Annotated in this window: 64 protein-coding genes, 1 other RNA gene and 2 other annotated features; of the genes, 49 read left to right on the forward strand and 16 right to left on the reverse strand. The window is 45.3% G+C overall.

Going from position 1 to position 56,812, the window contains the following annotated elements:
• Positions 1–220: hypothetical protein (locus CHH91_RS20485; RefSeq protein ID WP_176465683.1), on the forward strand; the 220-nt coding region annotated here is incomplete at its 5' end.
• A 39-nt stretch (positions 221–259) separates the two neighbouring features.
• Here the strand turns inward: CHH91_RS20485 and CHH91_RS05195 are convergent.
• Positions 260–469, reverse strand: a complete 210-nt coding sequence (locus tag CHH91_RS05195; RefSeq protein ID WP_095222416.1) for a hypothetical protein — start codon at positions 467–469, stop codon at positions 260–262.
• 161 nt (positions 470–630) lie between these two features.
• On the opposite strand from CHH91_RS05195, the gene CHH91_RS05200 reads away from it, so the two are divergent.
• From CHH91_RS05200 to yajC, 7 genes are all read left to right on the forward strand, one after another.
• Positions 631–1,116, forward strand: coding sequence for a BofC C-terminal domain-containing protein (locus CHH91_RS05200; RefSeq protein ID WP_095222417.1), 486 nt, complete (start codon positions 631–633; stop codon positions 1,114–1,116).
• A 120-nt stretch (positions 1,117–1,236) separates the two neighbouring features.
• Positions 1,237–1,851, forward strand: coding sequence for a Holliday junction branch migration protein RuvA (gene ruvA, locus CHH91_RS05205; protein WP_095222418.1), 615 nt, complete (start codon positions 1,237–1,239; stop codon positions 1,849–1,851).
• A 12-nt stretch (positions 1,852–1,863) separates the two neighbouring features.
• On the forward strand, positions 1,864–2,865 hold the full coding sequence (gene ruvB / locus CHH91_RS05210) for a Holliday junction branch migration DNA helicase RuvB (RefSeq protein ID WP_095222419.1): 1,002 nt from the start codon (positions 1,864–1,866) through the stop codon (positions 2,863–2,865).
• Entirely contained in the window at positions 2,862–3,062 is a 201-nt protein-coding gene (locus tag CHH91_RS05215; RefSeq protein ID WP_095222420.1) for a DUF2905 domain-containing protein, read from the forward strand. The genes ruvB and CHH91_RS05215 overlap by 4 nt, the downstream gene beginning before the upstream one ends.
• Before the next feature lie 22 nt (positions 3,063–3,084).
• A complete protein-coding gene (gene queA / locus CHH91_RS05220; RefSeq protein WP_095222421.1) occupies positions 3,085–4,113 on the forward strand; it encodes a tRNA preQ1(34) S-adenosylmethionine ribosyltransferase-isomerase QueA in 1,029 nt (342 codons plus the stop codon).
• A 29-nt stretch (positions 4,114–4,142) separates the two neighbouring features.
• The gene (gene tgt, locus CHH91_RS05225; protein ID WP_093727743.1) at positions 4,143–5,279 is read left to right on the forward strand and encodes a tRNA guanosine(34) transglycosylase Tgt; all 1,137 of its coding nucleotides are present in this window, start codon (positions 4,143–4,145) and stop codon (positions 5,277–5,279) included.
• 16 nt (positions 5,280–5,295) lie between these two features.
• On the forward strand, positions 5,296–5,559 hold the full coding sequence (gene yajC / locus CHH91_RS05230) for a preprotein translocase subunit YajC (RefSeq protein WP_038561613.1): 264 nt from the start codon (positions 5,296–5,298) through the stop codon (positions 5,557–5,559).
• A gap of 34 nt (positions 5,560–5,593) precedes the next feature.
• Here yajC and CHH91_RS05235 read toward each other — a convergent pair whose 3' ends face one another.
• Entirely contained in the window at positions 5,594–5,965 is a 372-nt protein-coding gene (locus tag CHH91_RS05235) for a TIGR04086 family membrane protein (RefSeq protein WP_095222422.1), read from the reverse strand.
• Positions 5,966–6,071: 106 nt separating this feature from the next.
• Here CHH91_RS05235 and CHH91_RS05240 point away from each other — a divergent pair, with 106 nt between their 5' ends.
• Positions 6,072–6,737 carry a DUF421 domain-containing protein gene (locus CHH91_RS05240; RefSeq protein WP_176465684.1) on the forward strand — a complete coding sequence of 222 codons (666 nt, stop codon included), beginning with the start codon at positions 6,072–6,074 and terminating at the stop codon, positions 6,735–6,737.
• Between the two features lie 6 nt (positions 6,738–6,743).
• On the opposite strand, the gene spoVB is transcribed toward CHH91_RS05240, so the two are convergent.
• Complete coding sequence (gene spoVB, locus CHH91_RS05245) at positions 6,744–8,291, reverse strand: stage V sporulation protein B (protein WP_095222423.1); 1,548 nt, start codon at positions 8,289–8,291, stop codon at positions 6,744–6,746.
• A gap of 120 nt (positions 8,292–8,411) precedes the next feature.
• Here spoVB and CHH91_RS05250 point away from each other — a divergent pair, with 120 nt between their 5' ends.
• From CHH91_RS05250 to ssrS, 11 genes are all read left to right on the forward strand, one after another.
• Positions 8,412–8,708 (forward strand): post-transcriptional regulator, encoded by a 297-nt coding sequence (locus CHH91_RS05250; protein WP_095222424.1) that lies wholly within the window; start codon positions 8,412–8,414, stop codon positions 8,706–8,708.
• A 155-nt stretch (positions 8,709–8,863) separates the two neighbouring features.
• Positions 8,864–11,122: a protein translocase subunit SecDF gene (gene secDF, locus CHH91_RS05255; RefSeq protein ID WP_095222425.1), complete on the forward strand. Its 2,259-nt coding sequence runs from the start codon at positions 8,864–8,866 to the stop codon at positions 11,120–11,122.
• 86 nt (positions 11,123–11,208) lie between these two features.
• On the forward strand, positions 11,209–11,592 hold the full coding sequence (locus CHH91_RS05260; protein WP_095222426.1) for a LapA family protein: 384 nt from the start codon (positions 11,209–11,211) through the stop codon (positions 11,590–11,592).
• A gap of 57 nt (positions 11,593–11,649) precedes the next feature.
• Complete coding sequence (gene recJ / locus CHH91_RS05265) at positions 11,650–13,995, forward strand: single-stranded-DNA-specific exonuclease RecJ (protein ID WP_095222427.1); 2,346 nt, start codon at positions 11,650–11,652, stop codon at positions 13,993–13,995.
• Entirely contained in the window at positions 13,985–14,500 is a 516-nt protein-coding gene (locus CHH91_RS05270) for an adenine phosphoribosyltransferase (protein ID WP_095222428.1), read from the forward strand. Before recJ ends, CHH91_RS05270 begins: the two co-directional genes overlap by 11 nt.
• 166 nt (positions 14,501–14,666) lie before the next feature.
• The gene (locus CHH91_RS05275) at positions 14,667–16,883 is read left to right on the forward strand and encodes a RelA/SpoT family protein (protein ID WP_095222429.1); all 2,217 of its coding nucleotides are present in this window, start codon (positions 14,667–14,669) and stop codon (positions 16,881–16,883) included.
• An 18-nt stretch (positions 16,884–16,901) separates the two neighbouring features.
• Positions 16,902–17,363: a D-aminoacyl-tRNA deacylase gene (dtd, locus tag CHH91_RS05280; protein ID WP_095222430.1), complete on the forward strand. Its 462-nt coding sequence runs from the start codon at positions 16,902–16,904 to the stop codon at positions 17,361–17,363.
• A gap of 80 nt (positions 17,364–17,443) precedes the next feature.
• Positions 17,444–17,614, forward strand: coding sequence for a hypothetical protein (locus CHH91_RS20490; protein ID WP_176465685.1), 171 nt, complete (start codon positions 17,444–17,446; stop codon positions 17,612–17,614).
• A 46-nt stretch (positions 17,615–17,660) separates the two neighbouring features.
• Positions 17,661–17,879, forward strand: a binding site (T-box leader).
• A gap of 76 nt (positions 17,880–17,955) precedes the next feature.
• Entirely contained in the window at positions 17,956–19,248 is a 1,293-nt protein-coding gene (gene hisS, locus CHH91_RS05290; protein WP_095222432.1) for a histidine--tRNA ligase, read from the forward strand.
• Positions 19,241–21,025, forward strand: coding sequence for an aspartate--tRNA ligase (gene aspS, locus CHH91_RS05295; protein WP_095222433.1), 1,785 nt, complete (start codon positions 19,241–19,243; stop codon positions 21,023–21,025). Before hisS ends, aspS begins: the two co-directional genes overlap by 8 nt.
• 62 nt (positions 21,026–21,087) lie before the next feature.
• A non-coding RNA gene (gene ssrS / locus CHH91_RS05300) (6S RNA) lies at positions 21,088–21,266 on the forward strand.
• 57 nt (positions 21,267–21,323) lie between these two features.
• On the opposite strand, the gene CHH91_RS05305 is transcribed toward ssrS, so the two are convergent.
• Entirely contained in the window at positions 21,324–22,070 is a 747-nt protein-coding gene (locus CHH91_RS05305; RefSeq protein ID WP_095222434.1) for an RsfA family transcriptional regulator, read from the reverse strand.
• A 105-nt stretch (positions 22,071–22,175) separates the two neighbouring features.
• Entirely contained in the window at positions 22,176–23,444 is a 1,269-nt protein-coding gene (locus CHH91_RS05310) for a replication-associated recombination protein A (protein WP_095222435.1), read from the reverse strand.
• A gap of 158 nt (positions 23,445–23,602) precedes the next feature.
• On the opposite strand from CHH91_RS05310, the gene cymR reads away from it, so the two are divergent.
• The 15 genes from cymR (at position 23,603) to greA (ending at position 37,899) form a co-directional block, all read left to right on the forward strand.
• Positions 23,603–24,022, forward strand: a complete 420-nt coding sequence (gene cymR, locus CHH91_RS05315) for a cysteine metabolism transcriptional regulator CymR (RefSeq protein ID WP_095218180.1) — start codon at positions 23,603–23,605, stop codon at positions 24,020–24,022.
• Between the two features lie 15 nt (positions 24,023–24,037).
• Positions 24,038–25,186, forward strand: coding sequence for a cysteine desulfurase family protein (locus CHH91_RS05320; RefSeq protein ID WP_095222436.1), 1,149 nt, complete (start codon positions 24,038–24,040; stop codon positions 25,184–25,186).
• A gap of 5 nt (positions 25,187–25,191) precedes the next feature.
• Positions 25,192–26,304, forward strand: coding sequence for a tRNA 2-thiouridine(34) synthase MnmA (gene mnmA / locus CHH91_RS05325; protein ID WP_095222437.1), 1,113 nt, complete (start codon positions 25,192–25,194; stop codon positions 26,302–26,304).
• Positions 26,305–26,358: 54 nt separating this feature from the next.
• Positions 26,359–27,033 (forward strand): tetratricopeptide repeat protein, encoded by a 675-nt coding sequence (locus tag CHH91_RS05330; protein WP_095222438.1) that lies wholly within the window; start codon positions 26,359–26,361, stop codon positions 27,031–27,033.
• Positions 27,034–27,046: 13 nt separating this feature from the next.
• On the forward strand, positions 27,047–29,386 hold the full coding sequence (gene recD2 / locus CHH91_RS05335) for an SF1B family DNA helicase RecD2 (protein ID WP_095222439.1): 2,340 nt from the start codon (positions 27,047–27,049) through the stop codon (positions 29,384–29,386).
• Positions 29,387–29,445: 59 nt separating this feature from the next.
• Positions 29,446–29,646 (forward strand): hypothetical protein, encoded by a 201-nt coding sequence (locus tag CHH91_RS05340; protein ID WP_093727763.1) that lies wholly within the window; start codon positions 29,446–29,448, stop codon positions 29,644–29,646.
• Positions 29,612–30,712 (forward strand): AI-2E family transporter, encoded by a 1,101-nt coding sequence (locus tag CHH91_RS05345; RefSeq protein WP_176465686.1) that lies wholly within the window; start codon positions 29,612–29,614, stop codon positions 30,710–30,712. The genes CHH91_RS05340 and CHH91_RS05345 overlap by 35 nt, the downstream gene beginning before the upstream one ends.
• Positions 30,713–30,754: 42 nt before the next feature.
• Positions 30,755–30,967, forward strand: a binding site (T-box leader).
• A gap of 53 nt (positions 30,968–31,020) precedes the next feature.
• Positions 31,021–33,657, forward strand: a complete 2,637-nt coding sequence (gene alaS, locus CHH91_RS05350; RefSeq protein WP_095222441.1) for an alanine--tRNA ligase — start codon at positions 31,021–31,023, stop codon at positions 33,655–33,657.
• Between the two features lie 67 nt (positions 33,658–33,724).
• A complete protein-coding gene (locus CHH91_RS05355) occupies positions 33,725–33,988 on the forward strand; it encodes an IreB family regulatory phosphoprotein (protein ID WP_038561551.1) in 264 nt (87 codons plus the stop codon).
• Positions 33,985–34,413 (forward strand): Holliday junction resolvase RuvX, encoded by a 429-nt coding sequence (gene ruvX, locus CHH91_RS05360; protein ID WP_095222442.1) that lies wholly within the window; start codon positions 33,985–33,987, stop codon positions 34,411–34,413. The genes CHH91_RS05355 and ruvX overlap by 4 nt, the downstream gene beginning before the upstream one ends.
• A gap of 13 nt (positions 34,414–34,426) precedes the next feature.
• On the forward strand, positions 34,427–34,714 hold the full coding sequence (locus CHH91_RS05365) for a DUF1292 domain-containing protein (RefSeq protein WP_095222443.1): 288 nt from the start codon (positions 34,427–34,429) through the stop codon (positions 34,712–34,714).
• A 138-nt stretch (positions 34,715–34,852) separates the two neighbouring features.
• Positions 34,853–35,980 carry an endolytic transglycosylase MltG gene (mltG, locus tag CHH91_RS05370; protein ID WP_286160698.1) on the forward strand — a complete coding sequence of 376 codons (1,128 nt, stop codon included), beginning with the start codon at positions 34,853–34,855 and terminating at the stop codon, positions 35,978–35,980.
• A 22-nt stretch (positions 35,981–36,002) separates the two neighbouring features.
• Positions 36,003–36,641, forward strand: coding sequence for an O-methyltransferase (locus CHH91_RS05375; protein WP_095222444.1), 639 nt, complete (start codon positions 36,003–36,005; stop codon positions 36,639–36,641).
• Positions 36,642–36,670: 29 nt separating this feature from the next.
• Complete coding sequence (gene udk / locus CHH91_RS05380; protein WP_095222445.1) at positions 36,671–37,303, forward strand: uridine kinase; 633 nt, start codon at positions 36,671–36,673, stop codon at positions 37,301–37,303.
• 119 nt (positions 37,304–37,422) lie between these two features.
• Entirely contained in the window at positions 37,423–37,899 is a 477-nt protein-coding gene (gene greA / locus CHH91_RS05385) for a transcription elongation factor GreA (protein WP_095218169.1), read from the forward strand.
• A gap of 45 nt (positions 37,900–37,944) precedes the next feature.
• Here greA and CHH91_RS05390 read toward each other — a convergent pair whose 3' ends face one another.
• Positions 37,945–38,199: a hypothetical protein gene (locus tag CHH91_RS05390; RefSeq protein ID WP_095222446.1), complete on the reverse strand. Its 255-nt coding sequence runs from the start codon at positions 38,197–38,199 to the stop codon at positions 37,945–37,947.
• Between the two features lie 219 nt (positions 38,200–38,418).
• Here CHH91_RS05390 and CHH91_RS05395 point away from each other — a divergent pair, with 219 nt between their 5' ends.
• From CHH91_RS05395 to CHH91_RS05405, 3 genes are all read left to right on the forward strand, one after another.
• Positions 38,419–39,051 carry a YrrS family protein gene (locus CHH91_RS05395; RefSeq protein ID WP_176465687.1) on the forward strand — a complete coding sequence of 211 codons (633 nt, stop codon included), beginning with the start codon at positions 38,419–38,421 and terminating at the stop codon, positions 39,049–39,051.
• A gap of 13 nt (positions 39,052–39,064) precedes the next feature.
• Positions 39,065–39,757: a 5'-methylthioadenosine/S-adenosylhomocysteine nucleosidase gene (gene mtnN, locus CHH91_RS05400; protein WP_095222448.1), complete on the forward strand. Its 693-nt coding sequence runs from the start codon at positions 39,065–39,067 to the stop codon at positions 39,755–39,757.
• An 80-nt stretch (positions 39,758–39,837) separates the two neighbouring features.
• Positions 39,838–40,065, forward strand: a complete 228-nt coding sequence (locus tag CHH91_RS05405; protein WP_095218166.1) for a YrhC family protein — start codon at positions 39,838–39,840, stop codon at positions 40,063–40,065.
• Positions 40,066–40,092: 27 nt separating this feature from the next.
• On the opposite strand, the gene CHH91_RS21185 is transcribed toward CHH91_RS05405, so the two are convergent.
• From CHH91_RS21185 to sda, 9 genes are all read right to left on the reverse strand, one after another.
• The gene (locus CHH91_RS21185) at positions 40,093–40,218 is read right to left on the reverse strand and encodes a hypothetical protein (protein ID WP_255212162.1); all 126 of its coding nucleotides are present in this window, start codon (positions 40,216–40,218) and stop codon (positions 40,093–40,095) included.
• A gap of 51 nt (positions 40,219–40,269) precedes the next feature.
• Positions 40,270–40,968, reverse strand: coding sequence for an RNA polymerase sporulation sigma factor SigK (sigK, locus tag CHH91_RS05410; RefSeq protein WP_095222449.1), 699 nt, complete (start codon positions 40,966–40,968; stop codon positions 40,270–40,272).
• Between the two features lie 119 nt (positions 40,969–41,087).
• Entirely contained in the window at positions 41,088–41,474 is a 387-nt protein-coding gene (gene mnhG, locus CHH91_RS05415) for a monovalent cation/H(+) antiporter subunit G (protein WP_286160699.1), read from the reverse strand.
• Entirely contained in the window at positions 41,455–41,766 is a 312-nt protein-coding gene (locus tag CHH91_RS05420; protein ID WP_095222450.1) for a monovalent cation/H+ antiporter complex subunit F, read from the reverse strand. Before CHH91_RS05420 ends, mnhG begins: the two co-directional genes overlap by 20 nt.
• Positions 41,763–42,239: a Na+/H+ antiporter subunit E gene (locus CHH91_RS05425; protein ID WP_095222451.1), complete on the reverse strand. Its 477-nt coding sequence runs from the start codon at positions 42,237–42,239 to the stop codon at positions 41,763–41,765. Before CHH91_RS05425 ends, CHH91_RS05420 begins: the two co-directional genes overlap by 4 nt.
• Entirely contained in the window at positions 42,240–43,724 is a 1,485-nt protein-coding gene (locus CHH91_RS05430) for a Na+/H+ antiporter subunit D (protein WP_095222452.1), read from the reverse strand. It lies immediately after the preceding gene.
• The gene (locus tag CHH91_RS05435) at positions 43,717–44,055 is read right to left on the reverse strand and encodes a Na(+)/H(+) antiporter subunit C (protein WP_095222453.1); all 339 of its coding nucleotides are present in this window, start codon (positions 44,053–44,055) and stop codon (positions 43,717–43,719) included. Before CHH91_RS05435 ends, CHH91_RS05430 begins: the two co-directional genes overlap by 8 nt.
• Positions 44,055–46,412 (reverse strand): hydrogen gas-evolving membrane-bound hydrogenase subunit E, encoded by a 2,358-nt coding sequence (gene mbhE / locus CHH91_RS05440; protein WP_095222454.1) that lies wholly within the window; start codon positions 46,410–46,412, stop codon positions 44,055–44,057. The genes CHH91_RS05435 and mbhE overlap by 1 nt, the downstream gene beginning before the upstream one ends.
• A 175-nt stretch (positions 46,413–46,587) precedes the next feature.
• Positions 46,588–46,728, reverse strand: coding sequence for a sporulation histidine kinase inhibitor Sda (gene sda, locus CHH91_RS05445; RefSeq protein WP_038561505.1), 141 nt, complete (start codon positions 46,726–46,728; stop codon positions 46,588–46,590).
• A 390-nt stretch (positions 46,729–47,118) separates the two neighbouring features.
• On the opposite strand from sda, the gene CHH91_RS05450 reads away from it, so the two are divergent.
• The 8 genes from CHH91_RS05450 to CHH91_RS05485 are packed head-to-tail and all read left to right on the forward strand — an operon-like array spanning position 47,119 to position 52,138.
• Positions 47,119–47,634 carry a YqeG family HAD IIIA-type phosphatase gene (locus tag CHH91_RS05450; protein WP_095222455.1) on the forward strand — a complete coding sequence of 172 codons (516 nt, stop codon included), beginning with the start codon at positions 47,119–47,121 and terminating at the stop codon, positions 47,632–47,634.
• Positions 47,635–47,636: 2 nt separating this feature from the next.
• Positions 47,637–48,740 carry a ribosome biogenesis GTPase YqeH gene (gene yqeH, locus CHH91_RS05455; RefSeq protein ID WP_095222514.1) on the forward strand — a complete coding sequence of 368 codons (1,104 nt, stop codon included), beginning with the start codon at positions 47,637–47,639 and terminating at the stop codon, positions 48,738–48,740.
• Between the two features lie 14 nt (positions 48,741–48,754).
• A complete protein-coding gene (aroE, locus tag CHH91_RS05460) occupies positions 48,755–49,591 on the forward strand; it encodes a shikimate dehydrogenase (protein ID WP_095222456.1) in 837 nt (278 codons plus the stop codon).
• Between the two features lies 1 nt (position 49,592).
• Positions 49,593–49,883, forward strand: a complete 291-nt coding sequence (gene yhbY, locus CHH91_RS05465) for a ribosome assembly RNA-binding protein YhbY (RefSeq protein WP_095222457.1) — start codon at positions 49,593–49,595, stop codon at positions 49,881–49,883.
• Positions 49,884–49,894: 11 nt separating this feature from the next.
• Complete coding sequence (locus tag CHH91_RS05470; protein ID WP_095222458.1) at positions 49,895–50,464, forward strand: nicotinate-nucleotide adenylyltransferase; 570 nt, start codon at positions 49,895–49,897, stop codon at positions 50,462–50,464.
• On the forward strand, positions 50,451–51,023 hold the full coding sequence (gene yqeK, locus CHH91_RS05475) for a bis(5'-nucleosyl)-tetraphosphatase (symmetrical) YqeK (RefSeq protein ID WP_095222459.1): 573 nt from the start codon (positions 50,451–50,453) through the stop codon (positions 51,021–51,023). Before CHH91_RS05470 ends, yqeK begins: the two co-directional genes overlap by 14 nt.
• A complete protein-coding gene (rsfS, locus tag CHH91_RS05480; RefSeq protein ID WP_095222460.1) occupies positions 51,024–51,380 on the forward strand; it encodes a ribosome silencing factor in 357 nt (118 codons plus the stop codon).
• Positions 51,380–52,138, forward strand: a complete 759-nt coding sequence (locus CHH91_RS05485) for a class I SAM-dependent DNA methyltransferase (protein ID WP_095222461.1) — start codon at positions 51,380–51,382, stop codon at positions 52,136–52,138. Before rsfS ends, CHH91_RS05485 begins: the two co-directional genes overlap by 1 nt.
• Before the next feature lie 51 nt (positions 52,139–52,189).
• Here CHH91_RS05485 and comER read toward each other — a convergent pair whose 3' ends face one another.
• Complete coding sequence (gene comER / locus CHH91_RS05490) at positions 52,190–53,014, reverse strand: late competence protein ComER (protein ID WP_095222462.1); 825 nt, start codon at positions 53,012–53,014, stop codon at positions 52,190–52,192.
• 93 nt (positions 53,015–53,107) lie between these two features.
• On the opposite strand from comER, the gene CHH91_RS05495 reads away from it, so the two are divergent.
• The 3 genes from CHH91_RS05495 to CHH91_RS05505 all read left to right on the forward strand — a co-directional run bounded on the left by CHH91_RS05495 (position 53,108) and on the right by CHH91_RS05505 (position 56,615).
• Positions 53,108–53,725, forward strand: a complete 618-nt coding sequence (locus CHH91_RS05495) for a ComEA family DNA-binding protein (protein ID WP_095222463.1) — start codon at positions 53,108–53,110, stop codon at positions 53,723–53,725.
• A gap of 65 nt (positions 53,726–53,790) precedes the next feature.
• Positions 53,791–54,366, forward strand: a complete 576-nt coding sequence (locus CHH91_RS05500; RefSeq protein WP_095222464.1) for a ComE operon protein 2 — start codon at positions 53,791–53,793, stop codon at positions 54,364–54,366.
• Positions 54,363–56,615, forward strand: coding sequence for a DNA internalization-related competence protein ComEC/Rec2 (locus CHH91_RS05505; protein ID WP_095222465.1), 2,253 nt, complete (start codon positions 54,363–54,365; stop codon positions 56,613–56,615). The genes CHH91_RS05500 and CHH91_RS05505 overlap by 4 nt, the downstream gene beginning before the upstream one ends.
• The last annotated feature ends 197 nt before the right edge of the window (positions 56,616–56,812 follow it).

Consider the following 56,812-nt stretch of genomic DNA (forward strand, 5'->3'; position numbering starts at 1 on the left):
AGTACCTTATAACCCACAAAACCAAGCAGCACCTTATTCCTATCCACCAGCGACGATGCGCTCTTGTTGCGGTCCGGATATTCCTTTTCCGGCAGCACCGGAATTTACGCAACAACAGCCGGAATTTAGAGATCCGTACGGTGTGCAGCAGCCGCTCGCCGATTTCTATGAGCCTACACCTGCCCAAGATTTGCCGGGTGATGAACAAGAAAATAAGTGAAATAAAAAAAGCCCCTTTTTCCGTTGAAGGGGCTTTCATTTATAATATACCATGTTCCTCGAAAATGCGGTGCATATCCTGGCGATACTTATCTTCCAAAGCAAGTACTTCTGCTTTGGAGAGACCTGCGTGCTGAATGTGATTTCTAAGTATCAAGGTCGCTTTTTCTTCTGAGAAAACGCTCGCCATGTTTGCTTCGCTTTTCGCTTCCACGTAGTGGAGGTACTTTTGCTGCGTAGTGTTTCTCACTTTTATCCCGCCTTTGTTTAACTTTCTAATCCTTTACCACATATAATCGAAAAGAAAACCAAAAAAGTGTCGGTCAAATCATTTTTTTTTCAAAAAAACGGATAAAGAAGCGCTGACAGGAAAAAATGAAGGCAAAAGCAACGGAATAGGGGTGGAAGATCATGAGGAGATTCTTAGTCTTTTGTTTGCTTTTCCTTTTATTCGTTCCGAGTATAACAGCGCAAGCTGCGGATCCAGTAGAAGTAAAGGTCGTACTGAAGCGTCAATATATAGATTGCAAGCAGACAGAGGTAACCCATCAAGAGAAAATCTATGCAATGGAAGATTTCTGGTCAACCTATCATGATTGGCAGCTTGTTTCCCAAAAAGAAGGTTTGGTTGTATTTAAGCAAGAAGTAATGGATATCTCCCCTTCATTAAAGAAGAATGGCTATTTCGGTATTTACAAAGGGAAACTGACGATATTCGAAGGCAGACCGATTGACCAGCAGGCAATCCAATCGTTTTATCAGATAAATAAGGGCAAGCTGGAAAGCCATCAAGCGGAAGAGCTTGAAGATGGGATCAAGATTCAATCCAGAGAAGTCTATGAGGATGTACTGGAAGCATTCCGTTTCAAGAATGATATAGCACCGATGCCAAGTTGAAAGGATCGTCCCTCAAGAGAGGGAGGTCCTTTTCTTGTTTTTCGCCATTAACCTTATACGAACATACGCTTGTGTGGTAAAATAGAAGCTAGTTATTGATTCAGGTAGGAGAGAAACAGCATGATAGCGTATGTAAAAGGAAATATTACTGGAATTACTGACGAAGCGGTGCTTGTAGAGGCACACGGTGTAGGTTATGAGATCATCTGCCCGAATCCTTTCCAATTCCAAATGGAAGAAGGCAAGGAGGCGCTTGTCCATACATATCATTATGTACGGGAGGATGCCCAGACTTTGTTCGGGTTTAAAAATACAGAGGACAAGTTTTTGTTTCAAAAACTGCTAGGGGTATCTGGTATCGGACCTAAAAATGCCCTTCAGATTTTAGCAGGGGTCAATGTCGAGGAATTTGTTGCAGCAATTGAACGGGAAGATGATAAATTCCTGACTAGCTTCCAGGGTGTCGGTAAGAAGACCGCACGTCAGATGGTACTCGATTTGAAGGGTAAGCTGGTATATATGGTATCGCTTACTGCAATCGAAGCATCTGCAGGGACAGAAAGCAATACATCTAAGAAACGTCTTGCATTAGCTGATGCAGAAGACGCAATGCGGGCTCTTGGATACCAGGAGCGGGAGATCAAAGCTGTGCTGCCGCAGCTGAAAAAAGAAGACAGCGACAGTGCGGATCACTTGATCAAGAAAGGCTTGGCTTTGTTAAGTCAAAAGAAATAAAGGAGTGCGAAGATGGAAGATCGCATGATAACGAACGAATTGAAACAGGAAGACGAAGTGATCGAGCTCAGTCTGCGCCCGTCCACCTTAAAGCAATACATCGGCCAGCATAAAGCAAAGGAAAATCTGGCTATCTTCATAGAGGCAGCTAAGATGCGGGATGAGCCGCTTGACCATGTATTACTCTATGGACCACCAGGTCTGGGGAAAACAACGATGGCGTCGATCATTGCCAATGAAATGGGCGTGTCTTTCCGGGCAACGAGCGGACCGGCAATTGAAAAAGCAGGTGACCTGGCAGCGATTCTTAGCTCACTTGAAGCAGGCGATGTGCTGTTCATAGATGAAATCCATCGTTTGCCAAGAGCGGTCGAGGAGATACTCTATCCTGCTATGGAAGATTTCTTTTTGGACATTGTGATCGGAACCGGACCGAGTGCTAGAAGCGTGCGCCTTGATTTGCCGCCATTCACATTGGTTGGCGCGACGACGAGAGCTGGATTATTATCTGCACCATTAAGAGATCGTTTTGGTGTACTGAGTCGCCTTGAATTCTATAATACAGAAGATTTGGCGAGCATTGTCGAGCGAACAGCGGTAATTTTCGATGTCGAGATAGATCCTTCTGCAGCCAACGAGGTAGCATTGCGTTCAAGGGGAACACCCAGGATTGCCAATCGGCTCTTGAAACGGGTGCGCGATATATCCCAGGTCAAAGGGGAAGACTATATCACGCAGGAGACGACCCATGCAGCGCTTAATCAGCTGCAGGTAGATGAAAAAGGCCTTGATCATATCGATCATAAGCTGCTGACGACTATCATGGATCAATTCCGCGGAGGCCCTGTCGGACTAGATACAATCAGTGCGACAATCGGGGAAGAATCCCAGACGATTGAGGATGTATATGAACCGTATTTGCTGCAAATTGGATTTATCCAGCGAACACCGCGCGGACGGGTTGTGACTCCGCTTGCCTATGCCCATTTCAACCGGGAGGTGCCAGGGGCTTGACCGGCATTGGAAAAATCTTTATTCTTATAGGCGTCGTGTGTATTATAATCGGCATTATCATGTCGTTTATTGGCAGACTGCCAGGAGATATCGTTTTAAAGAAAGGGAACACGACAGTCTACTTTCCAATCGTAACATCGATTGTAGTAAGTATCGTACTGTCGCTCATCTTGTTCCTATTCAACAAATTTCGCTGATACAGACTAGGAGTTAACAGGTATGGATATACAGGATTACGATTTTCATTTACCAGAAGAACTAATCGCCCAGACGCCGCTTCAGGATCGGACAGCGTCAAGGCTGCTTGTGTTAAATAAGGAAGAGAAGACAATGGAACACCGTCACTTCGCTGACATCGGTGACTATTTAAAGCCTGGAGACTGTCTTGTACTGAATGATACACGTGTGCTTCCGGCACGATTGTATGGTATCAAGAAGGACACACAGGCAAAAGTAGAGATTCTATTACTGAAGCAGATAGAAGGTGACAGCTGGGAGGTACTGGTCAAACCGGCCAAGAAAGTCAAAGTCGGCACAGAGCTTAGCTTTGGTGACGGAAAACTAACAGCTGTATGTAAGGAATTGCTGGAGCATGGTGGCCGAATTGTAGAATTCCATTATGACGGCATTTTCTATGAAGTCCTTGAGCAGCTTGGTGAAATGCCTTTACCGCCTTATATCAAGGAACAGCTGCCTGATCAGGAGCGCTATCAGACTGTTTATGCCAAAGAACAAGGATCAGCTGCAGCACCGACAGCAGGTCTGCACTTTACAAAGGAGCTGCTTGCCAATCTCCAGGAAAAAGGAGTGGAAATCGCGTTCATCACACTTCATGTTGGGCTGGGAACTTTCCGCCCTGTGAGTGTGGAATCGATTGAGGAGCATGAAATGCATGCTGAATTCTATCAAATGTCACAGGAAACAGCAGATCAGCTTACACGGATCCGTGCAAACGGCGGACGGATCATCTCAGTCGGGACTACATCCACCCGCACTTTGGAAACAATCACACGTGATCATGATGGGAAATTCGTCGCAGCAAGCGGCTGGACGGATATTTTCATTTATCCTGGCTTCACATATCGAGCTATTGACGGCTTGATCACTAATTTCCATTTGCCGAAATCCACATTGATCATGCTTGTCAGTGCATTTGCAGGTCGGGATTTCATCCTCGATGCGTACCGGACTGCTGTAGAAGAACGCTATCGTTTCTTCAGCTTTGGCGATGCAATGCTGCTCGTATAGATTGATAATAGAAAGGGAACTACTATAATATGGCAATTCGTTATGAATTCATTAAACAAGATAAGCAGACAGGCGCTAGGCTCGGTATCGTACATACACCCCACGGGAGCTTTGAAACGCCTACATTCATGCCAGTAGGAACACTGGCTACGGTAAAGACAATGAGTCCGGAGGAATTAACCGAACTTAACGCGAATATTATTCTATCAAACACCTATCACCTTTGGCTCCGTCCGGGACATGAGATTATCCGAGAAGCAGGCGGATTGCATAAATTCATGAACTGGGATGGTGCTATTCTGACAGATTCTGGCGGCTTCCAGGTATTCAGTCTGAGTGATCTTCGAGATATTCAGGAAGAAGGCGTTCATTTCCGTAATCATATCAGCGGAGAGAAGCTATTCCTTTCCCCTGAAAAAGCAATGGAGATCCAGAATGCGCTTGGCAGTGATATTATGATGGCATTCGATGAATGTCCGCCGTATCCAGCGACATATGATTATATGAAGGCATCAGTAGAGCGGACAAGCCGTTGGGCAGAACGCTGCTTAACTGCGCATGCTCGACCGGATGTGCAAGGACTATTTGGAATTGTACAGGGCGGTGAGTTTGAAGACCTTCGTAAACAGAGTGCACAAGATCTTGTCAGTATGGACTTCCCAGGCTATGCTGTCGGCGGGCTGTCTGTCGGCGAACCGAAGGACGTCATGAACCGTGTGCTTGAATTTACCACTCCATGGCTGCCACAGGATAAACCGCGTTACTTGATGGGTGTTGGTTCACCAGATTCCTTGATTGACGGTGCGATCCGCGGTATCGATATGTTTGATTGTGTGCTTCCGACTCGTATTGCACGTAATGGAACATGTATGACATCCAATGGCCGTCTTGTTGTCCGTAATGCGCAATATGCTCGTGATTTCGGTCCGATTGATGAGAATTGTGATTGTAAGGTATGTAAGAACTATTCACGCGCTTACATTCGCCACCTTATCAAATGTAACGAAACATTCGGATTTAGGCTTACTACTTACCATAACTTGCATTTTCTGATAGAATTGATGAGGAAAGTCAGAGAGGCGATCAAAGAGGATCGACTTGGCGATTTTCGAGATGAATTCTTCGAAAGCTATGGTTTCAACAAGCCGAATGCGAAGAATTTCTAGAAAGGGGGAGCAGTGAATGAATATTCAAAGTTTAATACTGATCGTATTAATGTTTGTCATCTTCTACTTCCTGTTGATTCGTCCGCAGCAGAAGCGTCAGAAACAGGTTAGAGAAATGCAGTCTAGCTTGAAAAAAGGAGACAGCATCGTTACCATCGGTGGTTTACATGGTAAGGTGCATGCTATAGACGAGGCATCTGTAGTCCTGACTACGGATGACGGCAGTAAATTGACGTTCGATCGTAATGCGATCCGTGACGTTAAACCTTCAGAAGTGTAAAAGACAAAGACAGGAGATTTCTCTCCTGTCTTTTTTATGTGCTCGTTTTAATGTTGACACCGATCATACCACCAACCAGGGCGGCCGCTAGAAACCCTCCATGTGTCAGTAGCTGTGTTCCAGAAAACCCTACCTGATAGCCTAGATACTGATAGAGAAGGATGAAAAGGGAAAAGCCGAGTGCGGTCATTCCGCCAAGCATCCAGCCCTTATCTTCACCTTTCACCCCTGCGATGAAACCACCGATGAATAAACTGAGTACTCCAGCTCCGAGTGTAGTCCAGTCAAGCATTCCTTCCCCCATTTTCGTGAAGCGAAGCAATAATGCCAGTGTGAAACTGATGAATAGCAGCAGTGCAAAGACGGTTATCCAGCCATACAATATCGCTTGTACATTCTTTTTCACAAAGATCCCTCCAGCATGTCTATATGGCTACTGTATGCTCGTCCAACCAAATTAAGAACGAATAGAACCATTGGTCTTACACAAAATAAGTAAAAAGGAGGTGGTCATGTTGCTGGATACACTGGAATGGTCAATCATAGGCAGAACAATTCTTTCTTATATTGTCATTGTCATCATTTTCCGTCTTATGGGAAAACGAGAGATAGGTGAATTGAGCATCATTGATTTGGTCGTCTATTTGATGCTGGCGGAAATAGCCGTTTTTTCCATCGAAGACCCAAGCAGTCACTTGCTTCATTTTATCGTGCCGATGGTGATACTGCTTATAATACAGAGAGGGACAGCATTACTTTCTCTAAAGTTTCCTAAGATGCGTGATTTTATGGAAGGGAAGCCATCAGTCATCATTTCCCGCGGCAAGATAGATGAGCATGAGATGCGCAAACAGCGTTACAGTTTTTCAGATCTTCAGCAGCAACTGAGAGAAAAAGGAACGAAGAGTGTACAAGATGTTGATTTTGCGATCCTGGAAACTTCCGGTGAATTATCTGTATTTGAAAAAAAAGATACAGATGACGGCAGCAGCGGTTTCGTTCAGCCGCTGATCATCGACGGCGAGATTCAGCAAAAAGCATTGGAGTATATCGATAAATCTGCTTCTTGGCTCCGCGGTGAGATGAAGCGTCATGGCCATCCTGATATTGGTCGTATATCGTATTGTACACTCGACCAAGATCATAACTGGTATATTGACCGAAAAGATGAACGCTGATAGGAATCAACGTTTCTTTCTGGACAGAAACTGCTCTACTTCCGCTCTCGTTATAAAGCCGAAACTGAGCATGAACAATAAGTAGAGGATGGTTAGAATCAAAAGTAAAAATAGAAATGTTGGAAGGTTATATAGTGAACTAGCGAATATCCCTTTCAACAAGTGTGCAGTAAAAGCAGTTATTCCCAGCAGACCTAGCATTTGACCGATTTCCTTCACAGATAGCCTAAAACCTGCAACTCGTGCTAGTGAAATCAAATGCAATAGAGTTATTAAAACAACTGTGACAATCATGCTGATAGCAACCCCGATAATTCCGAACTTGGCATTGGATGCCAAAGAGACAAGCAAGATGATTTTGACGCCTGCACCGATGATTGTATTCCACATCGCGGACTTAGCTGCATCGAGTGCTTGGAGTGCAGTACTGAGCGGCATTTGGATATACATCATAATATAAAAAGGTGCCATGAGAAGAATGAATCGCTCTGCACTTTCACTTCCGTACATATAATGGAGGATCGGTCCTGCAAATACTGTCAGAATTACCGTTGCAATCGCACCTGAAGCAAAGCTGAGGCGAATTGCCTGGTGAATCCGGTAATGTACGAATTGATGTCGATTTTGTTCATTTGCCTCACTGATAGAAGGAAGCAAAGCTGTTGCAAGAGAATTCGTAATGAATGTCGGTAAAAACAGCAGGGGAAGTGCGTAACCGGTAAGTTCTCCGTACTGCCTTGTGGCCATTGCCGTTCCGACCCCAGCCAAAGCAAGGCTTTGTGCTGTAAGTATCGGCTCTAGAAAGTGGGTTCCGCTGGCAACAAGCCTGCTGCCAGTTGCAGGTAAGGCAATCGAGAACAGTCGCTCCAAAGTCTGCTTGCCGCCCTTTAACGCTGTGACGAATTGAGATCGTATTTTTACGGTCTTTTTTCGTTTGAATTGATACAGCATGTAGAGCAAAGAAATGAATTCGCCGATTAAAACTGAAATCATTGCCCCTAAAGCTGCAAATTCAACCCCATAAGGGAGAAAGAACTTTACAAGGAAGACTGTGCAGCTGATTCGGACTATCTGTTCGATCACTTGTGAAAAGCTCTGCGGCTTCATATTCTGTTTTCCCTGAAAATACCCCCGAAGAACAGATGCCACTGCCAATATCGGTATGACTGGTCCGATTGCCAGCATTGGGTAGATGACACGCGCATCCTTCAGCAGCTTATCTGCAAGATATGGAGCTGCAAAGTAAAGAAGACCGACAAATGCAATGCTGATACTGAGTGTTACCGTCAGCGAAACAACAACGATTTTTTTTATTTGTTCGTTGTCTCCACGCACGTCTGCTTCGGCTACCCGTTTAGAAATAGCTGTAGGCAGACCGAACTGGGTAATGGCAGTTGCCAGGAACAACGTAGGCATGGCCATCATGTATAGACCAATCCCTTCTCCCCCCATGACACGTGCAACGACAATCCGGTTCACGAATCCTAGGAAGCGGGTGATCAAGCTGGCGGCAATCAGTATGAGTGCCCCTTTTAGGAAAGTCTGCTTTGTCACATCGACAACCTGCCTTCTCAAATGTTAGTTTTTCGGCTACAATTAAATGTATGCATGAGATATGGCCAAGCATGACTAGCCTGAACAGAACAAAGGCAAGTTGTTTTAGGAGGTAGAAACGTGTACGAAACAAAGACGGTGAACGAATGGAAGTCGGAAGTGATGCCTGCAGTGATTAGCAAGAAGGAAGAATTTCATCTGCTTGGCTACGATAAAGCCTCTGCTGCGGATATCTGGAACTGTATGGAAAAAAAGGTATGGAAAAAAGAGAAAGACAAACCAAAACGTCTATATGAAGTAGTGGCTGATATTATGCAGTTGAATGTATCGGTTTATATGGGTTATTTGACAATGTCGGTGTATGGAGAAGATGAGGATCTGATGGCATCCATTGCTGCTATCAATGGTCAATCCTGATCCAGGTAATGTTGACAGTGCCGGCTTATGTTCTCTATACTATGTGAGTATTTGAGGGACAAGCACAGCACGTACATATGTATGTACTTTTATTGCAGAAAAACTCTGCATCATATTAGGTTTCCGTTGAACGGAAAATGGGAGGCAGTTGCATCATGGTGAAAAGAGGCAGAATTGTTGCCTTCTTCTTGATCGTCCTATTGCTTTTGGGTGCGATGGGAACGACGATTAAAGGAATCGCAAACGATTTAAACTTAGGACTCGATCTGCAGGGCGGATTCGAAGTGCTATATGAAGTAAGTCCGCTGGAAGAAGGGGACAAGGTAAATACAGCAACGCTGAATGCCACAGCACAGGCATTAACGGAGCGTGTCGATTCCCTGGGTGTCAGTGAGACAAGCATCGATATCGAGCAGCCAAATAGGATCCGAGTCCAGCTTGCTGGTGTGAAGGATCAGGAACAGGCTCGTGAGATGCTGTCGACTACTGCTAATCTATCATTCCGTGACACAGCAGATAAAGAATATCTGAATGGTACGGATATTGAGGCGGGCAGTGCGAAGCAGGCATTTGATCCACAAACGAATCAGCCGCTTGTTACGGTCGATATGAAAGACGCTTCCAAATTCGGCGAAGTGACAAGTGAGCTTTCTCAGCGTGCATTCCCAGACAACCGTCTGGTTATCTGGCTGGATTATGAAGATGGCGACTCTTATGAAGAGGAAGCACAAAAGCCTGAGAATGAACAAAAGTTCATTTCTGCTCCTGCAGTTTCACAGACTATCAACAGTAAATCAGTTCAGATTGAAGGTAACTTCACAGTAGAAAGTGCACAAGAGCTTGCTGACTTGCTGAATGCTGGGTCACTTCCAGTGAAGATGGAAGAAGTGTACTCAAACTCAGTTGGTGCTCAATTCGGACAGGAAGCACTGGATCAGACAATGCTTGCAGGGTATATTGCCTTCGCACTTATCCTGTTGTTCATGATTGTGTACTACAGACTTCCAGGTTTAATTGCTTCCATTACTTTGGCAATTTTTGCTTATTTGAACATACTTGTGTTTGATTTACTTGGTGTAGTGCTGACGCTGCCAGGAATTGCGGCATTAATCCTAGGTGTGGGGATGGCTGTTGATGCCAATATCATCACTTACGAACGGATAAAAGATGAACTGAAAACCGGTAAGTCTCTAAAAGCCGCCTACAAAGCGGGTAACAAAAACTCATTGGCTACAATTACAGATGCCAACTTGACTACAATGATTGCAGGTATCGTGCTGTTCATATTCGGTACTAGCTCCATCAAAGGGTTCGCAACGACACTAATCATTAGTATTCTATTGAGCTTCATTACAGCTGTGTATGGGTCACGGGCATTGCTCAGCTTGTTGGTGAAAAGCCGTGCGTTTGACAAGAAACCAGGCTGGTTCGGAGTTTCGAAAAAGAATATTCGCAAACTCAATGATAAAGAAGAACGTGAAGTCACATTCTATGGGTTGAAGCTGAATCTAGTGAAGCATAGAAAAGCTTATTTTGCTTTCTCTATCGCGCTAACGATTGCCGGGATTATCTGCTTGAGTGTATTCAAGCTGAATCTTGGTATCGACTTCACGAGCGGATCTCGTGTGGAATTCGATTCAAATCAGGCTCTTACGACAGAACAAGTAGAACAGAAGATGGATGACTTCGGCTTCGAGTCGAGGGAAACGCAGCTGTCGGCTGATGGCAAACATGCCTCCGTCCGACTAGAGGATACGCTCACAAAAAACCAGGAAAATGAGTTGAAGAGCAGTATTCAAGATGAATATGGAGATGCACCGAGTATCAGTACAGTATCACCTATAATCGGAAAAGAACTAGCGGAAAATGGATTATACGCTGTCATCTTTGCTTCCATAGGTATCATCCTGTATGCGACGATCCGATTTGAATTTAAGTTTGCTGTAACAGCCATCTTGGCCTTGCTGCATGACGCCTTCTTCATCTTGGCGGTATTCAGTATCACCAGACTGGAATTCGACATTACGATCATAGCAGCAATTCTGACTATCATCGGTTATTCGATCAACGATACGATAGTGACCTTTGACCGGATCAAAGAGAATATCCGTATCAAACGGAAAGTCAAAACGTTCGATGAGCTGGCCAAAATCGTAAATGACAGCTTGCTGCAGACACTTGTGCGAAGTGTGAACACTGTTTTGACTGTAATAGTTGCAGCGATTATTCTGTGGCTCTTCGGTGCTGCGTCGATTGCTAACTTCTCTATTGCGCTTATAATTGGGCTAGCAGCGGGGACATATTCTTCCCTATTCATTGCTTCACAGCTATGGCTCGTTTGGCGCGGCAGAAATATTGAAAAAAATCCAATCATCCATGAAGAGAAAAAGAAAGTGGAAGGACCGCAAGTCTGATTGGATAACCCCCGTTGTAAATACGGGGGTTATTTTTTTGGGAATGGGGAATGTAAAGAGTAGCACCATTAGAAAGGAGCCAGCAAATGAAGGCACAATGGTATATCATTCTAGCAGTCATTTTTGCAGTACTTATTGCAGTATTCGCAGTTATCAACGTTGACAGCGTGCAGGTGGACTATCTATTCGGTACAGGCTCTGCTCCGCTAATCCTGATCATTTTGTTCTCCGTTTTGATGGGCGTCTTAATTACAGCATCTGTAGGAGGGTTGCGTATGTTCAAGTTAAATAGGGAAGTACGCGCTTTACGTAAGGATAATGATAAAAAAGCAGCTGAAATAACAGAACTTCAAGAAAAACGTGCGGAACAAGGACATGAAGAAGTTGAAAGGCCAACGACGAATATTTCCGATCCGACAACAAATACCTACCCAACATCCGAACGAATTAGAGATGAATACAGACAATAACCGATTGCTCCCTCGACCAGGCTCTAGTATAATAGCTTGGTTAGGGGGTCTTTTTTTATGTTAGAAAGCAGAATGAGATGGAAGGATAATAGCAGCCGACCTTCAGCTCACGAGCCTATGGGATTGGGTGTTTCTCCGCTGGTAGAGCAGCTGCTCATACAGCGCGGAATCACGTCAGCTGAGGCTGCAAAACGGTTCCTTCATCCGTCTCTAGAGGACCTACACAGCCCGGAACTTATTTCTGATATAGATGTTGCAGCGGAACGGATCCGTGCTGCAGTGGAGCAGGGTGAAAAAATTCTGGTTTTCGGAGATTATGATGCAGATGGTGTTTCATCCACAGTTGTTTTATTGGAAGCATTACGGGAGCTTGGAGCGGATTGCGATTATTATATTCCTAACCGATTTACGGAAGGTTACGGTCCGAACGAAGCAGCTTTCCGAGCCGCAAAGGAAAATGGCTATCAGTTGATTGTGACAGTGGATACAGGTATTGCTGCGATCCACGAAGCAGAAGTAGCGAAACAAATTGGAATCGATCTTATCATCACGGATCACCATGAAGTGCAGGAAGCTGTCCCGGAAGCTGTCGCAGTGGTACATCCGAAATGTTCGCCGGATTATCCTTTCCATGAGCTTGCAGGAGTAGGTGTCGCTTTTAAGCTGGCTCATTATTTACTTGGCTATTTTCCAAAACAGCTGCTTGACCTTGTTGTGATCGGAACGATAGCTGATTTGGTGCCGCTTGTTGATGAGAACAGGGTGCTGGCTGCCGAGGGGTTAAAGGCAATTGCGTCGTCGACAAGACCTGGAATCCGTGCTCTGAGAGACAGCTGCGGACTAGACGGCGTTGTAACAGAAGAAGATATCGGCTTCAAAATCGGGCCGCGTATCAATGCAGTTGGACGGTTGCAGGATGCTGACCTCGCTGTCGAATTGCTGTTGGCAGCTTCGTACGAGGAAGCCGCTGAAATGGCAGAGGAAATCCAATCTCTCAATACAGAACGACAAAATATCGTTGCCAAAATAGCAAAAGAAGCGGAAGCAATGGTCAGAGAACAGTCAGAGGAAGACAGCAGCCATGTCATCATCGTTGCAAAGGAAGGCTGGAACGAAGGAGTACTTGGGATTGTGGCCTCGAAACTGGTCAGAACCTTCGACCGGCCGGCGATTGTGCTGGCGATTCATCCGGAAAAAGGTACGGCGAAAGGTTCTGCCCGCAGTATTGATGCTTTTGATCTGTTCCACCACTGTATGCAGGTTCGGGATCACTTCATCGCTTTCGGGGGACACGCCCAAGCGGCCGGGATGACATTAGAGCTGGAACAATTGGATAAACTGCGAAAAGCTTTGAATCAAATGGCAGCAGAATCGCTTTCAGCAGAAGATTTCAAACAAACGCTTGCGATCGATTTGTCGGTTACAGTGGAAGATGTTTCAATCGATTTGATCCGGGACATGGCTCAGCTCTCGCCTTTTGGAATGCAAAATCCAAAGCCACTTGTGAAGCTTACTTCACCAATGCGGGAAGTAAAGCTCATCGGAGCAAATAAAAACCATCTCAAGTTCGTATTTGCAGAGGAAAGCGTACAGTTAGACGGTGTATGCTTTGGTCAGGGAGATCTTTACCCATTCCTCACTCCGGCAGATGATCTGGAAGTTGTCGGGGAATTGTCTATCAATGAATGGAATGGCAGACAAAAACCGCAAATCTTGATTGAAGATGTCGCAATTCGCTCTTGGCAGCTATTTGATCATAGAGGCAGCAAGCAGCTGAAGAAGGCTGTTCAAATCAAAAATGAAGAAGAGACAGCTGTCGTGCGATTCCGGCCGAATACGGATTTAAGCTGGCTGTCTGATCAGATTCGTGTTTTGGATTTTGAAACAGAAGGCCTTGCAAATGCGGCAGGCAATATCAGGGCTGTCATATTCGCTGATATGCCTCGACGTATGACGGATATCACGTATGTCTTGCAGCATATACAGCCAGATTTGATTTATGCGTGCTATGATGTGAAAGAGAATGCCTACTTACAAGGTTTTCCAGATCGTGATCAATTCAAAGTGTTCTATGCGATTCTGCTAAAGCAGAAGACTATGATGTACAGCCAGCTAGTGGATTATCTGAAAAACAGCCGAGGCTGGAGTCCTGAAAGGACCAAGTTTATTTCCGACGTGTTTTTTGAGCTGGAATTTGTTAAACTAGATAAGGATCAAATTTCAATCAACCCAAATCCTTCCAAACGTGATCTGGCTGACTCTGAGGTCTACCAGGGATTGAAGGAAGCGATAGAAGTCGAGAAGATCTTATATTATTCCGGCTATAAAGAATTGAAAGCGTGGCTGGAACGCGTACTTGAACGCGGGGAAGTTATCGAGGAGGAAGCAGTAAATGGATTATAAAAAATATATTACAGTCGTAGAGGACTGGCCGAAACCAGGTATCCGATTCAAGGATATCACTACTTTGATGGATAATGGTCCGGCTTATAAATCAGCGGTAAATGAAATCGTGGAATTCGCTAAAGATAAAAATGTGGACTTGATTGTCGGTCCAGAAGCGCGCGGCTTCATCGTAGGCTGCCCGGTATCGTATGCGCTGGATATCGGCTTTGCCCCTGTCCGTAAGGAAGGCAAGCTTCCTCGTGAAGTTATCAAAGTCGCTTATGGACTTGAGTATGGTGAGAATGTACTCACAATCCATAAAGATGCTATCAAACCAGGTCAGCGCGTCCTTATTACGGATGACTTGCTGGCAACTGGCGGTACAATCGAAGCAACAATCAAGCTTGTTGAGGAATTAGGCGGTATTGTTGTCGGATGTGCGTTCTTCGTGGAATTGTCATATCTAGACGGCAGAGATAAGCTGGATGGCTATGAAGTACTTACATTGACTAGCTACGAATAATATCGGACAGAACAGGAGTGCCTCATTCGGGGCACTCTTTGTTTCATTTTAAGAAACAGATACTTGTCGAATAGATTGGATATTTGTTAAGCTTATAAAAATAACATGTGACAGTTCAGAACCCTCGTCGCTTATGCAGACGATGAGAAGGAGTTTAACTAAAGAGATGCCAAAGGAAAAAGTTCTCACGGCCGAAGAGGTCATACAAGAAGCAGCACGATATCTGTCGGACGAGCATATCGATTTTATCCGGAAAGCGTATGAGTTCGCCGAAAAAGCGCATGAAGGACAATTCCGCCGTTCCGGTGAAGCTTATATCATTCATCCTGTTCAAGTGGCCGGAATCCTTGTTCATCTGGAACTCGATGCCGAAACGATTGCAGGCGGCTTCCTGCACGATGTAGTAGAGGATACACCTGTAACGGTCGAAGAGTTGGAAGCAGCTTTTAATGCCGAAGTAGCAATGCTCGTAGATGGCGTTTCCAAGCTTGGGAAAATTAAATACAAATCAAAACAAGCACAGCAAGCTGAAAATCACCGGAAGATGTTCGTTGCAATGGCAAAGGATATTCGGGTCATTCTGATTAAGCTTGCTGACCGTTTGCATAATATGCGTACACTGAAGCATCTGTCACCTGAAAAGCAGCGCCGGATTTCTAATGAGACACTTGAAATCTTTGCACCGCTTGCACACAGACTCGGAATCAGTACGATCAAGTGGGAACTCGAGGATACCGCACTTCGCTATATGAATCCTCAGCAGTATTATCGAATCGTCCACCTTATGAAGCAAAAGCGCGATGAACGGGAAAGCTACATCGGTGACGTGATGGATCAGATCCGCAGTCAGCTTAGTGATATAAACATCGATGCTGATATATTCGGACGGCCGAAACACTTGTACAGTATTTATCGGAAGATGGAGTATCAGCATAAGCAGTTCAATGAAATCTATGACCTGCTTGCGGTTCGAGTCATTGTGAAAAGCATCAAAGACTGTTATGCCGTTCTTGGCGTAATTCATACATGCTGGAAACCGATGCCGGGCAGATTCAAGGATTATATTGCGATGCCAAAGCTTAACCTTTACCAATCCTTGCATACGACTGTCATCGGGCCAAAGGGCGATCCGCTCGAGGTACAGATCCGTACGGAAGAAATGCATGAGATAGCAGAATACGGTATCGCAGCTCATTGGGCGTATAAAGAAGGCAAACAGCTAAACACGAGCACGCAGAAGAAATCATTTGAAGAAAAGCTGACATGGTTCCGTGAGATTCTTGATTTCCAGAATGAATCCGAAAATGCGGAGGAGTTCATGGAATCACTTAAACTCGACCTTTTTAGTGACATGGTTTATGTGTTCACACCAAAAGGTGATGTTATCGAACTTCCTTCAGGCTCCGTTCCGATTGATTTCGCTTATCGAGTTCATACAGAAGTAGGCAATCATACAGTTGGCGCCAAGATCAACGGTAAGATGGAGCCGCTTGAGTATAAACTGAAGAATGGCGATATTGTGGAAATGATGACTTCCAAGCATTCCTATGGACCATCTCAGGACTGGGTCAAGCTTGCCCAGACTACGCATGCTCGCAATAAGATCAAACAGTTCTTCAAGAAACAGCGCCGGGAAGAGAATGTTGCCAAAGGCAAGGAGCTCGTCGAGGAAGAAGTCAAGCAGTCTGGCTTCGATATGAAGCTTGTATTTACACCGGATAACCTTCGCAAGGTAGTTGAGAAATTCAACTTCACGTCCGAGGAAGATATGTATGCAGCTGTCGGTTATCAAGGTATCACAGCAGCGCAGATTACAACTAGACTAACTGAGAGCCTGCGCCGTCAGTATGAAAAAGAAGAAGTGATGGAGAAGACGATTGAAACAGCGAAGATGGCAAGTGCGTCCAAATCCGCTGCCTCAAGCCGCAAGCGGGATTCCGGGGTGCGTGTCGAGGGTGTGGATAATATGCTTGTCCGTCTTTCCAAATGCTGCAACCCTGTACCAGGCGACGAAATTATCGGCTATATAACGAAGGGAAGGGGAGTCTCTGTCCATCGTTCCGACTGTCCGAATATGCAGACAGAAGATGCGCAAACGCGTAAGCTGCATGTCGACTGGGAAAACAATGCCACCATTTCCAAGCAATATCATGTGGACTTGGAGATAACAGCCTTTGATAGACATGGATTGATGAATGAAGTACTGCAAGCTGTCAATGAGACCCGCACACAAATTACTGCTGTCGATGGCAAGTCCGACCGGAATAAGCTGGCAACAATCCATCTGACAATTTTGATTCATAATATCGGGCATCTACGGAAAATCGTAGAGCGGATCAAACAAATTAAAGATATTTATACAGTTACGAGAATGCTGCAATAGAGAAATGAGGCACAAGAGATGAAAGTAGTAGCACAGCTTGCAAAAGAAGCCAGCGTCACTGTACGTGAAGAGGTTATCGGAAAAATCGGCAAAGGCTTCATGCTGCTTGTAGGCATCACACATGAGGATACGGAGGCGGATCTTGATTATATCGTGAATAAGCTGATTCACCTTCGCGTCTTCGAAGATGCTGACGGAAAGATGAATGAGTCGCTCCTGCAAATCGGCGGTGAAGTTCTATCTATTTCCCAATTCACATTGTATGCTGATACACGGAAGGGGCGCCGGCCCAGCTTCACTGACGCAGCAAAGCCGGATATTGCCATTAAGCTTTATGAACAATTTAATCAAAAGCTTATCGAAGCAGGCATTCACGTGGAAACTGGGGAATTCGGTGCGCATATGGACGTACAGCTCATCAATGAAGGCCCGATTACCATTATCTTGGACAGTGCAGATCGACCGAACAAGGAAGCATAATGCTTTCTTGTTTTTTTGTATAAAGAATGGTTGAATCGAGAATACTAGTTGAGAAAAAATCCGAAAAAGGTGTGATCAGCTTGCGTAGCAGTGATGCACAGCAGCATGTATTCGCCGCATCCCGGCTGGATGCTGTCCGGCTTCGAGGTGAGCCAGCTTCTATGATCGACGATCCGGTTATACCGAACTTCACAGGATCACCAAACAGTATGGAACGAAAAAAATTACAAGAACGACTAAAACAATCTTGACAATCTTTCTTACAAACATGTACTATTATTACAATCTAAAGAAACCGGAAATCCGATGAGGGAAAGAGTAAGTCGAAATCACTGTGAACAGAGATCAGGCGTCATTGGCTGTAAGCGCCTGGCACAGCTTCGAACTGAAAGACATTCCTTAGGATCACTGTCGAACAACGCAGTAGACAGTGACGTAGCAGGCGTTAACTGACCAAGGTGGGATACAGCTGTATCCAACTAGGGTGGCAACGCGGGAAAAACTCCCGTCCCTTGTGTTATAAGGGACGGGGGTTTTTTGTCATTATTTTTGGAATCCGGGGATTGGGTCATTAGTCGAGGAGGTTTATCACATGGATATGAAAGCGCCAAGAGGTACACAGGATATCTTACCTGGAACATCAGAAAAGTGGCAGTATGCTGAAAAAGTACTGACAGATCTGGCAAGCAAATTCAACTACAAGGAAATCAGGGTGCCGATTTTCGAACACACGGAGTTGTTCCTTCGCGGTGTAGGGGAAACAACGGATATCGTACAGAAAGAAATGTACACATTCAAGGATAAAGGGGATCGCAGCTTGACGCTTAGACCAGAAGGAACGGCATCCGTCGTTCGCGCTTTTGTGCAAAACAAGCTATACGGTCAGCCGGAACAACCGACGAAGCTATTTTATTATGGACCGATGTTCCGCTACGAGCGGCCGCAGCAAGGTCGCATGCGCCAGTTCGTTCAATTCGGTGTCGAAGCCTTGGGAAGTGAAGATCCGGCAATCGATGCGGAAGTAATCAGCTTGGCTATGAGCGGCTATCAGCAGTTAGGTTTGAAATCATTGAAACTGATCATCAACACGCTCGGAGACAAAGAAAGCCGTGATGCACACCGCACAGCTTTGATTGATCATTTCACACCTGTCAAAGAAGAGCTCTGCAGTGACTGTCAGAACCGTCTGGAAAAGAACCCATTGCGTATTCTTGATTGTAAGAAGGACCGGGAGCACCCGAAAGTAAAAAGCGCACCATCCATCCATGATTTTCTTAATGACGAATCCAAAGCATACTTTGATGCTGTTAAAGCAAATCTGGATGCAATCGGCATTCCATATGAAGTAGATCCGAATCTTGTCAGAGGCTTGGATTATTACAACCACACAGCATTTGAAATCATGAGTAATGCAGAAGGCTTCGGTGCCCTAACAACGCTCACGGGCGGTGGCCGTTATAATGGTCTTGTCGAAGAAGTTGGCGGTCCCTCCACACCAGGTATCGGCTATGCACTAAGTATTGAACGTCTATTGTTTGCATTAGAGGCAGAAGGTATCGAATTGCCTGTTAAGACTGGAACAGATGTTTACGTCGTAGCACTTGGTGAGGAAGCTGTCCAAAAAGAAGCTGCAAGACTGACATATCAGCTGCGCTTAGCTGGTGTGACAACAGATAAGGATTATCTTGGCAAGAAAATGAAGGGCCAGTTCAAAGCTGCTGATCGCCAGCAGGCGAAGTTTGTTGTTGTTCTCGGTGAAGATGAGCTCGAAAAAGGCGTCATCTCCTTGCGTAATATGCAGGAAGGACAGCAGACTGAAGTAGCAATCAAGGAAGCTGTTGATACAATCAAACAACAGCTGGATGGAGGAAAAGCGGATGAGTGAAAGACAAAAGGCAGGTCTGCTGCGAACGAGCCATGCAGGCGAGACAGTAACAATCAAAGGGTGGGTACAGAAACGGCGTGACCTGGGCGGATTGATTTTTGCTGATATCCGGGATCGTTCCGGAATCGTGCAAGTCGTTTTCAACCCTGATGTATCCAAAGAAGCATTAGAAACTGCTGAACAAATCCGCTCTGAATTCGTTGTGAGTGTTACGGGTAAAGTTGTAGAGCGCGAAGATGCTACGAAAAATCCAAACATGGCAACTGGAGAAATCGAAGTTGTTGCAGAAGAAATCAGTATCTTGAACAAAGCAAAGAGTCCGGCATTCCAAATCGAGGATGATGTGGATGCATCCGAGGATGTCCGCTTGAAATACCGCTATCTGGATTTGCGGAGAAAACCGCTGCAGGAGACATTCCGTCTTCGCCATCAGGCAACGCAAGCGATCCGCAATTTCTTGAACGAAGAAGAATTCTACGAGATGGAAACGCCGATGCTGACAAAAAGCACACCAGAAGGAGCGCGCGACTATCTTGTACCAAGCCGTGTGCACCCAGGTGAGTTCTATGCGCTTCCGCAATCTCCGCAGTTATTCAAACAGCTGCTCATGATTTCAGGCTTCGAGAAGTATTATCAGATCGCTCGCTGTTTCCGTGATGAAGATTTGCGTGCGGACCGTCAGCCGGAGTTCACTCAAATCGATATCGAGACTTCGTTCATGTCCACAGAAGATATCATCGGCATGACAGAACGTATGATGAAGCGTGTCATGAAAGAAGTGAAGGATGTTGAAGTTCAAGTGCCATTCCCGCGCCTGCCTTACGCAGAAGCAATGGAACGCTTCGGTTCTGATAAGCCAGATACACGTTTTGGGCTTGAATTGGTAGATGTACGAGAAGCAGTGAAGTCTGCTGACTTCAAAGTATTCCAAGATGCAATCCAAAACGGCGGCCGCGTCAGTGCAATCAACGTGAAAGGACAGGCGGCGAACTTCTCTCGGAAAGATATTGATGCGTTGACTGACTTTGTTAAGATATACGGTGCGAAAGGACTTGCGTGGGTCAAAGCAGAAGCCGACGGTTCTTTGAAAGGACCAATTGCGAAATTCCTTGACGAAACTGTTCAGAGCCAGCTGAAGGACGTTCTTTCTGCTGAAGCGGGCGACTTGCTGGTATTTGTTGCAGATAAGACGAAGGTGGTCTTTGATAGCTTAGGAGCATTACGGAATAAACTTGGTCGTGAGCTTGGACTTATCGATGAAACCAAGTTCAACTTCCTTTGGGTGACAGATTGGCCTTTATTCGAATACGACGAAGAAGAAGGCCGTTATTATGCAGCGCATCATCCATTCACGATGCCAGCGGCAGCAGATATCGATAAGCTGGAAACAGATCCTTCTTCTGTCAAAGCAGAAGCGTATGACATCGTCCTTAATGGCTATGAACTGGGAGGCGGCTCGCAGCGTATCTACCAAATGGATCTGCAAAACCGGATGTTCGAAGTGCTTGGCTTCACGAAGGAAGAAGCACAGGAACAATTCGGATTCCTGCTGGATGCTTTGGAATCAGGAGCTCCTCCACACGGCGGAATTGCACTTGGTTATGACCGTTTCATCATGCTGCTATCCAACAGCACGAACCTTCGGGATACAATCCTATTCCCGAAAACTGCTTCTGCGACCGATCCATTGACAGATGCTCCAGATCCAGTAAGCAAAAAGCAGCTGGATGAGCTGTATTTGGATATCCAAAAAAAATCAGCAGGGCAGGAAGCATAATAGGCAGACTTTCCAGTTGAAAACTCTGTTTATCCATGCTAATATAGTTCCATAAACAAATAGCAATCCTGATGTGTACGTTCTTCATATGTTTTGACCGATTACAATGAAGTACGGGAGCCCGAAAGTCTTCGTGCGGCATGCAAGCCTCCATAGAGTGGACGCATAAAGTGCGAATCAGGGCACCCACCTGCGGAGAGCGGGTTCAAAACTTCAATAGGACGGCACGATCGGGATTGCTATTTTCCGTTAAAAATGAACAAAGCAGCACACACCCTACTGGGGTATGTGCTGCTTTTTATTTTGCTACTTGTTCCAAGTTGCCGTTTTTGTCCATCCGGAAAGCTGGGGGTGCGAAGGCATCCTGGTCGTCGAAGATAACCATTTTCCTAGCACGATCCATGATCTGGATAAGCACCTGATAATCAGCTTTCATCGTTTTCAGCTGATTTTTTAAGCTCTCGCATTCTTCTGTTAGCTGTGCGTTTACTTGTCGGAGACTATGGGCCTCTGCTTCCAGCTGATGAATGGTATGCCGATTCGTTTCACTAGTTTGATAACCTTGCTCCATTGATTGCAAATAGCTGATTACTTGAGATAGGTTCAGCTCATCCGCTTGCTGGCTGCTGTCGATTTCTGTTTCACTTTCAGTATGTTCACCGACAATGAATGTCTCTTGTGCAATCTCTGCTTCGAAACGTGCTGTTTCTTCATCCATTGTAATTGGGAAAGCCTGTTGTGTTTCTATTGCAGACATTGCCGGTGCAGGCTGATAAATTGGTGCAGCAGCTGGTTTCTGCGCTCGTTGTTCTGCGCGCTTTTTCTCCTTGCGCTGGCGCTTGGCTATAGCAACAGCCTGTTCGTAGCGGTTGCGAATCTCTGCGTTCCAGCGGAAGCCGCAAGCTGCCGAGGTGCGATTCAGTTTGTCTCCGACTTCATCGAAGGCTTTCAGCTGAGTGCTACCTTCCCGAATATGCCGAAGCACAGTTTCGGCCAGCAATAAGTCGTCTTCATGACTCCATGCGTCTTGTCTTACTTTAACCATATGGGCTAACACTCCATTTCTTATCTGTTAATCTACAAACATAGAAAGTAATAAAAACTGTTAGCCCTATTGTTGCCACAGACTGCTGCCCGTATACCTATAACCTTATTTTCTTTTTGTTACGCGTTCATAGACTTGTTTGAGAGCTTGTTCAAACTTACCGGTGTCAGTTGGTTCGTAATACCTTCTGTTCTTAAGAAGGTCAGGTAAGTATTGCTGCTCTACCCAAGCTCCTGGATAATCATGCGGGTATTGGTATCCGACTCCGCGGCCCATGTGTTTAGCCCCTTGATAATGGGCATCTTTCAGATGAGCAGGAACCTCGCCGACTTTGCCTGACCGTATATCCGACAGCGCAGCATTGATGCCTTTGTACGCGCTGTTTGATTTAGGAGATAAACAGAGTTCTACGATTGCATTTGCCAAAGGAATACGTGCTTCGGGGAAGCCTACGCGTTCAGCTGCCTCTACTGCTGCTAAAGCTCTGGGGCCGGCTTGCGGATTGGCGAGTCCGATATCTTCATAGGCACACACAATCATCCGGCGGCCGATGCTGTCGAGATCTCCTGCTTCGATCAAACGAGCCAGATAATGTAAAGCTGCATTGACGTCGCTGCCTCGAATGGATTTTTGAAAAGCACTCAGTACATCATAATGGGCATCACCGTCTTTATCATGAGAAAAGCTTTTCTTCTGCATGCAAGCTTCTGCTACTTCCAAATCAATGTGGACAGTCCCATCTTGTGCCGGTGTAGAGTACGCGGCAAGCTCCAGCCCATTCAACGCTGCCCGTAAATCTCCTCCTGATGCACTTGCAAAATGCTCCAATGCTTCTTTCGTTATATCCAGCTGCATGCTGCCCAGCCCTTGTTCAGGATCATCCACTGCGCGTTGAAGTGCCTCTTTTACATCTGCCGGTTCCAGACTGTTCAGTTCGAACAGATGAGATCTGCTTCGGATTGCCGGATTTATAGAATGATAGGGATTACTCGTTGTGCACCCGATCAATGTAATCAAATTACTCTCGACATGCGGAAGAAGGAAATCCTGCTTCGCTTTATCAAGACGATGAACTTCATCCAGTATGAGAACGAGCTGGCCGCTCATTTTCGCTTCTTCTACCGCGATTTCCATATCCTTTTTCTTGTCCACTACCGCATTCAGCAGCTTGTACCGAATCTGGACGCTGGAAGCAAGCGCGATGGCCATCGACGTTTTCCCCGTACCTGGAGGACCGTAAAGGATCATCGAACTCAAACGGTCCGCCTCCACCATCCGCCGGATCATCTTACCTTCACCGACGAGATGTTTTTGGCCGATGATCTGGCTGATATCCTTCGGCCGCATGCGATATGCTAATGGTTGTCTGGCCATATTTATTCCTCCATCCTGTTTCTGCTTGTCTTAGCGTATCCAGCGACCGGGGAAAATGCAAGCCACTTGCTATCCATGTTATAATATTTTCTGGTATAATAATCGTTATTGTTTTGAAAACCGAACATTACTGAGGCAGTTATGAGGAGTTTTAAGAGATGAAAATATCGACTAAAGGACGATATGGATTAACTATCATGATCGCATTAGGAAAGCATTATGGAGAAGGACCAGTCTCCTTGAAGACCATTGCGACTGAAAATAAATTGTCCGAGCATTATTTGGAGCAGCTCGCTGCACCGCTTAGGAATGCCTGTCTGGTCAAAAGTATCCGTGGCGCCAAGGGCGGCTATATGCTCGCATCAGCCCCATCAGAGATTACGGCCGGCGATATCATCCGTACGCTGGAAGGTCCGATCACACCTGTTGAGGGGATTGAAGAGGAGGAGCCGGCTAAGCAGCAGCTTTGGCTGCGCATCCGCGATGCCGTCAGGGACGTATTGGATACGACAACTTTAGAGGATCTATGCCGTCATGGAGATGATGAGAGCCAGGATCCGTATATGTTCTATATTTAATGGAGGCAAGCAGTTATGAAACCAATCTATCTTGATCACGCGGCAACATCTCCAATGCACCCGGATGTCATCCAGGCGATGATTCCGGTCATGGAGGGCACATTCGGCAATCCGTCCAGTGTTCATGCATTCGGAAGGGAAGCACGCCATATCGTGGATGTTGCACGTGAGAAGGTTGCAGCAAGTATCGGTGCAACAGATAAACAGATCATCTTCACGAGCGGGGGGACAGAGGCGGATAATATGGCACTCATCGGTGTGGCGAATGCTTGCCGTGAACAAGGTAAGCATATTATTACGACTGCAATCGAGCATCATGCTACACTACATGCAGCCAACTATCTGGAAAGTCAAGGCTTCGAGGTGACATACCTGCCTGCTGATGCGTCTGGAGCAATTAAGCTTGCCGATCTGCAAGCAGCACTACGACCGGACACGATACTTGTCTCTGTGATGATGATCAATAATGAAACAGGTGTCATGCAGCCAATCCAAGCGATTGGTGATCTGCTACAATCCCATCCTGCTTATTTCCATACAGATGCTGTCCAAGCCTATGGAACCGAGGAGATTGATGTCCATACGCTCGGAGTTGATCTTTTGAGTGTATCGGCACATAAAATCAATGGACCAAAGGGAATAGGCGCTTTGTATGCAGCCGATGGTGTGCGTATCAAGCCAATCACCTATGGCGGGGAGCAGGAGCGCAAACGCCGTGCGGGAACAGAAAATGTCGCCTCCATCGTCGGTTTTGGCAAAGCAGCAGAATTGGCAATGCAGAAAAGAACGGAACGTAAAGCAGCGTATCAGCTGCTTCAAGATACGTTCATTTCTGAATTGAAGCTTTCAGGAATCGACTTTTTCATCAATGGAGAGGCAGGTCAGCGATCCGCTGGGATAGTCAATATCAGTTTTCCGGGGACTAATGTAGAATCTCTGCTGATGAACTTCGACTTATCCGGTGTTACTGTATCCAGCGGCAGTGCGTGTACAGCAGGCTCCGTCGATCCGTCGCATGTTCTGAAAACGATGTACGGTGAAGATGACCGTGTTACAAACAGTATCCGTTTCAGTTTCGGATATGGCAACACAGCTGAATCCGTCGCAGAGGCTGCCCAGACAGTCGCTGCTATTATAAAACGTCTAACAAAAGGAAAGGAGTGACAAAGATGAAAGAAAACAAAGATATTCGTGTCGTCGTCGGTATGAGCGGCGGTGTCGATTCTTCCGTTGCTGCCCTTTTGCTCAAACAGCAAGGGTACGACGTAGTCGGCATCTTCATGAAAAACTGGGATGATACGGATGAAAATGGCTTCTGTACCGCTACAGAAGATTTCGAAGATGTTAAAAAAGTTGCTAACCAAATTGGTATTCCATATTACGGGGTGAACTTCGAAAAGCAGTATTGGGATAAAGTATTCACATACTTCCTGGAAGAATACAAAGCTGGACGTACACCGAACCCGGATGTTATGTGCAACAAAGAAATCAAATTCAAAGCTTTCATGGATCACGCGATGTCTCTTGGAGCCGACTATTTGGCTACAGGACATTATGCGCAAGTCGAAGAGCGTGACGGTAAAACTGTTATGCTCCGCGGTCTGGATGAAAACAAAGACCAAACGTATTTCCTGAACCAGCTGACAGAATCAACTCTTTCTAAAGTTATGTTCCCGCTAGGCGGAATGGACAAGAAAGAAGTGCGCCGTATTGCAGCTGAGAACAATCTTGCAACTGCGACGAAAAAAGATTCCACTGGTATTTGCTTCATTGGTGAGCGTAATTTCAAGAGCTTCTTAAGCGAGTACCTGCCAGCACAGCCTGGTGTCATGTCCACATTGGATGGGGTTGTGAAAGGGAAACATGACGGTCTCATGTATTATACAATCGGACAGCGTCAAGGTCTTGGTATCGGCGGCGAAGGCGAACCATGGTTCGTAGTCGGAAAGAACCTGAAAGAAAACATTCTTTATGTAGAACAAGGCTTCGATCATGACAGTCTGTACTCCGATGCCTTGATCGCTACTGATATGAGCTGGGTTTCCGAAACAGAACTAGCAGAACCGATTACGGTAACGGCTAAATTCCGTTACCGTCAAAAAGACAGCAAAGTGACGGTAACACCGATCGGTGAAAACAAAGTACGCGTCGATTTCCATGAACCGCAGCGCGCAATAACACCAGGACAAGCAGTCGTCTTCTATGATGAGGATGTATGTCTTGGCGGCGGTACGATCGATGATATCATCAAGAACGAACAACAGCTTGAATACGTCGGTTAAAACAGAAACCCTTGTCTTATGGCAAGGGTTTCCCTTACATAGAGGAGTGAAGGAATGGATCATATTAAATCAGGAATAGAAGCTTTGCAGAAGCAGGATTTAGAGGGAGCTGCCAAGCATTTTAATATAGCTATCGAAGAAAACCCAAACGATCCAGTTGGATATGTCAATTTTGGCAATTTGCTGATGCGGATGAATGATTTAGAGAAAGCAGAACGCTTCTTCCGCCGTGCCATTGAGCTTGATGAGAGAGCTGCAACTGCTTATTACGGTCTGGGGAGTATGTATTATACTGGTGAAATGTATGAGAAAGCAATTCAGCAGCTGATGGAAGCAGTGAAGCTCGGTCTGGATGAAGGGGATGTTCATTATCTCCTTGGTATGTCCTTACAGCAGTCTGGACAGGAAAAGCTTGCACTTCCTTATTTGCAGCGTGCCGCAGAGCTTGAGGATCGCGATGCTGCTATCGTTTTCCAGTACGGATTGGCACTTGCAACCGCAGGGGAAATCGATACCGCACAACAAGTGCTGCTTGACCTGCTGGAATGGAGTCCAAAGCATAGTGATGCCCTTTATAATGTAGGTGTCGCGTATTTGTATCAGCAGCAGTTTGAACAAGCGCTCGCATATATGGATAAAGCGCTCGAAGCACAGCCTGATCATGAGATGGCCATGCACGGAAAGGCGCAAATAGAACTGATTATGGAGCAAATCGAGAACGAAGAGTAAGGAGCACAGGCGTATGGAATATGGGGAGACTGCCGAAAGCCCGAAAGGCTTTGTGAAAGGTGAATTATTGCATACGATTTTCCGGAAAGAAGAAGAACAGTTTTCCATTATCCGGATCAAGGTATTGGAAACCAACGAGACGATCGAAGAAAAGGATATCGTCATCAAAGGATATATCGGAGAATTGGACCAAGGCGAGCCTTATCTGTTTTATGGTTCGATGGTCAGTCATAAACGATTCGGTGAACAGTATGAAGTGACGGAGTACAAGCGGTATGTACCCGAAACGAAGGACGGGCTCATCCAATACCTATCCAGTGATCTGTTTTATGGAATTGGAAAGCGGATTGCGGAGAGAATTGTAGCGAAGCTGGGTGAAAATGCGATAGCGGATGTTCTATCGAATCCGGATTTGCTGGATGGTATCCAGGGACTGAACGATGAGAAGAAGGAGCGCTTCCTCCACGACCTTCGTACACATCAAGGCTTCGACCACGTGATGGTGCATCTGTCGAAGTACGGCATCGGGCTGAAGCTTGCCCAGAAAATCTATAAAGTATACCGGGATGAAGCAATCAAAGTATTGGAGAAGGATCCGTACCAATATGTATTTGATATTGAGGGATTTGGATTCCACCGGGCGGATGAAGCTGCTCGTAAGAATAACCTGGCGATGGACCATGACAGCCGGCTACAAGCCGCATGCTTGATGGTGCTGCAAGACAGCATGCAGGCAGGTCATGTTTATTTGCCGAATGAAGAAGTGCTAAAACAGGCAGCAGTCCTACTTCGCAGTGCGCAATTCGGTATTAGTGCAGACCAAATCGAAGAACAGCTTGGTGTTTTGCATGCACAGAAAAAGGTTGTCAAACAGGAAAATCGTGTTTACCATCCGATGCTTTACTTTGCGGAAACTGGTTTTTGCAGCCATATGCAGCGCTTAACGGAGAAAGATACTGAGACGGAAATTGTTCAGGCAGAGCTCCTGAAGATAATTGGCAAGCTTGAGGAAGCGGAAACGATCAGTTACGGGAAAGAACAGTTCGAAGCAATCGAGCAGGCGCTGCAATCGAAGGTGATGATCTTGACTGGGGGACCTGGAACAGGTAAAACGACGGTTATCAAAGGATTCATCAAAGCGTATGCGGAAATACACGAACTTTCGCTTGATCCAAATGACTATAAAGATAAAGATGAGAGTTATCCATTCGTCTTGACTGCTCCAACCGGACGTGCGGCTAAGCGGATGCATGAGTCAACGAATATTCCGGCCAGCACGATCCACCGGTTGTTAGGTTGGGACGGTAACGACTCATTCGAGCGGGATGAAGATAATCCGCTAGCTGGAAGGCTGCTGATCGTCGATGAATTTTCCATGGTCGATATTTGGCTGGCAAACAGATTGTTCAAAGCTATTCCTGATGATATGCAAGTACTGCTTGTCGGAGATGAAGATCAGTTGCCTTCGGTTGGTCCAGGGCAGGTACTGTCGGATTTACTTCGTTCAGAGGCTGTACCTCGTGTGATGCTGAAAGATGTGTATCGACAGAAAGAAGGCTCCAAAATCATCACGATTGCCCATGCTATCAAGAACGGGACATTATCACAAGAACAACTGGAAAAGGACAAGGATTTCAACTTCATTCCTTGCCGGGAGCATCAAGTGGTAGATGTCATCACCCAGATTGTTGGCCGTGCCGTCGAAAAAGGCTGGGATATGCGTGATGTCCAGCTGCTGGCTCCGATGTATCGTTCGCAGGCAGGTATTCATGAATTGAATAAGCAGCTGCAGCAGCTGGTCAATCCAAAGGACAAGCAGAAGCGGGAAATGGCAGCAAAAGACGTTATTTTCCGAAAAGGTGACAAGGTCATCCAGCTTGTCAATGATCCGGAAGAAGGTGTCTTCAATGGAGACATTGGAGAAGTTGTCGCTTTGTTCCGCGAAGAAGAAAATATCGAGCAGAAGGAGCAGCTTGTTGTTGCATTCGAGGAGAAGGAAGTCGTCTACGAAAGCAAGGATTTATCGAATTTGATGCATGCGTATTGTATCTCGATCCATAAATCCCAGGGCAGTGAATTTCCAATCGTTATTTTGCCTGTCGTGCCAGGATATCGCAGAATGCTCCGCAAAAATCTGTTGTACACCGGGATTACGAGGGCACAGCGTTCTTTGATTCTAGTTGGGGAAAAACAGGCATTTCTGCAAGGAATTCAAACAGAAGATACGAACCAACGCTATACTTCCCTCGTGGAACATCTGGGTGGTTTCCACGAAGCTGGGGATGACATCGATCGGATGCTGCGTGAGGCAGAAGCAGAGCAGGAAGATATCTCTCCATACGATTTCATGTAGTATATACAAGGAAATAATTGGACATTCTAACATGTAAAAAGGATTTGGAGTGATCCAACATGTTGAAATGTCCGAATTGCAGCAGCAAAGATATCGGAAAGATAGGACCGGAACAATATTATTGCTGGGGCTGTTTTATTGAATTGTCGTATAAAGATGAAATGCTCTCCCTGCATCAAGTAGAGGAAGATGGCTCGTTAAGTTCCCTTGATGATTTGTTCACAGATGAAGAACGGAAATGCGACGGCGCATCATTCTAGTAATATGAAAGAGGCATCCCGTCTTTATCGTGTTCTCCTTTGGATGGTGACGATAGTCGTCGCCTTGCTGCTTTGTTTTCTGCTGATCAAGCTATACCCATTTTATCGCTCGTTTCTCCTATTTTTAGGCGGACTATTCCTGCCTTTCATCATTGCAGGTTTGATTGCTTATTTGCTTCATCCGATCATCGATTTTCTTGCGTCGTGGCGACTGCCGCGCTGGCTGTCCATTTTGGTTATATATACGCTGTTTTTTGGTCTTACTGGATTCCTGCTTTACAAAGGCTTCCCGGTATTGATCAGTCAGGTAAAGGAATTCAGTCATAATTTGCCGGCATTGACACAGCGCTATGATCATTATGTGCAATTCATGTATGAACGGACAGCGTTCCTGCCGGAAACTGTACATGATCAAATGGACGCTGTTTTACAAGGCTTGGAACAGCGAGCAGAAGTGTTTCTAAAAGATCTCTTGCATATATGGAATAAGCTGCCGCAAGTAGTCATTTTTCTTGTCGTTACACCAGTCATCGTTTTTTATATGCTGAAAGATACGGATAAAATAGGCAATGCCGGTCTCTCGCTGCTGCCACGCCGTTACCGCAGCAGAGTTAAAAGCTTAGTGCTGCGTATAGATAATAATCTAGGCTACTATATTCGCGGAGTCCTGCTTGTGAGCTGCATTGTCAGTCTTCTGACTTGGACTGCATTCACGCTGATCAAACTGCCATATTCCTTGGTGCTCGCTTTATTGGTAGGAGCAACGAACATCATCCCATACTTCGGTCCGATCATTGGGGCAGTTCCTGCTATACTCGTCGGCATAACTATCAGTCCGAAAACGGCTCTCCTTGCTGGAATAATGGTTTTTATCATTCAATTGATAGAAGGGAACCTGCTTTCTCCCTTCATCGTCGGAAAAAGCATCCATATCCATCCGCTTCTTATTATTTTTGCTTTACTAGTAGGCGGGGAGCTTGGGGGTATAATCGGTATGATCGCTGCTGTTCCTTGTCTCACAATAATCAAAGCCTGCTTGGATACAGCAAAGGAGACGGATGTTTGACAAAATCCGCTTTTTTATCTATACTAACGCTTAGATTTATAGCGAAAAGCGATGAAGGTACAAGTACATGACGTCCTTTTATTAAGAGAGGAGATTCCTTGGCTGGAAGAATCTCCATAAAAGTGTGATGGAAAGCTATACCGGAGCTCTAAGTTAATCCTTATCGGCTGCGCACCGTTATCCGCGTCTAAAGGTGATAGACCATTTTCCGGTCTATAATCAGGGTGGTACCGCGATCATACTCTCGTCCCTGCATATGGCAGGATCGGGAGTTTTTTGTGTGTTTACATAATAAAGGAGGCATTTTTATGGAAAGATTAACGTCTGCTGAAGTAAGACAGAAATTCCTCGATTTCTTCAAGGAGAAAGGACATAGTGTCGAGCCGAGTGCTTCACTTGTGCCGATAGAAGATCCTTCGTTGCTATGGATCAACAGTGGCGTTGCAACACTGAAGAAATATTTTGATGGGCGAGTTGTGCCAGAGAATCCGCGTATCGTGAATGCACAGAAAAGCATCCGTACAAATGATATTGAGAATGTAGGCTTTACTGCCCGCCATCATACGTTTTTCGAAATGCTTGGAAACTTCTCGATCGGAGACTATTTCAAGAAGGAAGCAATCCTTTGGGCATGGGAGTTCCTAACAGATAAAAAGTGGATTGGTTTTGATCCGGAACGTCTATCTGTAACGGTTCACCCGGAAGATGAAGAAGCGTATCAAATGTGGCGTGATCTTGTTAAATTGCCGGAAGAGCGAATCATCCGTACAGAAGAAAACTTCTGGGATATCGGAGAAGGCCCGAGTGGTCCGAACTCTGAGATTTTCTATGATCGCGGAGAAGAATACGGCAACGATTCATCTGACCCAGAGCTTTATCCAGGCGGTGAAAACGAGCGCTATCTGGAAATCTGGAACCTTGTATTCAGTCAATTCAACCATAATCCGGATCACACATACACACCGCTTCCGAAACAGAACATCGATACAGGGATGGGTCTGGAGCGTATGGTTTGTGTCATTCAGGATACGAAAACGAACTTCGAAACAGATCTTTTTATGCCAATCATCGAGAAGACAGCTACGTTTGCGACAAAAGCGTATGGTGAGACAGCAGCAGACGATACGGCATTTAAAGTTATTGCCGATCATATCCGGACTGTATCCTTCGCTATCAGTGATGGCGCGCTTCCTTCCAACGAAGGCCGCGGCTATGTACTGCGCCGTCTGATCCGTCGCGCAGTACGCTATGCGAAGAACATCGGTATTGAAAAGCCATTTATGAAACAGCTAGTACCGGTCGTTGGTGATATCATGGATGCCTTCTACCCGCAAATACTCGAAAAACGTGAATTTATCGAGACAGTCATTCAGACAGAAGAAGAGCGTTTCCATGAAACGCTTGCGGATGGTCTGACTATCCTGAACCGGATCGTAGCAGAAGAAAAGGAGAAAGGCAGCAATGTCTTCCCTGGAACCGAAGTATTCCGTCTCTATGATACGTATGGCTTCCCGAAAGAGCTGACAGAGGAATATGTCAGTGAAGAAGGCTTCACAATCGATGAAGCAGGTTTCGAACAAGAAATGAAGCAGCAGCGTGAACGTGCGCGTGATGCACGCCAGAAAGTGAACAGCATGCACGTGCAGGATAGCGTTTTGCAGGAAGTGGAAGCAGAAAGCACCTATGTCGGTTATGATCGTACAGAAACGGATACAGCTATCCTTGCGATCGTAAAAGATAAGCAGCTTGCTGATGTAGCGGTTGAGGGAGACGAAATTTTCTTCATCCTGGAAGAAACGCCATTCTACGCAGAAAGCGGCGGACAAGTAGCCGATGAGGGCTGGGTGACGACCGAGACAGCGACAGTATTCGTACAAGCAGTCAAGAAAGCGCCAAAAGGACAAAATCTGCATCAAGCAGTAGTGAAGCAAGGACAGATTCAAGTGAAGGAAATCGTCCATGCAAAGGTTGATACAAGCAGACGTCAGCACGTAGTAAAGAACCATACTGCTACGCATCTATTGCATCAGGCTCTAAAGGATGTATTAGGTACACATGTCAACCAGGCAGGATCTTTAGTTGCGCCTGATCGTCTTCGATTCGACTTCTCTCATTTCAATGCGGTAACAAAAGAAGAATTGGAAAAGATAGAGGAAATCGTCAACGGAAAAATCTGGGATGAGCTTGCTGTCAGCACGTCTTATCAAAGCTTAAGCGATGCGAAAGAGATGGGCGCGATGGCGCTGTTCGGTGAGAAATACGGTGATGTTGTACGTGTTGTTCAAATCGGTGATTACAGCCTGGAGCTATGTGGCGGTGTGCATGTTCGAAACACGTCCCAAATCGGCCTATTCAAGATTGTTTCCGAAAGTGGTATTGGTGCTGGCACGCGCCGAATCGAAGCAGTCACTTCAAAAGAAGCTTACCGGTACACACAGCAGCAGCAGCAGATTCTTTCACAAGCTGCAGCAGAACTAAAAACATCAAACGAACAAGTACCTTCCCGAATCGAAGCGTTATTTGCGGATCTTAAGGAAGTTCAGCGTGAGCGCGACAGCCTGCGCAGCAAACTGTCCCAGCTCGAAGCTGGCAACATCTTGGATAAAGTAAAAGAAGTAAAAGGTGTTAAAGTGCTTGCTGAACAAGTGGATGTAGCAGATATGAACCAGCTGCGCGGTATGGTCGATGATCTGAAACAAAAGCTTGATAGCGGTGTTATCCTTCTGGCTGCAACAGCAGAAGGCAAGGTACAGCTGGCCGCTGGTGTATCCAAGGACTTGATCGGACGCGGTCTGCATGCAGGCAACCTGATTAAAGAAACTGCCAAACGCTGCGGCGGCGGCGGTGGCGGCCGTCCGGATATGGCGCAGGCTGGCGGTAAGAATCCGGAGCAGGTTCCGGATGCACTTGCATATGCGGCAGTTTATGTCGAAGAGCAGCTTTGATTTTCCAAATCCGACAGAAAAGTATATACTGAAAAAAAGACTGGCAATTTAAGCGAGGTGGCTTCACTTGAGTTCGATGGATAAAACGATGAAATTCAACTTTCCGGAGGAACCGATGGACGAGAATGTCCGGGAAGTACTAATGTCCGTATACGAAGCATTGCGGGAAAAAGGATACAATCCGATTAATCAGATTGTCGGCTATCTGCTGTCTGGGGACCCAGCTTATATTCCACGGCATAAAGATGCCAGAAACCTGATCCGCCGTATGGAGCGGGATGAGATTGTGGAGCAACTGGTAAAATTTTATCTGGAACAGAATAAATCATGACTGACATACTAAAGACGATGGGATTGGATGTCGGATCCAAAACGATCGGTGTGGCAATCAGCGATGGACTTGGCTGGACGGCACAGGGTCTGACTACAATCCATTGGAATGAAGCAGATTTTGAAACAGCAAGGAATGAATTGGAGCAGATCATTCAGCAGCATGATGTACAGAGAGCTGTCATTGGCTTGCCGAAGAATATGAATGGTACAATCGGTCCAAGGGGAGAGGCTTCACAAGTCTTCTCCCAATGGATCAATGAGGAATTCAAGATCGAAACAGTGCTTTGGGACGAGCGTCTGACGACGATGGCAGCTGAACGAGTACTGCTTGAAGCCGACCTCAGCCGTAAGAAACGCAAGAAAGTAATCGATAAGATGGCAGCAGTCATGATTCTGCAGGGCTTTCTGGATTCGAAACAATAAGGAGTGTAGCCATATGGCATTGGAAGAAAAAGAACGTATCATCATCCCGGACGAAAATGGGGAAGAACATTTATTCGAAGTCTTGTTCAATTTTGACGTGGATGAAACAGGACACTCATATATTGCGGTCGTACCGGCTGAACAAGCTGATGCGGACGATGAAGTCGAAGTGTTCGCTTTCCGCTATGAAGAAAAAGGCGATGACAAGGATCTGACATTATTCCAGATCGACACAGAGGAAGAATGGGAAATGGTCGAAGAAATGCTGAATACACTTACTGATGAGGAAGACGGCATCTAATTTGTAATAGGCAGTCCTCTCTTTCCGACAAGGCAGAGAGGATTTTTTCTTGCAGCTTTATCCGCATAAATTGTCGGACGGGTGGAGACCCGCTTGACGTTTGTTGTATAATAAGGCGGATAAAGGAGGAAAGATAGCTTGACTGCCTCGAATGATGATCTTTTTCAACAGAATCGGGACAGAAGAATGGAGGAAGCAAGCGTCGTGCGGAAAATAGTTTTAATGATCATATCCGTAATAATCGTACTTCTATTGATTGGTGCACTCGGAACCTTTATCTACGTGAATGCCAGTATGAAAGCTGTCGATTCAGACAATGATACAACACAGGTTGTCGAAGTTCCTATGGGAGCTACTGCTAGCTCAATCGGTAAATCCCTGGAGGAGCAAGGTCTGATTAAAAATGCTTTCATCTTCAGGCTGTATGTGAAGTTTTCTGGTGAAGCCAACTTCCGCGCGGGGAACTATGAGCTTTCCCCTTCCATGTCCATGCAGCAGGTCGTCGATGAATTGAACGATCCAGAGGCGGGGAATACCCCCTCTGCATCTGCTGCTGTTCCGGAAGGATCCGATATCGAGGAGATCAGCGTAATCCTGTCTGGGTCATTAGGAATAGACCAGCAGGCTTTCCTGGATAAGATGAAAGATGAAGCTTATATCAAACAGCTCATTAGTGAATATCCGGATTTTCTTACGGAGGATATCTTGAATAAAGATATACGTTATCCGCTTGAAGGATACTTATTTGCGGCTACTTATAACTTTACATCCTCAGATGACATCACTGTAGATAAGGTGGTTCATATGATGCTGGATAAGTCTCAGCAGATTATTTCACCATATTTGGATGGATTCAAACAAAAGAAATTGAGCGTGCATGAAGCGTTGACATTCGCTTCGCTTGTCGAGAACGAAGCAAGGAATGAAGATGAGCGGAAAAAGATTGCCGGAATCTTTTATAATCGTCTCGCAGATGATATGAGGCTGCAGACGGATCCTACTGTGCTGTATGCATTAGGAGAGCATAAATCCCGCGTGTATTACAAGGATTTGGAAGTGGATTCACCTTACAATACATATCAAATAAAAGGGCTTCCTGTCGGCCCGATAAGCAACTTCTCAGAGAATGCGCTCGAAGCCGTCGTCCAGCCGGAAGAATCCGATTATTTGTATTTCCTCGCCGGAGACGATGGAGAAATTTATTATGCACGGACATTCGATGAACATGAAGAATTGATTGAGAAGCATATGCACTTGGATGAGTAAGCAGGAAAAGTGAGGAATTAATATGTTACAAGCAATAATGGGTTACTTGGAAGAGCATGTGGAGTCTTCTCCTGAATGGGCTAAGAAATTGGAGGAGCTTGCTGCAGAAGACCGTGTACCGATAATGGAGCCGCTTGGGATACAATTTTTGATGCAGCTGATTCGGCTTCATCAGCCAGACAAAATATTGGAAATCGGGACAGCAATCGGGTATTCAGCTCTAATGATGCGTCACGCGAAACCAGATGTCAGCATCGTGACCGTCGAACGTGATGCCGTACGTTACGACCAGGCCGTCACCCATATCCAAGCGCAAGGCGCTCAGGATGATATTTTGATCCTTAAAGGCGATGCATTCGATTTGGAAGAGATAATCAAAGCGCATGCGCCGTACGATTTTGTCTTCATCGATGCAGCCAAAGGGCAATATCAACGTTTCTTCGAAGCTTATAGCGAGATGCTCAGTGAGCGAGGTGTCATTGTCAGTGACAATGTTCTATTCAAAGGGTATGTGGCAGACGATAGTGAAGCTACACCACGCAAAGCTAATATCGCAAAGAAGGTCCGAAAATATAACGACTGGTTATTCGAGCATGAAGCGTACCACACGACGATCCTGCCGGTAGGCGATGGAGTAGCTGTCAGTGTGAAGAAGAAATGAACGAGGCAGTAGGAAGAGGAGTAGGAGCAATGGCAAAGAAACCTATCATTATCGGTGTTGCAGGAGGATCTGGATCAGGGAAGACGTCTGTTACAAGATCCATCTACAAACGGTTTACAGATAAGACAATTCTAGTGATCGAGCAAGACTCGTATTACAAGGATCAATCTCATCTTCCGTTCGAAAAACGTCTCAATACGAACTATGATCATCCGTTCGCCTTCGATAATGAACTGCTAATGCAGCATTTACAGGCACTTGGTGAGCAGCAGGCGATAGAGAAGCCGATCTATGATTACAAGATCCATACACGTTCTGAAGAGACAATACCAGTTGAACCGAAGGACGTTATCATTCTGGAAGGAATACTGATCCTCGAGGATGAGCGACTGCGTGATATGATGGATATAAAGGTGTTCGTTGATACAGATGCAGATCTCCGGATCATCCGCCGTTTGCTGCGTGATATTAAGGAACGCGGACGGACAATTGATTCTGTTATCGAGCAGTATGTGAATGTAGTACGTCCGATGCATTTGCAATTCATCGAACCAACAAAGCGGTATGCAGATATTATCATTCCAGAAGGCGGAGAAAACCACGTAGCCATCGATTTGATGTCTGCGAAGATCGAAACGATTCTCTCCGGCCGCACTACATGACTCGTACAGATAAGTATTGAATTTTCGGCAGGAATCTGCCATAGTATGGAATATGCATGAAAACGCTATAGAAGTGAAGCAAAGGGAAAGAATCTTTTAGAGCTCAAGGGGTGGTTGAATTGGCTACAGAAAAACAATATTACATGACAAATGAAGGTTTGGCGAAGCTTGAGGAGGAGTTGGAGTATCTAAAAACAACTCGTCGTCAAGAGGTTGTCGAGCGTATTAAAATCGCTCGCGGCTTCGGTGACTTGTCCGAGAACTCCGAATATGATGCGGCAAAAGACGAGCAAGCATTCGTCGAATCCAAAATCGCTACAACAGAAAACATGATCCGCAATGCAGTAATCATCGAAAGTGATACAGATAATCCTGATATGGTTGGAATGGGTAAAACCGTTACCTTCATTGAACTGCCTGACGGGGAAGAAGAAAGCTATACTATCGTCGGAAGTGCAGAAGCAGATCCGTTCGAAGGTAAAATCTCAAACGATTCTCCGATTGCAAAAAGCCTGATTGGCCATGAAGTCGGTGAAGAATTAAGTGTCTCCACACCAGGTGGCGACATCCAAGTCAAAATTACTAAAGTAGAATAGACATAAAACAAAAGCTGCTTCCGAATGATATGGAAGCAGCTTTTGTTATTGAGCCAGATGAATTGACTCTGCAGATGATTTCTCGAACGGGAAAAAGGGTATAAGCTTTTGCAGGATAAAACTTTCTTTGTCGAGTGCCAGCAGAAATGAAAAGACAACTTGTTCTTTCACACTAGTGAAAGACAAACAGCATTCTTCCGGTAAGAAGATTGAGAAGGTCTCGGCTTCCTTGTCGTAGCCGACATACTCGAACGATTCGTGCCCCCAAAGGTTCGTATCCATTCTTGTCACTTTCATCACGTTTATCTTCCTCCTCTTCCACAGGAATCATGATGACTGATCAAAGTAGTCCTACCTGCTTTTCTAATTTATATAGTTAGATATATATGCACAGAATCCTTCCGGTATGTCAAAATTAGAGATGCTTCAACAAAATCATCAAAAGAAAATGAGCTTATAATATGACTTTGGCTTCGCCTCAGTTCATAGTATAATAGAGACCAATGAGGAGGGATGAGCATGGCGGATGATAATCAGGATTTTTCCAGATTGAATAATAGAAACAGACGCAGAAAACCTAGGAAGTGGCTTAGTGTTGTCCTGGCAATTGCTGGTGTCGCCCTAGTCGTCGTGCTGCTCGTAGCAGTTTTAAATGATAAACCGGCAATGGAAAATCAAACAGCTGACGAACAGAATCAAAAATCCATCGCAGAACAACTCCAAGGCAATAATGATTCTAGCAATGGCGAAGATACAGAGCAAGCTGATGAAGAGAAGCAGGATGACGATGAGAAAGAAAAGGAAGACAAAAAAGAAGCTGAACCTTCAGATGATAATGTGAAGGAAGCGTATTCGAAGGACTGGGAGCCGGTAGGCACCGAGCAGTCCGGGACTCATACGACAACCTTTGAAAAAGGTACGCAGGACTGGAATGAAATGATGCAGGCCGTTGGAGGAGCAGTTGGATTGGATCCAGCCTCGATGACAGCTTGGTGGGTAGAGAACAACGGCAATGGCGGTAATGATGTCATTGCAACAGTCTCTGCAACTGATTCAGAAGAGACATTCCGTGTATTTGCCAGCTGGGTGGATGGAAAAGGCTGGCAGGCAACAAAAGTGGAAGTACTGAAAGAAAACGATAGGAAGAGTTAAAGGAGCAGGCAGAATGACAATCGGGATCATTGGAGCAATGGATGAAGAAGTAGCATTACTGAAAGAAACAATGGCAAACAAAAAAGAGGTCATTGCAGCAGGGTATGAAATCACAGAAGGCACACTATCTGACAAACCAGTTGTCCTGCTTAAATCGGGAATCGGAAAAGTGAATGCAGCACTCGCAACATCTATGCTGATTGAACGATATGCACCGGAAGCAATCATCAACACTGGTTCAGCGGGCGGATTTGCTTCGAATCTGGAAGTAGGGGATATTGTCATCTCTGATTCGGTCGTTCACCATGACGTGGACGTAACAGCATTCGACTATGTTTATGGTCAAGTACCGCAAATGCCGCCAGCTTTCCAGGCAGATCAGGAGCTGGTTCAGCTAGCCAAGAGTGTTATCGATCAATTCCCTGATACGAACGCTGAAATCGGCCTTATTGCGACCGGCGATAGTTTTATGTCTGATCCAGAACGTGTAGCATTTGTCCGGGACAAGTTCCCAGCTATGCTGGCAGCGGAGATGGAGGCTGCTGCAGTGGCTCAAGTTTCGTATCACTATGGAACACCTTTTGTCATTGTACGGGCGTTGTCTGATATTGCAGGCAAGGAATCGTCTGTATCATTTGATGCTTTCCTTGACCAAGCTGCTCGCAATGCAGCGACATTGATCATCAAAATGGTTGAACGCTACTAACACTTATGACAGCAATTACCAGGTAATTGCTGTCTTTTTTTGTGTTACAATGTTGCTAGATTGGAAGAGGAGGCGACAAGATGAATAAAAGACAACAGCAGTTGATTGACAAGATTGCAGATTATCGTCGTTTTGCATTGGCGCTTCTGATTCTTGGCAGTTATTTATACATTGGTTCGGTTATCAATGTTTATCTGGCACCTACAGACAAAGCAGATATCCTATTTGCTATGACTGGCGGATGCGTCATTACAAGCATATTGATCTGGTTTGCAATAGAAAGATGGAAAAAACAATTAGAAAGCTAAAAACTCCGGTATAAAACCGGAGTTTTTTTAATCCCATATATTCTCCCAAGCATAAGCTCCTCCTACAAAAAGCAGGACAAGGAAGGCAGCAATAAGCACGCCGGTGCTTGTTCGCTGCTGATAATGACTGGGTGAGTAGCTGTTCGCATACATATTGGCAACCTCCTTCTTAACAGAATAGTAAGGTATAGATAGCATATGCTTTTATGTGCGATGCTGTCGGTAGTATTCATGGAAAATTTTCATCAGTGCACGTTTTTCGATGCGGGAAACGTAGCTGCGGGAAATATTTAATTTTTTTGCAATTTCACGCTGTGTCATATCTTCTTCGTTATTAAGTCCATAGCGGCTGACTATTACTTCTTTTTCACGTCCATCCAGGATATCGATATATTCTTTTATTTTCTCGACTTCCATATTCAACTGGATATACTCAATGATATCCTCATTGTCTGCTTGGAGAATGTCGATAAGGCTGATTTCGTTACCTTCTTTATCCTGACCTATGGGATCATGCAGGGAAATATCCTTCTTGGTCTTCTTCAAGGCCCGTAGATGCATAAGGATTTCATTTTCGATACACCTAGCTGCGTATGTAGCGAGTTTTGTGCCTTTATCACTCGAATAGCTTTCGATCCCTTTAATCAGTCCGATTGTACCGATGGAAATGAGATCCTCCGAATCTTCGCCAGTGTTTTCGAATTTCTTTACGATGTGAGCAACCAGACGCAGGTTATGTTCAATTAACTTGTTACGGCTTGTTTCATCCCCTTGCTGCATCCTTTCGATATGCAATGCTTCTTCCTCGGGTGGGAGAGGCTGAGGGAATGCATGGTTCTTTACATAGGAAACGAAAAACATTGCTTCCTTTACTAGAAGTCCGATAGCACCAATAATACTCATTTCATTGCACCTCCTGTACACTCTCAAAGATTGCCTATACACTCACTTTATGTGAAGGAGTCTCTGAACGTGTCTGTCCAGAAGAAAAAGAAAAAGTGAATGCACAAGGGCATTCACTTTCATTTTCGTTGTTGTTTTTGTCTTCGCTTTTCCCTATCGATTGCTTCCTGGTATTGATCCTTCAACGTTCCGTATGGTTTTGCTCCGCGAAGGTGAGCAGCTCTGGATATGAGATGACTTGCGACAGGGGCAGTGAGAAAGATGAACAGAACACCAAGGATTAATTTTCCGCTTATGATTCCGTACTCGGTGTAGTGGAAAATAAAAGCACCGATAAGAATTCCGGCAACACCCAGTGTAGAACCTTTACTCGCTGCATGGAGCCTTGTATAAATATCAGGGAAGCGCAGAATGCCAACAGATGCAGTGAACATGATAAATGTACCGCCTGACAGAAATGCGATTACAAGGATATTCAGGATGATTTCAATTATCTTCTGTATCAATTAAATCACCCTTTTCCAAATAGATTGCAATTGCTACTGTCCCTATAAATAACAGGATTCCGATTAACAATACGATATCATTGAAGTTAGGTGTAATCAGGATGATTGCAAGCAAGGAAGCGAAAGCCATTATATTTACACCGATGGCATCCAAAGCAACTGCTCGGTCAGCATTTGTCGGTCCTTTCATTACACGAATGATTAATAGCAGAATAGAGACGCTTAGAGCAATCAGGCAAATGATAGAGACTATCTGAACAATATCAGCAAAATTATTTTGCAGTGCGCTCATCGTGTCACCTCCATGATGTGCTTCTCGAAGCTATTTTTAATTGCATGAACAGCATCCTTCATGTCAACGATATCCATGGCGTGGATATAGAGCTCCTTTTTATCGGGTGAAACGGCCATAGTGACAGTTCCGGGAGTTAGGGTAATCAGAGTTGCTAATAAGGTAATCTCCCAATCTGTTTTTAATTCTGTCTCGAGTGTAAAGATACCTGGGTTTATATCCAGGCGCCTTGCATAGACAAGTTTTGTGATTTCGAAATTAGAAAGGATCAGCTCTTTAATAAAAATCAGCGCCAGGACCAAAATCTTGTATCCCCGCCATAAATAGAACGGCCCTTTAAGGAAGCGGCGCAGCAGGAATAATAAGGCGATACCAACGATATAACCTGTTACGAATCCGGCAACACTATATGACTCCCCGAGGAACATCCACATGAAGGCAATCAATAGGTTTATACAGACTTGAAAAGCCATCTAACGCCCCTCCTTCAATACGAGATCGATATATTCCTGTGGATGAAGCAGATAGTCGGCAATTAGCTGAACGGTCGGCAGAATTGCTTCTGCTCCAACACCTAGGAATACAGTGAATAGCATCAAAAATCCAGCTGGTAATAGCCGACGTGTACTGTGACGTGTTTGTTGTGTTTTTGCTTCGCCCTCCCCCCAGAAAATGGAGATAAAAGCTCTAACGATCGAAAGCAATATCAGTAAGCTCGTGAGCAGCATAATGATAACAGTAACTGTTTCGCCTTTTTCGAAGGCACCTCTTACCAAAAGCAGCTTACCGATGAACCCGCTGAATGGCGGAACACCTGCGAGTACAAGACCGGCAAGGAAGAACATCCAGCCAAGGATAGGGTGTGAACGGATCATTCCGCCCATTTTATTGATGTCCGAAGTGCCGGCTGCTGCGGCAATCGTACCAGCCAGCAAGAATAGCGCTGCCTTTACAATCATATCCTGCAGCAAATAATAGATGCTTCCACTCAGACCATCATGATTGAAAATCCCGATTCCAACCAGCATGAACCCGATAGCAGGAATGATATTATAAGCAACAATCAGTTTGATATTACGGGATGCCAAGGCCCCAATTACCCCGAACAGCATAGTAAGATTTCCGACCCATATGAACAGCTGATCCATAATTTCAGGCTGCTGATGGAAGATGAGCGTAAATGTACGGATGAGGGAATACACACCGACCTTCGTTAAAAGTGCTCCAAATAAAGCTGACACGACTGGGTTTGGAACGATGTAGGAGTGCGGCATCCAGTAATAGAGCGGAAATGCAGCGCCCTTGGTCGCAAAGACAAAGAACAGCAGTATGGCAACCGTCGTGATTATGCCTGGCTGATCAGAGGCTGCTACCCGTTCAGCCAGCTGCGCCATATTCACTGTACCCAGCACAGCATATATGTAGGAAACAGCGGTAACAAATAACATGGAAGAAAACAAATTGATCAGGACGTACTTGATCGATTCACGGAGCTGTACTTTCTTCCCTCCATGTGTAATCAAGGCATAAGATGCCATCAGCAGGACTTCAAAGAATACGAACAGGTTGAACAAATCCCCTGTTACAAAAGCACCTGATACCCCAGTTACAAGTAAAAATACAAAGGTATAAAAATAGAAGCCTTCCTGTTCCTTCGAAACGGACGCTGGTGCATACCATACGACAGCTAGAAGAATGATGGAAGTGGTCAGAACAAGTAAAGTACTCAAAGGATCCAGTACAAGGATGATACCGTATGGAGCGATCCAATCTCCTGCTTCCAGAACTATACTGCCATCAAGTAGGACTCTGTAAAGGAGCAACCCCATTGTGATCAGATGGACGATTGCAAAGAGCATTGCCAATCGTCTTGTGAGCAGAATCCGGTTATGGATGAATGCCAGCAGTATACCAGCTAAGAATGGAATCAATATTGGTAAAATAGCAAAATTAGTCATGATCATTACCTCTTAATTCTTCCATATTATCCGTGCCGTTCGTTTTTACTGCCCGATAAGCCAGGACAAGAAGCAGGCTGGTGACACCAAAGCTGATAACGATGGACGTCAGTATCAGTGCTTGCGGCAGCGGATCGGTATAATTCTCCGTTCCTTCAGTAAGAACAGGAGCGGCACCACGCTTCAACTTGCCCATCGTCAAGATGAACAGGTGGGCAGCGTGTGACAGAAGGGCAGTCCCGATGATGATTCGGAGGAGCTGCTTCTGCAGCATGTTGTAAACCGCAAATCCGAAGAGGATGCCGGCTAGTACAATCATGATAATTTCCATCAGCGATCCCCTCCTTTTTGACGCAGTTTGATCAGGGAATAGATTCCCAAAGCTGCAATAGCCAGTACAGTGATTTCAAATAATGTATCCAATCCACGGAAATCGACAAGGATGACATTGACGATATTATCGCCGCCTCCCAGTTTGTAGGAATACTTGATAAAGTAATCCGAAATGCTAGGGGAGAGGCGCTGACTGTATGCAGCTAAGCCGACGAACATCATCATAAGGCCGCAAAGGGAAGCGATGATGATATTTGTGATTTTTTTGGACGTTTTCTCTTTTCTTTCTCGTTTCATTTCCGGCAAATGACGGAAGCACAGCAGGAACAAGACGACAGTGATTGTCTCGATACTAAGCTGTGTCAGTGCAAGATCAGGTGCCCGGAACAGCACAAACAGAATGGACAACCCGTACCCTACCACACCCAGAATAATGACCGCAGTCAATTTCTTCTGTGATACGGTGCTTCCAAAAGCTGCAGCGATCATGATAAATGCAACAGCCAGCTCTGGCAGGCTTTGAGGAAGCGAGACGGGCGAAGTATCAATATTTCGAAGATCAAATGAATTTGTCCCGAATAAAACCACTAAGGTTACAATGGAGATAACACTTATGATGATCGCATTGTACTGTCGGATAGATCCGCTAACAATACGGTCATTCAATCTCTTAGTCTGTGTTTCACTAGCCGAAAGAAGGGAGGCATAGACGATATTTCCAGACAACTTTCCTGGCAGCACGTCGTATAATACCATCCAATATTTTCGTGTGACATAAAATACAGTACCTAAAACTACCACAATGAGTGACATAATCAATGCTGGTACAAAACCATGCCAGAAATGAATGCTGTGCCCTTTCATTGCTTCACCATAGACAGCATTCGCTGCCGGCTGAAGCAAATGACGGCTGAACCAGTTCGGGAAGATACTGATCAATAGAACTCCCAAAACGAGCAGGACAGGTGTTGCCAGCATCCCGAATTTCGGATCATGGGCTTTTTCAGCAGTGGCTTTCTCTGCATTCCCCGTAAATGTACGAAAGTAGAAGTACATGCTGTACACAAATGTGAAGATACTGCCTGCAACAGCTGCATACGGTACGATAGTAGCTAGTACAGCTGCAAAGTCTGTTCCGAAGGCACGGTCGCCTGCCAAATCCCAGGAGCTTGAAAAGAATTCCTCTTTACTATAAAAACCGTTTAGAATTGGCAGCGGCACACCAGCCATAGAGAAAGATGCGAGTATGCTGATTATTCCTGTAACTGGCATGAGCTTCCAAAGCCCGCCGAGCTTTCGGATATCACGGGTCCCTGTTTCATGGTCGATAATGCCGACAGCCATGAACAAACTTCCTTTAAATGTTGCGTGATTGAGAATATGGAATATAGCAGCAAAGATGGCTGCTTCTGTTCCGTAGCCGATCATCGCCATAATCATGCCAAGCTGACTGATGGTGGAATAAGCTAATATCCCCTTGAGATCTGTCTGCCTGACAGCCATATAAGACCCCCAGAACAAAGTGACGAGACCGATTATAGATACTGCAATGAAAAATGCTTCGCTTTCTTTAAACACAGGAGTAAAGCGGAGCAAAAGGAATAGACCGGCTTTAACCATTGTAGCGGAATGCAAGTATGCACTAACCGGTGTCGGGGCTTCCATCGCATCTGGCAGCCAGATATGGAATGGAAACTGGGCCGATTTCGTACAGGCAGCCAACAGCAGCAGCACAATAATCATCGGGAACCAATCACTTGCAAGGATAAGGTCTCCCTGTGTCAATATCTCACGGATACTCGCAGACCCCGTAACCAAGTGTAGAAGCACCAATGCACCGAGTAATGCGAATCCACCTAGGAATGTGATCAGCATGGATTTCAAAGCGCCGTCTGTGGAAGCTTTTCTAGTGAACCAGAAACTGATCAAAAGGAAAGAAGATACAGAGGTGAGCTCCCAGAAGGTGTAAAGGGCATAAATGTTATCTGAAGTGACAATGCCGAGCATCGCTCCCATGAACAGAAGCAAATAAACATAGAAGGACCCTAGCCGTTCCTCTCGGTTAAGATAATAGATGGAATAAAAAGCTACAAGAGCACCGATACCGCTAATCAGCAAAGCAAAGAAAAGAGCCAGTCCATCAGTATAGAATGTTAAATCCAGTCCAAGTGACGGTATCCAGCTGTAACGATACAGTGTATCAGTTTCCCCGCTGACAAGCAGAACGAGAAAATATAGGAAGATGGAGAGCGATGTAGCGAACACCGCATATCCGGTATGTATCCTGTATTTGAATTTCGCGAAGAATGGGATGCACATAGCGATTATAAATGGCATCAGAATGGCAACGATCATATTATGGCAGTCCTCCTCTTTGATTTCGTTCTTAAGAACTTCTTCTATTTTAAATAAGTGCTAAAAAATCCTATACCCAATTGTAAAGTAATTCAACCATACACTGCAACAGACACAGCTCCCTTTCAGAAAGAAAAAAGCCTTGCCGTAGCGGCAAGACTGAGGGAGACGATGTTTAGCTGGTATAGCGGATCTTATGCGATAAGCCCCGTGACTGGATTTCTTTCTCTATTAGATGAATAAACTCTTGGCTCAAGTGGAGTTCGTTCGCCTTGTGGTAAGATTCGATCAGCAATTCATCAGACAGATGTTCCATCTTGCATTCCTCCTGATTGGAGATATCTTACTATCTTGCAGATCTTCTGTACGTGGGTTGGGGAGTTGAATAAGTTATTAATAATGTATCACGAAAAAAATAGGGGGACAAGACGATAGTTATCTACATGAAACTGTTCATAACCTGTAGATAAAGTGTTTATAAATATGCAGAATTGATTCATATTGCGGTTGGTTATGTGGACATAGTTATCCACAAGAAGAAGAATGTAGAGATTTGTCGAAAGGTTTTGCTTCTGATTTCTTGCCTATGACATAAAGAAAGGTCGAAAAAAAGAGGAACAATGAAAGATTTTTTTGAAACCGTAGCAAAAATGTCTTATGATGGGTAAGTAACTGTTGAAGTGTACGAGATCGGAGGAAATCCACAATGCTAAAGAAGTTCTTGCCGAACGAGCATGTGAAAAGCATTTTTGATATAAAGCCAGAGAAATTGAAAGCGCAAGGAATCAAAGGTATCATTACGGATCTGGATAATACCCTTGTTGCATGGGATGTTGCAGATGCTACGCCGGAAGTGACCAATTGGTTCAAGGAAATGCGCGCACATGATATTAAAATTACGATTATATCTAATAATAATGAGCAACGAGTGAAACTGTTTTCTGAACCCTTAGAAATTCCTTTCGTCTATAGCGCAAGAAAGCCGCTGGGACGTGCCTTCAAGCAGGCTGTCAAGCAGATGAACCTCGGGAAGGGCGAGATTGTAATGATTGGTGATCAGCTCCTTACAGATGTATTAGGGGGCAATCTGGCTGGTTTCTATACGATAGTTGTGGTGCCAATCGTCAAAACAGACGGAAAAATCACCAGAATCAATCGGATGATCGAACGACGGATACTCAACTATTTCAGAAGAAAAGGAAAGATCACATGGGAGGAATGAATGTGGAAGAATTGATTTGCCAAGGCTGCGGAGCGCCGATTCAAACAGAAGACGCATCCTTGCCCGGTTATATCCCTGCTTCAGCACTAGGGAAAAATGATGAGGTCATCTGTAAGCGCTGCTTCCGGCTCAAGCATTACAATGAAGTCCAGGATGTTGCAGTGACGGACGATGACTTCTTTACGTTGATCAGCGAAATCAATAACAAAGATGGTATTGTCATTAAACTGGTTGATATATTCGATTTCAACGGGAGTTTCATTTCCAGCATCAAGCGGCTTGTAGGAGACAAACCGATTATCCTTGTTGGGAATAAAGTGGACCTTCTTCCGAAATCGACAAACCACGAACGTGTGAAACAGTGGCTGCGCGGGGCAGCTAAAGAATATGGTATCCAGGTGGCGGATGTGCATTTGATTTCCGCAAAACGGGGTATCGGAATGGCAGAGCTGGAAGATAGCATCCAGGATTTGCGCGATGGACAAGATGTATACGTGGTCGGCAGTACGAATGTCGGCAAATCTACGTTCATCAATGCTTTGATTAAACATTCTACAGGCATAAATGATGCAATCACCACTTCATATTATCCTGGTACAACACTTGGATTTATTGATATCCCTCTGGATGATACAAGCTCCCTTTACGATACACCGGGAATTGTCAACCGCCAGCAAATTGCTCATTATGTGACTGAAAAAGACTTAAAAACCATTACACCTAATAAAGAAATCAAAGCTCGTATCTTCCAATTGAACGATATGCAGACCTTATTTATTGGTGGTTTGGCACGAATCGATTTCGAAAAAGGGGAAAGACAGCCATTTGTCTGCTATTTCTCTAATGCGCTTGATATCCATCGTACGAAGCTTGAGAATGCGGATTCGCTTTATGAGCGTCAAAAAGGGGAATTGCTCACACCTCCATATAAGGAGCAGCTTGAGAACTTTCCTTCTTTCCGAAAATCAACATTCAGGATAAAAGATCAAAAAACGGATATCGTCATTCCAGGACTAGGATGGATAACGCTGTCAGGTGAACCTGCTTCAATTACAGTCCATACACCAGAAGGAGTGCCGGCAACGATCCGCAGATCATTAATCTAAGGGGGAACGAGAAAATGAGAATATTGAAGTTAGGCCTTATCGGCCATCCAGTGGAGCATTCTTTATCACCATGGATACACACACAATTCATGGAACAGGCTGGTATCGAAGGAGAATACAAGCTATATCCGATCGAACCAAGTGTTTTTGATGAAAAAATCACTGCATTAATGCAAAGCGGGATTGATGGCTTCAATATTACGGTTCCATATAAACAGCGCATCATTCCATTCCTTGATGAGCTCGATCCAGATGCAGCGAAAATCGGGGCTGTGAATACCGCAGTACGAAAGAACGGCAAATGGATCGGGTATAATACGGATGGAGCGGGCTATGTGCGTGCATTGGAACAAGTGATCCTCTCGAAAGACTCCTTGCATGTGCTTATGCTTGGCGCAGGGGGAGCAGCTCGCGGCATATACCGGGCACTGGTGGCTAAGGGTTTCCGCTATATCGATATCGCCAATCGCACTGTTTCCAAAGCTGAGCAGCTGCTTCAATTACAGGAACCGGAAACTATTACCGAGATTCTGTCTTACGAGGAAGCGCAACAGAAATTGGGCAGCTATGACATTATCATCCACACATCCAGTGTGGGAATGAGCCCGCATGATCAAGAGCAGATCATGTCATTAGCCAACTTGAAGCCTAATGCGGTGGTTAGTGATATCGTCTACAAACCGATTGAAACGATGCTGCTTCGCAGTGCCAAACAGCAGGGAGCCATTATACATCATGGCCACAGCATGCTTTTATATCAAGCACAGTACGCATTTGAAATCTGGTCGGGACAGCAAGTCATGATCGGGGACTTATTGAATCAGCTGGAACAAAGATTAACGGAGGAATAATATGTTAACAGGTAAACAGAAAAGATATCTTCGCGCACAAGCGCATCATTTGAAACCAATTTTCCAGGTAGGGAAAATCGGTGTGAACGATAATATGCTCGTCCAAATCGGCGAAGCATTGGAAAAAAGGGAATTGATCAAAGTGAGTTTGCTTCAGAATTGTCTGGATGAGAAAGAGGACGTTGCTGCAGCAATCGAAGAAGGGACAGGTGCCTCTATCGTTCAAATCATCGGCAGTACAATCGTCCTTTATAGAGAATCAGAAGATAATAAACAGATCAAGCTGCCGTAAAGGAGTAAGACATGAAAAAAGTCGGATTATTGGGGGGGACATTCGATCCGCCCCATCTCGGACATTTGTTCATTGCGCAGGAAGTTCAGCACAGACTTGGACTGGATGAAGTCTGGTTCATTCCTGCCCACGAAGCACCGCATAAAGAAAAGTCCCATACCGATGCGGTTCTGCGTCTCGAGATGGTGCAGGCGGCTATTGCGGATAATCCTATTTTCCGTATGGATCCGATTGAGGTGGATCGTTTAGGTAAATCCTATACATTTGATACAATAAAGCTGTTGCAGGAAATGCACCCGAATACTGCATTCCATTTCATCATCGGTGCTGATCTGGTGGAGAGTCTGCACACGTGGCATCGTATCGATGATTTAATTGAGATGCTGACATTCGTAGGCGTCGGCCGGCCTGGATATGAGCTGGTGACAACTTATCCTGTCACTTATGTCGATATACCGGAGCTTGAGATATCATCGAGCATGATCCGGGAACGAGTCGAACAGGGAGCTCCAGTACACTATCTTATTTCAGGCGCAGTGTTCGATATAATAAAGGAGCAAAAGCTGTATGCAGAGAGATAAGGCATTGGCGATCGTTGAAAAACAATTAAAGAAACCACGGTATGATCATACTATCCGTGTAATGGATACAAGCATCAGGCTGGCCAAACAGTATGGTGCAGATGAAAAAAAAGCAGAACTAGCTGCTATTTTTCATGACTACGCGAAGTATCGGCCACTTGAGGAAATGAAACGCTGGATCTTATCAGAACAGCTACCGAAAGACTTGCTGGATTATCACCATGAATTATGGCATGGTCCGGTAGGAGCGCTGATGGTAAAGCGCGAAGTCGGTATTAGCGACCCGGAGATACTGCATAGCATCACGGTACACACAACTGGATGTGTTGGTATGTCCGTTCTTGATAAAGTAGTATTTCTTGCAGATTATATAGAACCAGGCCGTGCTTTTCCCGGCGTGGATGATGTACGTAAAATTAGTGAGAAGAATTTGGATAAGGCGTGCTGGATGGCTTCCCGGAATACGATCAATATGCTCGTCTCGTTAAACCGGAAAGTGTACCCGGACACGTTCCATGCTTATAATGATTTATTAAACTCTACTGGAGGTAACACATAAATGGAAACTATTGATTTAGCACAAATAGCAGCAAATGCTGCAGATGCGGTAAGAGGGGAAGACGTTGTCCTGTTGGAAATGAAAGAGGTCTCCTTGATTGCTGATTACTTCATGATTTGTCATGGAACGAGCGAACGCCAAGTGCAAGCTATCGCCAGAAGAATAAAAGAGAAAGCCGAAGAAGCTGGCGTGGAAGTGAAGCGTTTGGAAGGGTTGGAGCAGTCAAGATGGGTGCTTGTCGATCTTGGAGATGTAGTTTGCCATGTATTCCACATCGATGAACGCAGATATTATAATTTAGAACGCCTGTGGGGAGATGCGCCGCAAGTGGAACCGGTATTCTCCCAAGAAAGCTGATGGCCGCATACGAGCGGCTTGCCGCCGTATATGAACGTCTGATGCAGGATGCGCCTTATGAGCCGTGGCAGCGATTCATGCAGCAAATATTCCAAAAGCATGCCCAGATCGAGATCAAAGAGATAGCAGATTTAGGCTGTGGAACAGGATATGTCACCAGACAGCTTGCAAACGCAGGCTATCAAATGACAGGGATTGATCAATCTGAAAATATGCTTGCCTATGCAGCTTCCCGTGATACGAATCAGCAAGTGCGCTGGATACAGCAGGATTTGCGGGAGCTGGGGTCGATTAAAGCGGATGCTGCAATCAGTATGTTTGATGTGGTCAACTATATAACTTCACCGGAAGATGTAAAGCAAGCCTTCTCCAGGATATGGCAGATGCTTGCTCCTGGCGGTGTTTTCCTGTTCGATGTCCATAGCATACGCCATATGGAAGAGGACTTGGCCGGAGAGGTTTTTGCTGAAATTCATGATGACCTTTCTTACACGTGGTTCTGTGAAACCGGCGAAGAGAAAGGAGAGGTATTCCACGACCTCACTTTTTTTACAAAAGAAACTCACTCGGATAAATACGATCGTTTTGATGAATATCATCATCAGCGTACATATTCCATTGAAACGTATATCTCCTGGCTTGAGGAAGCAGGCTTCCAGGTGTCAGGGGTATACGGTGATTTTGATATAGAGCGGACAGAGCAATTGGAAGAAGCAGATCGACTATTCTTTGCATGTTTGAAAAACCAGGAGGCATAATGCTGCTACCTGGTTTTTTTATGCAGGAAAAGCGGAGTATGTGTCGAAATGTTAGTTGTACAATCCCTTCTGAATTGCTTGCTTTTCTTCCTGGAATTTGCGATGAGTTGCTTGGAATAATTGAGGAAACTGTTCTGTTGTTTCCTTCTCCAGTACTGCGATTCCCTCTCCTGTAATACCGCCTTTCACACAAACCTTTTTTATCAGTTCATCCAATGTATAGTGCCCGTTTGCCAATAGAGTTCCGAGTCCGATCAGCATCTCCGAAGTTAAATGAGTGGCTTGTTCTTTGCTGATTGCTGTTTCCTCCACTGCGCCATCGATAAATCGCTGCGCAAGGTAGCTGAAGAAAGCCGGTCCGCAGGAAACAATATCTGAAGCAACTCTCGTTATATCCTCTGGAATATAAAGTGGATTAGAATAGCTGCTGACTAAATCGATCAGCGCGGCTTTATTACGATTTGACAGACTTGTTCCGAATGTCAGCAAAGTCGTCCCTGCTGCTGCTCTGTTCGTAATACTTGGGATGGCCCGTGCTACCTGACATGGTACAAGAACTTCGAGATCTTCAATGGAATACGGACTAGTGATGGAGACTAGTACTTGATCCGGCTTTAATATAGGGTGAAGCTCGTGACAGACACCAGGCAAGTGGGGCGGGCGCACACAGAGAAACAAAATATCAGCATATTCCGCAATATGGCTAATGGAATCAGCCACATGGATGGATGGAAAAGCTTCTTTACACTTCGCAGCCTTTTCAGCAGAACGGTTTAAAACCATAATGTCTTCCTGGTTGATGGATCCGGAGTTTACCCACGTCTCCAGCAGCATACCTCCCATATTTCCAACTCCGATTATTCCCCATTTCGTCATTCTAAACTCCTCCTCTGCTCATTTTCTGCTTGTTGCCCATTTACGCTGTTATCAAATTTATGCTTTAACGAAATAGAATATGAAAGGAGATTCATGGTGCAAATCGTCAAACGATATAGCTGGGCAATCATACTTGCTGCTGCAGTATGTGTGGTTTTAGTCATATGGATCCGGGAGCCTAAGGGTGATGCTGCTGTTCAGCAGCTTGAAGAAGCTGAAAACCCTTCTGAGAATCAGTTGTTGCTTGCAGAAACACCAGCTGAAAAAGAGCCGGCGCCTGATCACACGAAGTTTGTAGTAGATATAAAAGGAGAGGTGCAGTACCCCGGAGTGTACGAGCTTGCTCCAGACAGCCGTGTGGAGCAGGCGATAGATGCAGCTGGCGGGCTGACAGATAAAGCGGAGGGGAGGAGTATCAATCTGGCCCAGCGTGTGGCAGATGAACAGGTTATTTATGTTGCGGCTATCGGAGAAGGAGCGGATTTACCAGCTCAATCTGGAGGGATGAATGCTTCATCGGACAAAATCAATATCAACCAAGCAGACAGCGAGGAACTGACGGAGTTGAACGGCATTGGGGAAGCAAAAGCGCAGGCTATCGTTGCTTTCCGGGAGGAAAACGGTCCTTTCACTTCTATTGAGCAGCTTACAGAAGTACCTGGCATCGGGGAGAAATCATTAGAGAACATGAAGGATCAGATCAGCTTGTAGAGCTGTTGACGGATGAGAAGGGGGATTGTACACTTACTCTAGAAAAGGAAAGGTGGCGAAGCGTCATGGAACGAATCGCATGGAATCAATACTTTATGGCGCAAAGCCACTTGCTGGCATTGCGCAGCACCTGTCAGCGTCTGATGGTTGGTGCGACTGTAGTCCGAGATAAACGGATCATCGCCGGTGGTTATAATGGCAGTGTCACTGGCAGCAAGCACTGCGTCGATGAAGGTTGCTACGTAATCGATGGTCATTGCGTGCGGACAGTACACGCAGAAATGAATGCCCTCTTACAATGTGCGAAATTCGGTGTACCAACCGAAGGAGCTGAAATTTACGTTACACATTTTCCGTGCCTGCAATGCTGTAAAGCCTTAATTCAAGCTGGTATCAAAACGGTCTATTATGCGAATGATTACAAAAATCATCCTTATGCGGTAGATCTTTTTGCTGAAGCAGGTGTCAAGACGCAACAGGTAGAGCTTGATGCAGTTGTAGTGGATACGAAGCCGCAGGAAACTCAAAACCTTATGGAAAAAGTAGTGGAGAAGCTCAAGCAGCTGGATGATACCGAAAGTCAGCGGCTTGCTGAAGAAGCTGCTTCTCGTTATCAACTTCCAACCAAAGAACGGATATGATCGGAAGATGGCATATTGTCGCGCTGGCAGCCCTTGGCGGGATGCTGGCGCATTCCTTACATTTCTCCATCTTGCTGTTAATAGTTGTTTGGCTATGCCTAATGTATTACACAAGGCGAATCCAATTTACACTCCTGCTTCTGTCCTCACTTGCTTCACTGTTGTTTTTCTGCAACAGTATCCTCGGCCAAAAAGCACCCCCTGAACTACCGCTGGATAAGCCAATTCAGCTCACCTCCGCTATATCAGATATCTCTGAAACAAATGAGCGGATTCAATTCACTGCAGAAGATCCTTCTGGTTCCCCTTCTATCCAAGTGACCTATTTCAAACAAGAAGCTAATGAAGTATTAACTGGTTTATCTGCAGGTGCTAAATGTGCCATCAAAGGCAGAATTAGCCAGCCCGATCCAGCTACTAACCAAGGACAATTTGATTTTAAGCGTTATTCACGGCAGCAAGGTATTTTTTACGAAATAAAACTTCAAAATCTCCAGGATATCTCTTGTACTGGAACATCACGATTCAGTCAGCTGTTAAAGGCGAGAACTGGGTTTTTAGAAAAAGCGGATAAGAACCTTGATTCTCATACCGACGCATGGGTGCAGGCGATGATTGCTGGGGAAGACAGCAATTTGGATGAGGGGACGGTAGAGCTTTTCAATCGTTGGAGCTTGTCACATATCCTTGCTATCAGCGGCATGCATATCGCATTATTTTCGGCAATCCTCTTCTTCCTCTTCACAAAACTCCAGATTCTTACGATAGAAAAGACCTATTTGTTTTTATTTGTCTTTTTGGCTGTTTATCCCGTATTTGCAGGCGGGGAACCGTCGGTTTGGCGTTCTGCTTTAATGGTGATGCTCATCATGGTGCTGATGCGCTTTCGCATTAGGCTGCCTATCATCGATAGCATCAGTATCGTTTTCTTACTTTTACTTGTCCTCGACCCGCATTATCTATACCATATTGGTTTTCAATTTTCGTTTCTTGTCAGCTTGGCATTGCTTTTATCGGCCCGCCTTTACACTGGCTCTTTTATAAGTGCGCTGCTGGAAACAAGCCTTTTAAGCCAGCTCGTCATCCTTCCTCTGCAGGTCTCCCAATTCTACTTCTTGAATCCATTGTCTGTTTTAATGAATCTCTTTGCCATTCCGTTCTATACGTTTATTGCTATTCCGCTTTTGCTGTTAATCAGTATCATGCTGTACCCTTTGCCGCAGTTTGCTGCTCTTCTAGGGGAGTGTTTTCGATTTCTAAATGAATTAGTGATCCGATTTATTGAATGGGTAGATGGTGCAGCTTTTTATCCTTGGGTAACAGGCAAGCTTCCAATTGGTATCTCTATAGTTTATTTTCTGATTCTTGTTCTATTTTGCTCAGCGTGGGAGAAAGGCAGGCGAAGGATTGCTCTTTGTTATGGTGCTTTACTGACAGCAATTCCGCTTGCTGCAGCGCTGCTGCCTTATACGAGCAGTACAGGATATGTCACGATGCTCGATATCGGGCAAGGAGATGCATTTGTCATCGAATTACCTTATCGCAGAGGTGTTTATCTAATTGATGCAGCTGGCAGTGTCGGAACGGACTTTAAGCCGACTGATAAGAATTTCAAGCAGGTAATCAAACCATATTTGTATGAGCGGGGAATTGCCAAAGTTCATGGCATCTTTGCTTCGCATGCGGATCATGATCATATCGGGAGTATTGGTAAGCTGACAGAGGAATTTCATGTGGATTGGGTACGTACTTCTGTCTATTTTGACCGTTCGAAAGCAAAACTTTGGGATTCGGATATAAAGATAATACCTTGGACAGCTGGAGAGATGATCCGTCTTCCGGGCTGGGAAATCCAGCTGCTGGCTCCTTCGCGTGATAAAAAGGATCCCAACAAGAATTCGCTTGTCATGTATACGGTGCTGGGCGGGAAGAGCTGGCTTTTTACGGGTGATATAGGCAAAGAGGAGGAAAAGGAAATTATCCGGAGTTATCCGACTTTACGGGCGGATGTACTGAAGGTCGGACATCATGGCAGCAATACCTCGACTGATCCAGCGTTTCTTCAGCATGTGAAGCCGGAGACAGCGCTGGTTTCGGCTGGCCGGAACAACAGATATGGCCATCCGTCTCCAGAGGTTGTGGATGCATTGTCACAACAAAACATCCGTATCTGGCGTACAGATACGGATGGGGCGGTCGTCTATGCCTTCTCAGGGAAGACAGGCACATTTAGCCCGTTCCTCCCATAAGATACGGTAGTTATAAATGAGGCAAATGAACTTACCACAGGCAGCAGGTACTTACCTCGATTAGCAAGAGTTGTCACCAATAACTTGCATGATTAAGGATAACCTAGAGGTAAGAAAACACCGCTTCGCGTTGCAGCCTCCGGAGCTGGCTAACAAGAGCGTTCATATAGATTGGGGGGGAACGTATTATTGTTCTC

Source organism: Virgibacillus sp. 7505 (assembly GCF_002272135.1).
GTDB lineage: Bacteria > Bacillota > Bacilli > Bacillales > Amphibacillaceae > Terribacillus.

What these genes read in the sequence shown, in the direction of transcription:
- CHH91_RS05330 (WP_095222438.1), top strand. Translation starts at nt 26,359, where the DNA reads ATGGATCATATTAAATCAGGAATAGAAGCTTTGCAGAAGCAGGATTTA.
- tgt (WP_093727743.1), top strand. Translation starts at nt 4,143, where the DNA reads ATGGCAATTCGTTATGAATTCATTAAACAAGATAAGCAGACAGGCGCT.
- ruvB (WP_095222419.1), top strand. Translation starts at nt 1,864, where the DNA reads ATGGAAGATCGCATGATAACGAACGAATTGAAACAGGAAGACGAAGTG.
- aspS (WP_095222433.1), top strand. Translation starts at nt 19,241, where the DNA reads ATGAGTGAAAGACAAAAGGCAGGTCTGCTGCGAACGAGCCATGCAGGC.
- aroE (WP_095222456.1), top strand. Translation starts at nt 48,755, where the DNA reads ATGAGAATATTGAAGTTAGGCCTTATCGGCCATCCAGTGGAGCATTCT.
- yhbY (WP_095222457.1), top strand. Translation starts at nt 49,593, where the DNA reads ATGTTAACAGGTAAACAGAAAAGATATCTTCGCGCACAAGCGCATCAT.
- CHH91_RS05505 (WP_095222465.1), top strand. Translation starts at nt 54,363, where the DNA reads ATGATCGGAAGATGGCATATTGTCGCGCTGGCAGCCCTTGGCGGGATG.
- yqeK (WP_095222459.1), top strand. Translation starts at nt 50,451, where the DNA reads ATGCAGAGAGATAAGGCATTGGCGATCGTTGAAAAACAATTAAAGAAA.
- rsfS (WP_095222460.1), top strand. Translation starts at nt 51,024, where the DNA reads ATGGAAACTATTGATTTAGCACAAATAGCAGCAAATGCTGCAGATGCG.
- ruvX (WP_095222442.1), top strand. Translation starts at nt 33,985, where the DNA reads ATGACTGACATACTAAAGACGATGGGATTGGATGTCGGATCCAAAACG.
- CHH91_RS05340 (WP_093727763.1), top strand. Translation starts at nt 29,446, where the DNA reads ATGTTGAAATGTCCGAATTGCAGCAGCAAAGATATCGGAAAGATAGGA.
- CHH91_RS05435 (WP_095222453.1), bottom strand. Translation starts at nt 44,055, where the DNA reads ATGGAAATTATCATGATTGTACTAGCCGGCATCCTCTTCGGATTTGCG.
- CHH91_RS05310 (WP_095222435.1), bottom strand. Translation starts at nt 23,444, where the DNA reads ATGGCCAGACAACCATTAGCATATCGCATGCGGCCGAAGGATATCAGC.
- mtnN (WP_095222448.1), top strand. Translation starts at nt 39,065, where the DNA reads ATGACAATCGGGATCATTGGAGCAATGGATGAAGAAGTAGCATTACTG.
- CHH91_RS21185 (WP_255212162.1), bottom strand. Translation starts at nt 40,218, where the DNA reads ATGTATGCGAACAGCTACTCACCCAGTCATTATCAGCAGCGAACAAGC.
- CHH91_RS05430 (WP_095222452.1), bottom strand. Translation starts at nt 43,724, where the DNA reads ATGACTAATTTTGCTATTTTACCAATATTGATTCCATTCTTAGCTGGT.
- CHH91_RS05345 (WP_176465686.1), top strand. Translation starts at nt 29,612, where the DNA reads ATGAAGAACGGAAATGCGACGGCGCATCATTCTAGTAATATGAAAGAG.
- sda (WP_038561505.1), bottom strand. Translation starts at nt 46,728, where the DNA reads ATGGAACATCTGTCTGATGAATTGCTGATCGAATCTTACCACAAGGCG.
- udk (WP_095222445.1), top strand. Translation starts at nt 36,671, where the DNA reads ATGGCAAAGAAACCTATCATTATCGGTGTTGCAGGAGGATCTGGATCA.
- CHH91_RS05375 (WP_095222444.1), top strand. Translation starts at nt 36,003, where the DNA reads ATGTTACAAGCAATAATGGGTTACTTGGAAGAGCATGTGGAGTCTTCT.
- yajC (WP_038561613.1), top strand. Translation starts at nt 5,296, where the DNA reads ATGAATATTCAAAGTTTAATACTGATCGTATTAATGTTTGTCATCTTC.
- CHH91_RS05450 (WP_095222455.1), top strand. Translation starts at nt 47,119, where the DNA reads ATGCTAAAGAAGTTCTTGCCGAACGAGCATGTGAAAAGCATTTTTGAT.
- CHH91_RS05365 (WP_095222443.1), top strand. Translation starts at nt 34,427, where the DNA reads ATGGCATTGGAAGAAAAAGAACGTATCATCATCCCGGACGAAAATGGG.
- CHH91_RS05275 (WP_095222429.1), top strand. Translation starts at nt 14,667, where the DNA reads ATGCCAAAGGAAAAAGTTCTCACGGCCGAAGAGGTCATACAAGAAGCA.
- CHH91_RS05200 (WP_095222417.1), top strand. Translation starts at nt 631, where the DNA reads ATGAGGAGATTCTTAGTCTTTTGTTTGCTTTTCCTTTTATTCGTTCCG.
- CHH91_RS05485 (WP_095222461.1), top strand. Translation starts at nt 51,380, where the DNA reads ATGGCCGCATACGAGCGGCTTGCCGCCGTATATGAACGTCTGATGCAG.
- CHH91_RS05260 (WP_095222426.1), top strand. Translation starts at nt 11,209, where the DNA reads ATGAAGGCACAATGGTATATCATTCTAGCAGTCATTTTTGCAGTACTT.
- hisS (WP_095222432.1), top strand. Translation starts at nt 17,956, where the DNA reads ATGGATATGAAAGCGCCAAGAGGTACACAGGATATCTTACCTGGAACA.
- sigK (WP_095222449.1), bottom strand. Translation starts at nt 40,968, where the DNA reads ATGAGTATTATTGGTGCTATCGGACTTCTAGTAAAGGAAGCAATGTTT.
- CHH91_RS05405 (WP_095218166.1), top strand. Translation starts at nt 39,838, where the DNA reads ATGAATAAAAGACAACAGCAGTTGATTGACAAGATTGCAGATTATCGT.
- recJ (WP_095222427.1), top strand. Translation starts at nt 11,650, where the DNA reads ATGTTAGAAAGCAGAATGAGATGGAAGGATAATAGCAGCCGACCTTCA.
- CHH91_RS05320 (WP_095222436.1), top strand. Translation starts at nt 24,038, where the DNA reads ATGAAACCAATCTATCTTGATCACGCGGCAACATCTCCAATGCACCCG.
- CHH91_RS05240 (WP_176465684.1), top strand. Translation starts at nt 6,072, where the DNA reads ATGTTGCTGGATACACTGGAATGGTCAATCATAGGCAGAACAATTCTT.
- CHH91_RS05420 (WP_095222450.1), bottom strand. Translation starts at nt 41,766, where the DNA reads ATGAGCGCACTGCAAAATAATTTTGCTGATATTGTTCAGATAGTCTCT.
- CHH91_RS05305 (WP_095222434.1), bottom strand. Translation starts at nt 22,070, where the DNA reads ATGGTTAAAGTAAGACAAGACGCATGGAGTCATGAAGACGACTTATTG.
- queA (WP_095222421.1), top strand. Translation starts at nt 3,085, where the DNA reads ATGGATATACAGGATTACGATTTTCATTTACCAGAAGAACTAATCGCC.
- cymR (WP_095218180.1), top strand. Translation starts at nt 23,603, where the DNA reads ATGAAAATATCGACTAAAGGACGATATGGATTAACTATCATGATCGCA.
- mbhE (WP_095222454.1), bottom strand. Translation starts at nt 46,412, where the DNA reads ATGATCGTTGCCATTCTGATGCCATTTATAATCGCTATGTGCATCCCA.
- mnmA (WP_095222437.1), top strand. Translation starts at nt 25,192, where the DNA reads ATGAAAGAAAACAAAGATATTCGTGTCGTCGTCGGTATGAGCGGCGGT.
- CHH91_RS05425 (WP_095222451.1), bottom strand. Translation starts at nt 42,239, where the DNA reads ATGGCTTTTCAAGTCTGTATAAACCTATTGATTGCCTTCATGTGGATG.
- CHH91_RS05500 (WP_095222464.1), top strand. Translation starts at nt 53,791, where the DNA reads ATGGAACGAATCGCATGGAATCAATACTTTATGGCGCAAAGCCACTTG.
- alaS (WP_095222441.1), top strand. Translation starts at nt 31,021, where the DNA reads ATGGAAAGATTAACGTCTGCTGAAGTAAGACAGAAATTCCTCGATTTC.
- CHH91_RS05495 (WP_095222463.1), top strand. Translation starts at nt 53,108, where the DNA reads ATGGTGCAAATCGTCAAACGATATAGCTGGGCAATCATACTTGCTGCT.
- dtd (WP_095222430.1), top strand. Translation starts at nt 16,902, where the DNA reads ATGAAAGTAGTAGCACAGCTTGCAAAAGAAGCCAGCGTCACTGTACGT.
- ruvA (WP_095222418.1), top strand. Translation starts at nt 1,237, where the DNA reads ATGATAGCGTATGTAAAAGGAAATATTACTGGAATTACTGACGAAGCG.
- comER (WP_095222462.1), bottom strand. Translation starts at nt 53,014, where the DNA reads ATGACGAAATGGGGAATAATCGGAGTTGGAAATATGGGAGGTATGCTG.
- recD2 (WP_095222439.1), top strand. Translation starts at nt 27,047, where the DNA reads ATGGAATATGGGGAGACTGCCGAAAGCCCGAAAGGCTTTGTGAAAGGT.
- CHH91_RS05270 (WP_095222428.1), top strand. Translation starts at nt 13,985, where the DNA reads ATGGATTATAAAAAATATATTACAGTCGTAGAGGACTGGCCGAAACCA.
- secDF (WP_095222425.1), top strand. Translation starts at nt 8,864, where the DNA reads ATGGTGAAAAGAGGCAGAATTGTTGCCTTCTTCTTGATCGTCCTATTG.
- CHH91_RS05395 (WP_176465687.1), top strand. Translation starts at nt 38,419, where the DNA reads ATGGCGGATGATAATCAGGATTTTTCCAGATTGAATAATAGAAACAGA.
- CHH91_RS05470 (WP_095222458.1), top strand. Translation starts at nt 49,895, where the DNA reads ATGAAAAAAGTCGGATTATTGGGGGGGACATTCGATCCGCCCCATCTC.